Source organism: Amycolatopsis orientalis DSM 43388 (genome assembly GCF_000411975.1).
GTDB lineage: Bacteria > Actinomycetota > Actinomycetes > Mycobacteriales > Pseudonocardiaceae > Amycolatopsis > Amycolatopsis orientalis_D.
The window spans coordinates 1-49,582 of the sequence record NZ_ASXG01000093.1 but is presented as its reverse complement, the minus strand read 5'-3'; the positions used below and the strand labels follow the sequence as shown (position 1 = coordinate 49,582).

The window sequence follows — 49,582 nt, the reverse complement described above, 5'->3', positions numbered from 1 at the left end:
CGGCGGGGGCTGTGTCGGCGGGGGCTGTGTCGGCGGGCAAAGATCAGCCGTTCACCGAGCGGAGCGTTCGCATCGCCTCCGCCAGTCCCTCCGCGTCCGGGCCCAGCGGGGTCAGCACGATGCGCCGCAGGATCTCCGCGCAAGCCGCTCGAGCCTTGAGTGCTACTTCCAGCCCGTGCTCCGTCAGGGCGGCGAACGTCACCCGGCGGTCCTCCGGGCTCGGGATCCGGCAGATCAGATCCGCGGCGACCAAGCGGTCCGCCACCTTGGTGAAGCCTCCGCTCGACAGCGCGGCTTCGGTCGCCAGGCGGGTCATCGGCATCCGGTGTTCGGGCGACCGCACCAGGCGCAACAGGATGTCGAACGACGCGGGGGCGAGGCCGAAGCGTTCGGCGATTTCTCCCATCAGCGCGTTCTGCGTGGCCAGATAGCCTTCGATCACGAGGCCCCACCACGTCACGATCTCGTCGTCGTCCGTTTGCGGATCCGGGGTCATCTGCCGGAGTCTACCCGAAGACGTCTTGCGCGCGAGAAGTTACCTGGGCAATGAGCGGCTGCACTCGCTAGGGTCGAAGCATGACCGACCTCACCCGCGCGCAAGACCTGCTCGCTTCCACGATTCTCGCCGACGGACACAACGACCTCCCCTGGGCGCTGCGGCTCAAGGCCGGCCCGAACCCGGTCGAAGCGGTGGCGGGCGTGGACCTCACGGTCGACCAGCCGACGCTGCACACCGACTTTCCCAAGCTCGCCGCGGGCAAACTGGGTCTGCAGTTCTGGTCGGTGTACGTCCCGTGCCAGTTCGAGGGCCACAGCGCGGTCACCGCGGTCCTGGAGCAAATCGAGGTGGTCTACCAGCTGGCCGAGCGCTACCCGGACCGGCTGCGGCTGGTGACCACGGCCGACGAGGCCGAGGCGGCGTTCGCGGACGGGCGGATCGCGTCGTTGCTCGGGGCCGAGGGCGGGCACAGCATCGCGGAATCCCTTGGGGTACTGCGAATTCTGCGCCGGCTCGGGGTCCGCTATATGACGCTGACGCACAATTTCAACACCACCTGGGCGGACTCCGGGACCGACAAACCCGAGAACGACGGGCTCACCGAATTCGGTCGCGAGGTCGTGCGCGAGATGAACCGGATCGGCATGCTGGTCGACCTGTCGCACGTCGCGCCGAGCACCATGCACGCCGCGCTCGACGTGTCCAGCGCGCCGGTGATCTTCAGCCACTCGTCGTGCCGCGCGGTCAACGACCATCCGCGCAACATCCCGGACGACGTTCTCGCCAAGCTGCCCGGCAACGGCGGCGTCGCGATGATCACCTTCGTTCCGGCCTTCATCTCCGCCGCGGTCACCGAGTGGGACAACCAGCTCGAGGCCGCGATGACCGCCGCCGGCAAGGAGTTTCTCAACCTCGGCGAGCGCGGCCGGTTCGCCGAGACCTGGGACGGCCCGCCCAAGCCGAAGGCGACTGTCGAGGACGTCGTCGCGCACCTGGAGCACGCGCGCGAGATCGCCGGGATCGACCACATCGGGCTCGGCGGCGACTACGACGGTGTCGGCGCCCTGCCGGAAGGCCTCGAGGACGTGTCGAAATACCCGGTGCTCATCGCCGCGCTGATGGAACGCGGCTGGAGCGACGAGGACTGCGCGAAACTCGCCGGTCGCAACACGCTGCGAGTGCTGCGCGAGGTCGACGCGAAGGCTTGAATTAGCGCATCACGGCGAGTGGGCGGACAATCACGATATGTCCCACGCGCGAAACGACGGTCCCGAAGGGGCCGCGAAATCGGAAATTCCCGAGGCGCCGGGCACCGACGTGCCCGGCGCACCCGACCCCGCCGCCCCGGGCACCGCTCCGGGAGCCGAACCCGGACCGCGGCCGCCCGCCGCGAAACCCGCGGGCCGCAAGGGCAAGGTCAAGTCCACCCGGATCAGCGGCACCTGGATCGCCGTGATCGTGGCGATCGTCGTGCTGGCCTTCCTGCTGGTGTTCATCCTGCAGAACCTGGACACGGCGACCGTCCACTTCCTCGGCGCCTCGGGCAGCCTGCCGCTCGCGGTGGCGATGCTGTTCTCCGCGATCGCGGGTGCGGCGCTGGTCGCGCTGATCGGCGGAGCGCGGATTCTGCAGCTGCGGAAGCAAGCCCGCCGACGGCGCTGACCACAGTCCTCAGCCGCGGTCTGGAGCCCGCAGGCTCAGCAGGATCTCGCACACCGCGGGATCCCCGCTGAGCCGCACCCGCGCGTCCGCTTCCGCCGCGGGCAACGTCCCGCTGCACAGCCGCCAGAACGCGTCCGCGTCGGTCGTCATCGCCGCCAGCGGAGACCGCGACGTCGCCGCGCCCCGGTCGATCGTCCAACCCACCGCGGTCGCCTGGAGCGTCCACCGCCCAGCCCCCTCCACCGAACAAGCCACCTGCCGCCCAGGCCGCGCGGTCACCTCGCCCAACAGCTGCGGCGCCGAACGCAGAAACGTGTCCACCACCGGCGTCCGGAACTCCGGCTCGTCCAGCAGCGGAGCCTTCACCGCCTCCCGGATCTGCTGCTGGAGCACCCACTGCTCCGCGTAATCGCGAGCGACCGTCAGCCACAACGGCACCGCGGCCGCTTCGTCCAGGTCGCGGTGTTTCCACAGCTCAGTCAGCTGCGTTGTGCTGTCCACGAGCATCGCGAACAGCACCTCCGGCGACAGCTGCCGGCAGGCGGAGACCCACGACGTGCCCTCCTCGAAATGGCCGTCCCGATCCCGGGACAGCCGCCGGAGCTTCAACCCGAGGATGTGCGCGGTGAGGTCGTGCACCGTCCAATCGCCGAGCACGGGCGAGGTCCATTCCGGTGTCCGGAGGTCGGAGAGAACCCCGATCAGCGCCTGTTCCTCGCGAACGAGCAGCGGCAGCACGTCGATCGGCGGTCCCCACGGCGCGGTCATGCGCGTCATCCAACACCCACTGGCCCGGCATCACAGGGCCATCTGGCCTACTCGCAGGTAGCATCAGCGCGAACAGTGAGGGGAGCAGCCCGTGGACTACCAGCGACCGAACGGCCGGGGCACCGCCGAGGACGTGGCCAATCTGGCCCGCCGGGCAGGCCAGCTCGCCGGATGGGCGGCGCGCACCGGCTTCGACCTGACCCGCAAACTCCCCGGGATCGACACCGCCGAACGCGGCCTCAAGCAGGTCGAACGCGGGTTGCTGAGCGAGCTGCGCCGCCGGCTGGACGAGGTCGACGATCCCTACCACGCGGCGCTGACCGCGGCGTCCGCGATGAACCGGGCCGACGTCGGCAGCCGCGCCGTCGAAACGACCGTGACGCTGGTGCCCGCCCGCGACCACGTCGAACCGCTGCGCGCGGCGATGGCCGAACTGCTCAACCACTCCATCGGCTTCGGCCGCGAGCGCGCCCGCGAGTACCTGTACGCGATCATTCTCCGCCAGCTCACCCCCGACGAGGCGCGCATCCTCTCCGCGCTGTCGGACGGCTCCCCGTTCCCCGCGGTCGACGTGGCCGAGCGCACCGCCATCGGCGGCACCGGCCGGATCGTGCTGCGCAACGCCTCGACGGTCGGCAAGGCGGCCGGGGTGTCGCTGCCGGACCAGGTGCCCGGCTACGTGACCCGGCTGATCGGCCTCGGCCTGGTCGAACTGGACGAGGAGGTGCCCTCGCTCGAGACGCAGTACGAGATCCTGCTGACCGACGAGTCGGTCCGCGAGGTGGAGAAGCAGGTGAAGCGGATCAAGATCATCCGCCGCACCATCCACGTCTCGCGGCTCGGCGCGCAGTTCTGGCAGGCCTGCGACCCGAGCCTCGGCTGACCCCGATGGGCGGCTTCGTCTCGGGCATCCTCGACGACTTCGTCCGGCACTGGCAGCTGTATGTCTCCATCCCGATCGTCGCCGCGCTGATCGGGTACGGCACGAAGCTGGTCGCGATCCGGATGATGTTCCAGCCGGTCGAGTTCATCGGCGTCAAGCCGTTCCTCGGCTGGCAGGGCATCGTGCCCAAACGGGCCGCGCGGATGGCGAGCATCGCCTGCGACACGATGACCGAGCAGCTGATCAAACCGGCCGAGGTCGTCGCCCGGCTCGATGCCGACCGGATCGCCAAGGAGATCGAGAAACCGCTGCTCGCGGCGGTCGAGGACATCGTGCGCGAGGTGGCCGGGCACTACCAGCCGGGGCTGTGGGAATCGCTGCCGGTCGGCGTGCAGCGGCTGGTGATCCAGCGCGTGCAGGCCGAATCGCCGCACATGGTCAAGGCCGTGCTCGAACTCATCCAGTCCGATGTGGACAGTGTGTTCGACCTCAAGGGCATGGTGGTGACCAGCCTGGTCAAGGACAAACGGCTGCTCAACCGGATCTTCCAGGAAGCGGGCGCGGAGGAGTTCAAGTTCATCGCCCGCTCCGGGCTCGTGTTCGGCGGGCTGATCGGCGTGATCCAGATGGTCGCCTGGCTGCTGTTCAAGTTCCCGCCGATCATGCCGTTGTTCGGCCTCTTCACCGGCTGGTTCACCGACTGGCTGGCGCTGCGGATGATTTTCTACCCGCTGCAGCCGAAGAAATATTTCGGCGTCACCTGGCAGGGTCTGTTCCTCAAGCGGCGCGCGGAGGTCGCCGAGGCCTACGGCGAGTTGATCGCGAAGGAAATCATCACGCCGCACAACGTGATCGAGGCGGTGCTGAAGGGCCCGCTGTCCGATCGCGTGCTCGCGCTCATCCAGCGGCAGCTCGACCGCGAGCTGGGCCGGGCGGCGAACGTCGCGAAACCGTTGCTGGTCTTCGCCATCGGCAGCCGCCGCTACCAGGACATGAAGCTCGCCATCTCCGAGCAGATCATGACCCGGCTGCCGGACACCATGCGCTACATCGAGGATTACGCCACCGACGCGATGGACATCCGCAACGTGCTGGTCGGCAAGATGAAGGAATTGTCGCCGGAGGAGTTCGAGCAGCTGCTGCGCCCGGCTTTCCAGCAGGACGAATGGATTCTGATCGCGACCGGCGCGGTGCTCGGGTTCGCGGTCGGCGAGGCGCAGGTGCTCCTGCTGGAGCACCTCGCCGCTTGATGCCCCTTGTGGAGGAGCGGGCCGGGCCGGGAGACTGACCCGCATGGGTGAGACGGCGGTGCCGTGGCCGCAGGAAATCCGGATCGCGATGGCCATGGTGGGGGGATCCAGCCTGGCAGTGTGGATGGGGGGAGTCGCTACCGAGACGTCGGCGTTGCTGCACGCTTCGCGCACGCCGGACGAACGTAACGGCTACCGGAAACTTCTCGACCTTTTGCACGCTTCGGTGCGCCTGGACGTGCTCACCGGCACGAGCGCGGGCGGCATCAACGCCGCGTGCCTCGGCCTGGCGGAGGCGTACCGGTCGACGCCCGCGGTCTTGCGCGACACCTGGTTCTCCGCCGGGTCGCTGGAAAACCTGATCCGCGACCCGGGCGAAACCCAGCCGCGCTCAGTGCTGAACGGCGACAAGGTGCTCCTCGGCGGCCTGGTCCAGGCGATGCACGACATCACCGGGTCCGGCGTCGTGCCCACCGAGCCGCCGGACGTGACCGTGCTGCTCACCGGCACCATGCTCGACGGCGAGACCACGCAGTACGACGACGCGCTCGGAAACCGGGTGCGAGACACCGAACATCGCATGCTGTTCCGCTTCTCCGGTCCATTGTGGAACAACCAGGTGCACGCCCCGCTCGCGCTCGCCGCGCGGTCGAGCGCGTCGTTCCCCGGCGCCTTCGAGCTGTCGCGCATGCCGATCGGTCCCGAGGCGGCGGACCGGACGCATCCGGACATGACCGAGTACACGGAGCTGGTGCGTTCGCATTGGCTCGCCGACGGCGGCGTGCTGGTGAACAAACCGCTGCGGCCGGCGTTGCGGGAGATCTTCGAACGCCCGTCGTCGACGGAGGTGCGGCGGCTGCTGCTGTACGTCGTCCCGACGGTCGACGGCGAGGTCAAGCCGATGGACTGCGACCCGGCTGAGCCGCCGATGCTCGGCACCGCGCTGGCGAAGGTCGCCTCGACGATCATGAGCCAGACCATCAGCGTCGAGCTGGAGGAATTGAGCCGGCACAACGCGGCCGTCACGCGCACCCGGGACACCCGGGTCGCGCTCGCGTCGCTCGGCCTGCGCGGCGGGCAGCTGGTGGACGACCGGGTGCACCGGGCATACCTCGACCGCCGGGTCGCGCTCGACGCGGCCGACCTGGTGCGCGCCGTCACCCGCCGCTACGAACTGTCCGATGAGGACAGTGGATGGGCGGCCGGGAGCTCGGCGCTGCTGCAGGACATCGCCGCGGACGGACTGCGTCGCGGGATCCCGGACACGCTGCCCGGCGAGTCGGTCACGGTCGGCGAGATGGTCCGCTACCGCACCACGACGCTGGACGACGCGGTCGCCACCGGCATCCAGCTGATCAACGCGGGCTTCCGGATGGGCCCGGAGCTCGACCAGGCGACCCAGCTCAACGAGGCCCGCGCGAAGCTGCACGCCGCCCGCCGGAGCGCGGCACGCGACGTGCGGCTGTCCGCGTGGGTCGCGCGGCACGAGCCGCCGCGGCCGGGCACCGCGATGCCGGACTGGATCGGACAGCTCGCCGCCGAATGGGCGGATCTCGGCGCGTCGGACGCGGTGCGCGACGCGTGGCCGGAGCTGGTCGGCGCGCTGCGGTCGGCGGCTCCGGTGCTGCATGCTTTGGCGGGCAAGGAAAACCAATGGTCCGCGGACGCCGCCGACACGGTGACCACGCTGCTGGACTGGTTCGGCCTGGACGACGCGGACGTCGCCGACGGGTTCGTGCTGGCGCGCTTCCTGTTGCTGCACATGGCGACGCGCGGGCTGCTGGCCGAAACGCCGGCGGTCGACCAGCGCGTCGACCTGGTGCAGCTGAGCGCGGACAGCCGCACCCTGCTGGACCTGGCGCGCCCTCGCGGCCGGGACAAGCTCACCGGCACGCAGGCGAACAACTTCGGCGCGTTCTACAAAGCGTCCTGGCGCGCGAACGACTGGATGTGGGGCCGGATCGACGGCGCGGGCTGGCTGACGCAGTGCCTGCTCGACCCGCAACGCCTGCGGGTGCTGCGCGACATCGTGGGCCCCGAGGAATTCCGGGAGCAGGTGCGGACGACGTTCCGCGAGATCGGCTGGGCGCCGCCTTCGCCCGCGGACAACGGCATGCCCGCGGAGCTGCCCGGGTTGCTCGCGCAGCTGGGCGACGAGCTGGCTTTTCTTGGCCTGGACGCGAATCTGGATCCGGTCGAGTTCGGCAAGGAGGTGCCGACCAGCCTTCCGGTGACGTCGATGGTGCTGGCCAAGTCGCGGCAGCTGGACATCGCGCGGGAGGAGCTGCCGGTGCTCGCCCAGCAGGCCGAAGCGGACGCGAAGGAGGGCAACGGAAAGGCGTCGGAGAGTTTCCGGAAGCTGATGCTCGCCCGGCCGCTCGACCAATCCGCCGGGAAACCCGCTGTCCCGCCCGAAAACGCCGGGGAACCGGACGCGGCGCAGCGCGCTTTCCAAGCCTGCCAGGTTTCCGCCGAACGCTTCGAGGGCGAACTCGGCAGCACGCTGCTCACCAAAACGATCGTCAAAGCCGGGGCCGCCGGGCTCAATGCCGCGTCCACTGCCACCCGGGTCCCGAAAACGCTCCAGCCGCTGGCGAAATTCGCCCAGCTCAGCAGCCGCAGTTCGTGGTGGGTCACCCAAGGCGCGACGCGACTGGGCCGTCCCTGGAACCTGCTCGCCGCCGCCATCACCGCGATCGCCGGGTTCGTGCTCAGCGGCGAAGGCGGGTCCGTCCTGCAATGGCTCGGCCTGCCGGTCGCGGGCGGGGCGCTCGTGTTCCTCGTGGTGAGCCTGCTGACCTTGCGGCGGACGTGGCGAATGGTGCTCACTGTGCTGGCGGTGCTGGTGATAGCCGCGTTGCTGTTCGCCGCTTTCCTGCCGCCCATCGCACAGCCGTTGTTCGGCTGGCTCGGTACCGTTGTGGACGGCTGGCGGCGCGGGCAGGCTCCGCTGTGGTGGCTCGCCGTCGTCGCCCTGCTCCTGCTGCCCGCGGTCTGGACGCCGCTGTCCGGGCTCGGCCGGCGGAAGCGCCGGAGGTCCCGTCCGGACAGCCCGCGCTGAACCCCAGGTAGGCCGCGCTTTTCGGCGTTGGAGTTGCGGCCGGGCCCGCGAAGGCCCATGGTCGGAGACACAGGTCGCATACCGCAGGTGTGCGGCCCAGACGCACGTCATGCCCAAAACTCAGCCCGGCTAAACATGTTTGTGGCACTCCTCACCGGGGTATCCCCGTCGTCCCTGGTGAGGGCGGTGGGCGTGGGATGGATCGCTGGCGGCACGAAAATTCTCTGTTACGTTTCCAAAGTATGTCCGGAAAGCACTTGATCGAATCCCCGACCAAGGCCGATGGTGCCGCTCTCTGGCGAATCGCACGCGATTCGCAGAAGCTTGATCTCAACTCGCCGTATGCGTACCTGTTGTGGTGCAAGGATTTCGCGGACACCTCGGTCGTGGCCCGCGTGGACGGCGAGCCGGTCGGATTCGTGATCGCTTACCGCAGGCCGGCCGCGCCGGACGTCGCGCTCGTGTGGCAGGTCGCCGTCGACGCGTCGCAGCGCGGAAAAGGCCTGGCCGGGCAGTTGCTGGACAGCCTGTACACGCGTCTGGTCGGCGAGGGCGTGCGGTACCTGGAAACCACGATCACTCCGGACAACGCGGCGTCCATCCGCCTCTTCGAGTCGTTCGCGAAGCGCTGGAACGCGGATCTGGAACACCGCCGGTTGTTCGAAGTCGCTGATTTTCCGCAGGGGGAGGCGCACGAACCCGAGGATCTTTACCGCATCGGGCCGTTGCGCCGCCAATAACCCGTCAATTTCGCCGAGTAGGAGCGAAAGAAATCGTCATGAGCATCTTCGAAGAGCTCGAATCAGAAGTCCGCAGTTACAGCCGGGGGTGGCCGGTCGTCTTCGACCGCGCGCAGGGCAGCCGGATCTACAGCGAGGACGGGAAACCCTACCTCGACTTCTTCGCCGGCGCCGGCGCGCTGAACTACGGGCACAACAACCCGCACCTGAAGAAGGCGCTGATCGACTACCTGCAGCGCGACGGCGTCACCCACGCGCTGGACATGTTCACCGTCGCGAAGCGGGACTTCCTGCAGACCTTCCAGGAGAAGATCCTGACCCCGCGCGAGCTGGACTACAAGATCGTCTTCCCCGGCCCCGGCGGCGCGAACGCCGTGGAGGCCGCGCTGAAGCTGGCGCGGAAGGTGACCGGCAAGGAATCGGTCATCAACTTCACCAACGCCTTCCACGGCATGACGCTCGGCGCGCTGTCGGTCACCGGCAACTCGATGAAGCGCGGCGGCGCGGGCGTCCCGCTGGTGCACGCCACGCCGATGCCGTACGACAAGTACTTCGACGGCGCGATGCCGGACTTCATGTACTTCGAGAAGCTGCTCGAGGACTCCGGCAGCGGCCTGAACGAGCCCGCCGCGGTGATCGTGGAGGGCGTGCAGGGCGAGGGCGGCATCAACGCCGCGCGCCTGGAATGGCTCAAGGGCCTCGACGACCTGTGCAAGCGGCACAACATCCTGCTGATCCTCGACGACGTGCAGATGGGCTGCGGCCGCACCGGCCCGTTCTTCAGCTTCGAGGACGCGGGCATCTCGCCGGACATCGTGTGCCTGTCGAAGTCGATCGGCGGCTACGGCCTCCCGATGGCGCTCACGCTGATCAAACCGGAGCTGGACGTGTGGGAGCCGGGCGAGCACAACGGCACCTTCCGCGGCATCAGCCCGGCGTTCGTCACCGCGGCCGAGGCGCTGCGCGTCTACTGGAGCGACGACGAGCTGGAAAAGTCGACGAAGGCCAAGGGCGAGCGCATCGCGAGCACCTTCAAGGACATCGTCGAGAGCTACCCGGAGGCGAACCTCGTCGCGAAGGGCCGCGGTCTGGCGCGCGGTCTCGAATTCGGCAGCGGCGACCTGGCCGGCGCGGTCTGCAAGGAAGCCTTCGACCGCGGCCTGCTGATGGAAACGTCCGGCCCGGACGGCGAGGTGATGAAGCTGCTTCCGCCGCTTACCCTCACCGACGAGGAACTGGGCGAGGGGCTTTCGATCATTTCCGAATCCGTCGCCGCCGTTCTCAAGTAACCACCCGCACAACACGAAGGAGCCCGTCACTTGCTGGTCCGCACGCTCGACGAGATCACCGACACCGACGCCGACATCAAGACCCCGAACTGGCGCAGCAAGCGCATCATCCTCGCGAAGGAGGGCGTCGGCTTCTCGGTGCACGAGACGACGCTGTACGCCGGCACGGTGAACGACTTCTGGTACGCCAACCACATCGAGGCCGTCTTCATCACCTCGGGCGAAGGCGAGATCGAAGACCTCGCCACCGGGAAGGTGTATCCGCTCAAGCCGGGCACGCTGTACCTGCTGAACGACCACGACAAGCACCAGGTCCGGCCGAAGACCGAGATCAAGTGCGTGTGTGTGTTCAACCCGCCGGTCACCGGCCGCGAGGTGCACGACGAAAACGGGGTCTACCCGCTCGTCACCGAAGACTCCTGACGCTGCGCCACTCCCACCACATCGCACGAAAGAAGAAACGCCAGAAGAACTGGAGGCGAGCCACTGTGACGATCATGGACACCCGGGTCAACGACGGCTACCCGACCCGGATCACCGGTACGCCGGAGCACCTTCCGCGCGTGCACCCCACGGTGTGGGGTACCGAGGCTGACGGCCCGATCGACGCCGCGACCCTGGCGAACCACGATGCCAAGGGCTTCACGATCGTCGACGGACTGCTCTCGCCCGGTGAGGTCCAGACGTACTGGCAGGAGGTCGTCCGGCTGTCGTCGGACGAGAAGCTGCGCGACGACGAGCGCGTCATCACCGAGGCGCGCACCGGCGAGGTCCGGTCGATCTTCGACGTGCACGAGATCTCCGGCCTGATCGCCGAACTGGTGCGCGATCCGCGGGTGCTCGACTGGGCGCGGCAGATCCTCGGCTCCGAGGTCTACATCCACCAGAGCCGGATCAACTACATGCCCGGCTTCAAGGGCACCGGCTTCTACTGGCACTCCGATTTCGAGACCTGGCACGCGGAGGACGGCATGCCGTCGCCGCGCGCGGTGAGCTGCTCGATCGCGCTCACCGACAACTACCCGTACAACGGCGGGCTGATGGTCATGCCGGGTTCGCAGCGCACGTTCGTGCAGTGCGTCGGCGAGACCCCGGACGACAACTACAAGAGCTCGCTCAAGGACCAGCGGGTGGGCGTACCGTCGCCGGACGACATCACCAAGCTCGCCGCCGACTGCGGCATCGAGCAGTTCACCGGTTCGGCGGGTTCGGCGCTGTGGTTCGACTCGAACATCATGCACGGGTCGGCGAACAACATCACGCCGTACCCGCGCTCGAACATCTTCCTGGTGTTCAACAGCGTGGAGAACGCGTTGCAGGAGCCGTTCGCCGCGAGCGAGCCGCGGCCGTCGTTCATCGCCGGGCGCGATTCCACGCCGATCACGCGGTGACCAGCGACACCTTGGCGAACCGGCGGGTCGCTCGTAACGAAGAATGTGCGCCCTGTTACGTTGTCGCCACCTCGCAGTTGCGCTGTGCGGGGATGGTTGTCCGCAACGGTCCGGGTTCTTGCTCGGGGTGAGCCCCCCGAACCGCCGGCGGACGGCCGCGATGCACGGGTGGACCGCGCCCCCTGGCGGCCCGGCCGACGATCATGGGTCCGGCCCCGCACCATCAGATCGGGACTGATGGTGCGGGGCCGGATTCGTCTGTTTCAGGGGCCGGAATTCACGGGAGAGCGGTTTCTGCCGGCCGCCGCTGCCGGTAAGTTGACCTGTCTGGCTGGGGGTGAGCCTGGGAGGTGCGCGCGAGCATGGCCGATGGCGGCGCGCGGGTCGAACTGCTCGGCCCGGTGCGGCTGCTCGACGGCAGCCGTGCGGTACCCGTCGGCGGCCCCGGGGTGCGGGGGCTGCTGGCGCTGCTCGCGCTGCGCGTGGGCAAGGTGGTGTCGCTCGAGGAGATCATCGACGCGTTGTGGGGCCACGATCCGCCCGCCACCGCTCGCACCATCGTGCACGGCAACGTGTCGCAGCTGCGCCGGCTGCTGCGGGAAATGGCCGATCCGGTCGCCGAGATCAGCACCCGGCCGCCGGGCTACCAGCTTTCCCTCGCGCCGGAACGGATCGACGCGCATCGCGCGCGGGCGCTGCTCGACCAGGCCGCGCTGGAACCGCCGGAGAACGCCTCCAAGCTGCTCGCCGAGGCGCTCGCGTTGTGGCAGGGACCGACGTTGTCCGGCGTGCCGGATTCGGTGCGGGCGCCCGAATTGGACGAACTGCGCAACGCGATCCGCTACGCCCGGGTCAACGCGGATCTCGACCTCGGCCGGTACGACGAGCTGATCGTGGAGCTGAGCCCGATCGTCCGCGCCGATCCGCTCGCCGAACGCACCGCCGGGCAGCTGATGCGTGCGCTCTACCACGCCGGGCGGCGCGGGGAAGCGCTCGAGCTGTACCGCACCGTCTCGCGGGCCACGCTCGGCTCCCTCGGTGTCGAACCCGGCGCCGATCTGCGCTCGCTGCACGAGCGGGTGCTCAACGACGACCTCGCCGCGCACGAGAGCGCTGTTCCGGAGCAGGCCGTCGCGCCGTCTCAGCTGCCGCCCGCGCTGCCGACGCTGGCCGGGCGCGAGGCGGAGGTGGAATGGCTCGACGGGCTCGCCGAACGCGGCGACAGCACGGTGATCGTGTCCGGCACCGCCGGGGTCGGCAAGAGCGCGCTGGTCATCTGGTGGGCGCATCGCGCGGCCCGGCTGTTCCCGGACGGGGTGCTGTACGCGGCGCTGCAAGGCTTCGATCCGCACCAGCCGCCGCTGGAGCCGAGCGAGCTGCTGTCGCAGTTCCTGCTCGGGCTGGGCGTGCCCGCCGACGAGGTGCCGGAGCACGGGCACGAACGCGTCGCGCTGTACCGCTCGCTGATCGCCGGACGGCGGATGCTCGTGCTCCTCGACGACGCCCGTTCGGCCGAACAGGTGCGTCCGTTGCTGCCGCCGGGTGCGCGGTCGATGACGGTGGTGACCAGCCGGTCGCGGCTGGAGGCGCTGGCGGTGTCCCACGCGGCGAAACTGCGCGTGCTCGGCACCCTCGCGCCGGAAGCCGCGGTGAGCGTGATCGAGGAACTGGCCGGACCGGCGGATTTCGACCTCAACCACGCGCTGGCCCGGCTGTGCGGCTACCTGCCGCTCGCGCTGCGGATCGCCGGGGCCAAGCTCGCCGCCAGTCCACAATGGACACTCAAGGATCTGGTCGGCGAGCTGGGAAACGAACGCACCCGGCTGGCCGGGCTGGACGTCACCGGAGCCGACGACGGCGTGCGGGCCGCTTTCGACGTCTCGTTCCGCGGCCTGCCGGACCGACTCGCCCGGACGCTGCTGCGGCTGGGCGCGGTGCCCGCCCGGCACACCGGACCGCACCTCACGGCGGCCATCGCGGAGATCCCGGTGGAGCAGGCCCGCCGCGAACTCCGCACGCTGGCCGCGCACAACCTGATCGCCGAGACTTCGCGCGACGCCTTCGCCCCGCACGACCTCGTCCGGCTGTACCTGCGGGAGCTGGCGGAAACCGAACTGGACCCGGCGGAACGCGCGGCGGTGCTCGACCGGGCGATCCGCTATCACCAAGCCGCCTCCGACACCGCCCGGCGCAAGATGCTGCGGATCGTCGACCCGCTCGACCTCACCGGCCTGGTGCCGCCGGAGGCGCTGCCGCCACTGGAAACTTTCGCCCAGGCCCAGGACTGGTTCGCCGCGGAATGGCCGAACCTGCTGGCCGTACTGGACGCCGCGCACGCCGACGGCCGCTACGCCGACGTCTGGCGGCTCGCCCGCGTCGCACACACCTACCGGGTCGTCTGCCCGCTGTACGAGGAATGGATCCGGCTGGTCGACCTCGGGCTCGCCGCCGCCGAGGCCGCGGACGAACCGCTCGGGCAGTGCTGGATGCTGATCTCCCGCTGCGCCATCGCGCTCACCTTCGAACTGGCCCACGGCAGCATCGCCGACGCCGAACGCGCGGTCGGCCTGGCCACGCGGCTGGACGGCCGCTCGCTGATCGTCGCCAAGATCCACCTCGGCAGCGTGCTCACCCTGCTCGGCCGGTATTCGGAGGCCATCGAACGGCTGCTGGAGGCCGTCGAGGAGACCGAACGCACCGGCGACCTCGAACTGCGCGGCCAGGCGCTCAACAACTGCGCCGAGACGGAAAAGCGCGCCGGCCGTCCGGTCGAGGCGATCACGCATCAGCTGGCCTCGCTGGAAATAGACCGCGAACTCGGCGACGACAGCTACGCCGTGGTGTCGCTGAACAATCTCGCCGAACTGCACCTGGACATCGGCGACCTGGAAGCCGCCGAACGCTACGCGAGGGAGGCGATCTCGCTGGCGGTCGCGCGGCAGTTCGAACTGCAGGAAGGCATCCTGCGGGTGACGTTGGCCAGGATCCAGCGCCGTCAGGAACGGCTCGACCCGGCGCGCGAGCAGTACCGGCGGGCGATCTCGCTGTACGAGCGGATGAATCCCCGGCAGGTGGAGGACCTGCGCAAGGAAGCGGCCGACCTGGAGTGAGCGGGCAGTCGGCAAGCCCTGCTCTTGTACAATGTTCAGCTGTGTTTTCGCAGGTCAGCGTGGTAATAATCGCCTTCGCTTAGCGGATTCTTAGCCATCGGGCGGTCAGCGCGCGTAGGGTCGGCCGCGACGCTGGCGGAGCCCTAGGGGAGGGGCAGGCCGTGAAGCCGGCGACGGGACCGCGGCGCTGTCGCGCGGACCTGGAAAGAGCCGCCAGGAGCGGTTCGGTGGCGGTTGGCCGGCCGAGATGGGGGTAGGCCGGCCGGCCGCCAGGCCCTATTCGACGTTCGAGGTGCAGAGCGCGATCGAGCTGCCGCTGCTCTCGGCGACCTTCTTCCCGTCGACGATGATCTGGCAGCTGATCTCGTTGGTCACGCCCGCGTTGGCGGTGTCCGCGGTGAGCGAGAGGACCGGCCGTCCTCCGTCGTAGGAGGCGTGCCCGTGCCAGTCGTCGGTGCTCGGCGGGGTGGACGCGGTGCGCTGGTCGTTCAGCGTGCCGTAGCGGACCGTCGCGCCGCCGGCCGAGGTGACCACGAAGTCGACCGAATGCTTCTCGCCGGGCAGCGGCGGGATGTGCAGATCGCCTGCCCGCGCGGTGCCGAACATGGACGGGTACAGCAGCATCGCGCCGCACAGCAGGGCGGCCAGTGCGGAAAGCGTGGTCCCGGTGAGTGCGACGCCCAACCCGCGCATTGTTCCCCGGGAAGAAAGCACGATTCCCGCAATGCCGGCGGCGAGGCCGACTCCGGCGAGCGGCCAGGCGAGGAAACCCCAATCCGGGAGGAAGGCGACGCCGGCCGCGGCCAGTCCGAGAACGACCGCGAGACCGCCCGGCCAGTTGGCCCGCCTCGGGGACGGCTCCTGCCGCGGCGGGCGGTGCGGACCAGGGCGAGCAGTGGTCCGGCTGTGTCGAGCGGGTGCGGCCGGATACGGCTGCTCGGTCGTCATGCGTGCCTCTTCCAGCTGGGGTGGCGAAGACGCTAACGCAGATGCCCGCGAAGGTGGAATAATCGTTATCGACTGACAATGTCATCCATTTACCGTGTCCGGGCAGTCGAGGTCATTTCCCGCCGGAGTGCGCGAAACGGCGCCATTTACGGCCCGGAAAAGGGCGCGGGGCGAGTCCGAAGAGCGACCGCGCGCTTACTCGGCGGCCCTGACCTGGCGACGCGGTGTCCCGCGTGCCATTCACTGATCGAAAAGGCTGACTTCCGGAGTGATCTCGAGAAGCTCGTGCACCGGCCTGCCGCGCCGTCCGTCGATGGTCGTCGTGCGCACTACGCGCAATCGCGCGGTCACCGGACGGTCGAGGTTTTCTTTGATCTGGTCGAGCAGATCCGGGGCGACCGCGCCCTGAATGGTTCCGCCCGATTCCCGCTCGAGATAGAAGATCCGCCGCCGGGTGCGCACGCCGTCGAGGCGTCCGGTCACCGTCTCGTAGCCGACCGCCTCGCGGGACTCGCGCAGGCTGCCCTGCAGCACCCGCGCCTGCTCGGTGGTCATGCTCCGGGTCACCTGCTCGCCCGCGGTGGGCGTGAGCGCCATGCCGATGCCCGCGTGCTTGCTGACCGCGTTGACGATGTCGCTGACCGCGTTGCGCACCGTGTCGCGCTGCAGCAGCACCGCGTCGAGCGCGCCGTCGTCGGAACCGTTGGCGGGCAAGAAATCGCAGAGTTCCTTCACCGCGCGCTCGGACAGCGTCTCGATGCCGTCGTGGATCAGCGCGTCGTCGACCGCCGGTTCCGGGAAGCCGAAGAAGATCGCGTTGCCCGCCTGTCCCTTCTGGATCAGCGGGGCCTTGTCGCGGTCCGCCTGCTGGACGAAGGTGACCTCGTTCGACGGGTTGCGGATGATGTGCCCGATCTTCGCCGTCGCGTCCTGCAGCGCGCGGCTGATGTCGGAGAAGGTGTACGCGTCGATGTGCGTTTCGCCGATCACCGACACGTGCAGCAGGGGCGCGCGGCAGGTGCGCTCGAACTTCGCGTTCGCCGCCATCGCCGAGGCGCGCGCGAGGTCGTCCAGCCACGTGCCGCCGGGGATCTCGTCGGCGATCCGCCGGAACTCGTTCCTCACCACACCATCTCCGGGATGCCTCTGCCGCCTTCGGCCCACACCGATTCCCACACGTCCTCGTCGCCGGGACGGCACAGGAAACCGTCGAGCATGCCGCCGACCGGCTGGATCTGGTCGAGGTACATGGCGGGCTGGCCGACGATGATGCCGCGCAGGGTCAGCAGGCCGTAGAGCGCGGTGCGGCCGCTGTCGTCAAGCCGCTTCAACGCACCCCATTCGTCCGGCAGCAGCACGACGTCGAGCCCGCGCGGCGGATGTGCCGTGCGGGTGACGAACGAGCCGCCGAGCCAGGCCCGTCCGGAGGTGATCACCCGCTGGGCGACCCCGAGGTAGCTGTTGAGCGCGCTGAAGAGGATCTCGCGCTCGTTCTGGTGCGGCGCGTCGTAGACGAGTCGCTCGTAGACGTCGGCGAGGTCCGCGTGGTGCCGGCCGGGCGGCAGCAGGTTCTGAGGCGTCCAGTGCGGAAGCGCCATCGGACCTCCTGACCTCGCCCGGGGCCCTCGGCGCCCGCTTACCGTGCGTAGCCGAATCTACCAGGTGGGTGTCAGCCACTGCGTCCAGGTCGGCGGGGCGCGGGTTCGTCGTCGTGCGGCCAGTGCGGACTCCGCTGGTCGTCCTCGGGCCAGCTCAGTTCTCCGGACAGCCGCGGCTCGGGATCGGGCAGCGGATGCCCGGCCGAGTCCCGCGGCGGGTGCTGCCCGTGGTACGGGTCGTCCGGGTCGACTTCCGGATAGTCGTTGTAGACGCGCTCCGGCTGGTCCTCGTAGTGCGGGTACGCCGGTTCCTCGTAGTCCTCGTACGGGTTCGCCGGCGGGATGTGCCGGGTCTCCTCGGCCGGGGCCTCGACGGGAGCGGCCGCCGGCCGGAACGGCTCAGCCTCCGCTTCGGCCTTCGTCCGGGCGGCCCGCGTGAACAGCCACATGACCGCCGCCCCGAGCAGGAACGAGACGAGCAGCCACAGCCAGATCTGCCCGAAGAGCCAGAGCATCCGCCATCACCTCTGTTCCACTGTGATCTCGACCCGCCGGTCGCTGTCGCCGCCCCCGCTGTCCGACCCGCTCGCGCTGGCCACCGCGAGCAAGCGGTCGGGCGGCACGTCCTCGCGGATCAGCAACCGGATCACGGTCAGCGCCCGGTTGCGGGAAAGCTTCAGCGCGGCACTGCGTCCGCCCGGACCGTCGGCGACCCGGCCGACGACGCGGTAGCGGAAGTTGTCCGGGGCGTCGCGCAGCAACGGCGCGAGATCGCGCGCGGCCTGCTCGCCTTGGTCGGTGAGCTGTGCGGTGTCCGGTTCGAAGGTGATCGGCGCGGCCGCGAGCTTGCGGTCCAGTTCGGCCTGGATTCCGTCGCGGTCGGTCGGCGGCGCGGGAGGCGGGGCGGACGAACTCGGCGGCGGGCTGGACGGCGGCGGCGTCGTCGACGGTGCGGGCGCGGGCGCGGATCGCACCGGCCCGGCGCCGCCGGAGGCTTGCGCGGATTCGACTCCTTCGACGCCCTGCACGATGCCCAGTGCGCGACCGGCTTCCTCGGCCGGGAACCCTTCGAGCGTCGCTTGCCGTCCGGAGAACTTCACTTCGCCGCCGCGCAGACCGGCCGCGTCGAGCGCGGAGCGTGATCGCGCGGCGAGGTCGTCCTGGATTCCGCTGCCCTGCAGCCACGTCACCAGGCCCGCGAGCAGGGCCGTGACCACCACTGCGACGGGGATCAAACGAAGCCACCCTCGTGCACCGGACATAACAGGACCCTATGCCGGGCCGGACCGCGTGGCGACCTGGTAAAGGCCGCCGTTCGGGTGGCTTTCCGAACAGTGCCGGTACCGGCGGTCACCGGTACCGGCACTGTCTCGAGGACGAAGCTCAGGAGGCGGTCGCGTTGCCCCGCACATCGCCTCGCACGTCGAGGTCGATGCTGCTCGGGTTGTCCGGCACGAGCGGGACGAGCGGAGCCAGTTCCGGGCGCTTCGGCGACAGCCCGTCGCCCATGGACTCGCCGCGCAGCTGGCGGCGGATCCACGGCAGCAGGTGCACCTTCGTCCACGTCAGGTCGGACCGCCGCGAGGTGATCCAGGTGGCCGGCTCGGTGCTCGGCGGGTACGGCTCGCGCCAGTCCTCGGTGACCGGGACGCCCAGCACCTCGGCGGTGTGCAGCGCGATCCGGCGGTGCGCGTCCGACGTGAAGTGCAGCCGGTCGTCGCTCCACGCGCGACGGTCGTGCAGCGGCTCCATCGCCCACAGGTCGACCATCTTCGCGCCGTGCCGGGCCGCGATCGCCCACAGATGCGTGTTGTAGATCGCGACCTTGCCGCGCAGCACGCTCATCACCGACAGCGTCTTGGTGTCCGGCCCGTTGAAGATCACCACCGGGATCCCGGCCGCGCGCAGCTTCGCCACCCCCGCTTCGAAGCGCTCCGCGATGGCGTCGACGTCCGCGCCGGGCACGATCACGTCGTTGCCGCCCGCGCACAGGGTCACCAGGTCGGGCTTCAGCTCCAGCGCGATCGGGAGCTGCTCGTCCATGATCTCGTCGAGCATCTTGCCGCGCAGCGACAGGTTCGCGTACTGGAACCCGGGCTCGTCGCCGGCCAGCATCTCCGCGAGCCGATCGGCCCAGCCCCGGAACGTCCCGTCGCCCCGGTGGTCGTTGAGGCCCTCGGTGAAGCTGTCCCCGATGGCTACGTAGCTGTTGATCCCGTACACGCTGGGTTCCCCTTTCCCGCTGGTGCGCGCCTGTACCCCTGTGCAGTCCCGGATGTAGTTGTACACCCCAACTAACAGTCGGATATCCCCATATCCTTCCCGCCGGCCATGACTGGTTCAGCCGGACGTCACAGTCTCTTACCTTGTCGGGGGTTCGCGCCTCCCTATTACGGCATTTTCACCGGGACGAACCTCACGATCGGACCCTTACCGGACGCCATGTGGGGTAGGTCTCCCGGCCTGGGGGTCCGCCGCGAGTTGCGGCAGGCTGGAACTGTGACAGACGAGACTGCGAAGGGGCCGGCGCGGGAGTCGCTCACGCAGATCCTCGGCGGGCGGCGCGGCGCGATCGACGCCAGCATCCCGCCCGCCGCGTTCGTCGTCGGCTGGCTCGTGTCCGGCCGGTCGATCGCCTGGGGAGCCGGTGTCGCGATCGCGGTCGCCGTGCTGCTGGGGGCGTTCCGGCTGATCCGCGGGGACAAGGCGCGCGCGGTGGTGGTGAGCCTCGCCGCGGTGGTGATCGCCGCGCTGATCGCGATGCACACCGGCCGGGCCGAGGACTTCTTCCTGCTGCAGCTGTTCTCGAACGCGGCGAGCGCGCTGCTGTTCGCGGCGAGCATCGCGATCCGCTGGCCGTTGCTCGGCGTGATCGTGGGGTTGCTCCTCGGGCAGAAGACCCGCTGGCGGCGCGACCCGGCTCTGCTGCGCGCGTATTCGTGGGCGAGCGGCGTGTGGGTGCTGCAGTACTTGCTGCGCGTGGTCGTTTACGGACTGCTGTGGTGGACCGGGCAGGTAGTCGCGCTCGGAGTGGCGCGCACGGTGCTCTCCTGGCCGCTGGTGGCCGCGACCGTGGCGATCAGCGGCTGGGTGCTCTACCGGAGCCTTCCCGCAGAACACCCGGGCCTTCGCCTGGCGAAAGACCCGGGTGCGGGCGAGTCCGCAACCGGACCCGGAAGTTAAGGCGGCCCCCGGCGAGGGGGGAGGGTCCGGGGGCCGGTTCCTACGGTACCCGGACCGGAGGGGTTGAGTCGACGGTTTCGACTCTTCCGCTCAAGTTTTGGTGGCATTCACCCGTCGGGATGGTCGCGGGGCGTCCTCGCCCCACGCTTGCACCGCCGCGAGCCAGGCCGCGCCGAGCACTCCATCGGAGCTGGTCAGGACGGTGAGCCCGGCGAATTCGGCCCGCACCCGAGCCCCGACCGGGCTGTCTTCGGCCAGCACGCTGCCCACGAGCACGATCGGAGTTTTTTCTCCTGGCTCGCGCGTGGCGTGCGCGACGCGCACGAGATGCCGGGCGCCCCGCGCGACGATTTCCTCCGCGACGGGCTCGCCGGCCGCGGCCGCGGCGCTCACCAGCGGCGCGTACCGGGCCAGCCGGACCGGCGGTTCCGCGTTGGCATGGGTCACCAGCGCCCACATGACCTTGAACCGGTCGGACAGGTCCACTGCGGACGGTCCGAACGCTTCGGCGAGGACCGCCTGGGCCAATCCGCCGAGCGGGCCGTCGCCTTCGAGCGCGGCGAGCGTGGCGCGGACAGCTTCGCGGCCGAGCCAGAACCCGGAGCCCTCGTCGCCGAGCAGCCAGCCGTGTCCGCCCGCGGTGGCGACCATCCGGCGGCCGCGGATGCGCCCGGCGATCGAGCCGGTGCCCGCGACGAGCACGGTGCCGTCCGGCTCGGCGGTCGCCGACGCGTAGGCCACCTCGGCGTCGCCGGTCGTGCGGACCGAGCCGGCGAGCCCGATCCGCTCCCACGCCGCGGCGAACTCCGCGGCGACCGCCGGGTCGGACAGCTTGCTCTCGCCGGCCATGCCGACCACGACGCCGAGCACGTCGGTGCGTCCGTCCACTGCGGACTCGATGGCCCGGGCGATCCGGGCCGCCGCCACCGCGGGCGGATGCGAATTCGGGTTCGCGCCTTCCTCGGCGCCGGTGCCGTGCACGACGCCGGCGGCGTCGACCGCGATCGCTCGCGTCGAAGTGCCGCCGGCGTCCACGCCCACTACGAGGCTCACCGGGTCTTGGTCACCTTCAGCAGCCCGCGCGGGTTGTCCGGGTTGCCGCCGCGGGCGAGCGACAGCCCGAGCGCGATCCGCTGGATCGGCAGGATTTCCAGCACTGGAGCCAATTCCTCGACGGTCGGGGCGACCGGGATGCGCAGCGCGGCGGGCACGTCGTTCGCCGCCGAGCCGACCGCGAGCACGTCCGCGCCGCGCTCGCCGACCGCTTCGAGGACCTCGCGCATGGCTTCGCCGCCGCGGCCGAGGCTGGTGGCGGCGAGCACGGCGGTCTCGCCGTCGACCGCCGCGACCGGACCGTGCAGCAGGTCCGCGCCGCTGTACGCGCGGGCCGCGAGGTAGCTCGTCTCGGCGAGCTTCAGCGACGCTTCGAGCGCGCTGGCGTAGGAATAGCCGCGTCCAGTGGTGAGCACGCGGTCGACAAAGCGATAACGGTCGACGGCGCGCTGCACGCCTTCGACCGCGCCGTCGAGCGTCTGCTGGGCCAGTTCGCCGATCTTCTCGGCGTCCTCTCCCTTGCCGCCGCGGATCGCGTCGACGAAGAGGTACAGCGCCATCAGCGTCGCGGAGTACGTCTTGGTCGCCGCGACCGCCTTCTCGACGCCGGCGCCGATGTCGATGCCCAGCTCGGAAGCCGCGCGCAGCGGCGAATCCGGGGTGTTGGTGACCGACACGGTCAGCGCGCCCTGCCGCCGGGCGGCCTCGGTGACCTCGATCAGGTCGGGCGAACCGCCGCTCTGGCTGACCGTGATGAAGAGCACGTCGCGCAGGTCCGGGCGAGCGCCGTACAGCGTCGCGGTGGACGGCGAGACGAGCCCGGCCGGCAGCCCGAGGAGTACCTCGATCAGGTATTTCGCGTAGAGCGCGCCGTGGTCGCTCGAACCGCGAGCGGCGAGCAAAGCGAACCGCGGCGGGCGCTGTGAAATCTTTTCCGCGACTTCCGCGATGCCGGACCGCCGCTCGACCAGCCCGGCGAGAACGCTCGGCTGCTCCGAGATTTCCGCGGCCATGTGCTCGCCGGGACGTAGTTGGGTCATCACTTTCCTCTCCGCCGGGACGGGGGTCCCGGTGTGCTGAGCGGCGTCCGGTCAGGTCTAGACCAATGCTAGCCGGGCGGAGGGTGTCGGGAGAAGGGTACGTTTCCTCACGGGGCAGTGGCGCGTTTAATGTGGGAAGACTGAGGGAGCCGGGCATGCTGGAGACACCCCCCGCGAGCGAGGCGGGGACTGCTGCGCGAGGGCAGCGCGAACCGAAATACTGGGCGCTGAAGCAGCATTTGCTGGATCTGCTCGACGCGCTGCCGCCGGGATCGCCGATCCCGACCGAGCGGGCGCTGGCGGGAGAGTTCACCGTTTCGCGCACCACGGTGCGCCAGGCGCTGGCGGATCTCACCGCCGAGGGCAGGCTGCACCGCGTCCAGGGCAAGGGCACCTTCGCCGCCGAGCCGAAGCTCGCGCAGCGGCTGCAGCTGTCCTCCTATACCGAGGACATGCGCAAGCAGGGCCTGAAGCCGTCGTCCCAGCTGCTGGAGCTCGAAGAGCTGCCGGTCGAGGGCGAGATGGCGAAGCTGCTGCAGCTGCGCAACGGCGCGAAGATCCTGCGGCTGCGCCGGCTCCGGCTCGCCGACGGCCAGCCGATGGCGCTCGAGACCACGCACCTGCCGCTCGGCCGGTTCCGCGGGCTGCGCAAGCACATCACCGCGGGCGGTTCGCTGTACGCGGTGCTGCGCGAGCATTACGGCGTCGAGCTGGAGCGCGCGGAGGAGACCATCGAGACGTCGCTGGCCGGTCCGCAGGAAGCGGAAATCCTCGGCGCGGACGTCGGCATGCCGGTGATGATGCTGACCCGGCATTCGTTCGCCACCGACGGCAAGCCGGTCGAGTTCGCCCGCGCGGTTTATCGCGGCGACCGGTACAAGTTCGTCACCACGCTGCTTCCCTGACCGCGTGTCCGCCGCGGGGGACACCGGCATCCGCTGGGGCACGCCCGCGGCTCGCGGCGTGCTCTGGACGACCATCCTCGGTTCGGGGATGGCGATGCTCGACGGCACGATCGTGAACGTCGCGCTGCCCCGGATCGGCGAGGAGCTGGGCGCGTCGGTCGCCGGTCTGCAGTGGATCCTCGACGGCTACCTGCTGGCGCTGGCCGCGCTGATCCTGGTCGCCGGGTCGCTCGGCGACCGCTACGGCAGGCGGCGCGTGTACTTGGTCGGTGTCGTGTGGTTCGGCCTCGCGTCCGGGCTGTGTGCGGCGGCGCCTTCGACCGAACTGCTCGTGGTGTTCCGCGTGCTCCAAGGCATCGGCGGGGCGTTGCTGACGCCGGGTTCCTTGGCGATCTTGCAGTCGTCGTTCTCGCACGAGGACCGGGCCCGGGCGATCGGTTCGTGGTCCGGGCTCGGCGGGATCGCCGCCGCGGTCGGGCCGCTGCTCGGCGGGCTGCTGGTGCAGGCGTGGTCGTGGCGGCTGGCGTTTTTGATCAACCTCCCGCTCGCCGTGGTCGTCGTGCTGATGGCGCGGCGATTCGTGCCCGAGTCGCGCGACACCACGGCGACCGGGCATCCGGACTACGCCGCCGCGGCGGTCGGCGCGCTCGGATTGGCCGGGGTGACCGGGGCCTTGGTCGAGGCGCCGGTGCGCGGGATCGGCGATCCGGTCGTGCTGATTGCGTTGGCGGTCGGGGTCGCCGGGTTGGGCCTTTTTCTCTGGCTCCAGCACCGGGCTGCCGAACCGCTCGTACCGCCTTCGCTGTTCCGCGACCGCACGTTCACGCTGTCGAACGCGCTGACGTTCGTCGTTTACGCGGCGCTGGGCGGCGTGATGATGCTGCTCGTTCTGCAGCTTCAGGTGTCGCTGGGCTATTCGCCGACGCTGGCCGGGCTGGCCGGATTGCCGATCACGGTGCTCATGCTGCTGCTCTCCGGCCGGTCGGGCGCGCTCGCGCAGCGGATCGGGCCGCGGCTTCAGCTGGTGGTCGGGCCGATCGTGGTCGGGGTGGGGATGGTGTTGCTGACGCGGGTCGGGCCGGGGTCCTCCTACCTCGGGTCGGTGCTGCCCGCGGTGGCGGTGTTCGGGCTGGGACTGGCCACTGTGGTCGCTCCGGTCACCGCGACGGTGCTGGCCGCCGCGCCGGACCGGTACGCCGGGGTCGCGTCCGGGGTCAACAACGCGATCGCCCGATCGGGTGGACTTCTGGCGGTGGCGGTGCTGCCGGCCGCGGCGGGTCTGACGGGTTCCGCTTACCGCGACCCGACCGCGTTGACGGCCGGATGGCAGACCGCGCTGGTGATCTGCGCGGTGCTCGCGATCGCCGGCGGGCTCATCGCGTTAGGAATTCACAACGGGGTGCTCGGCGCCGCGGAAGCGGATGATTCGCCGCACCCTGGGGATTGCCTGCATTGCGGCGTGGAGGGGCCGCCCACGCACGTCCATCCGGGCGAGCGTCGTTGATGTGTCTCTGGGGGAAGTGTGCTGGGGTTTGTCGGTGCGGGGGAGCTGACCGCTGCCATCGTGACCGGGCTCGACGGGAGCGTGCCGGTGGTGTTGTCGCCGCGCTCGCGGGAAATCAGCGCGGGGCTGGCTGCACGGTATCCGGACGTACGGGTGGGTTCGAGCAATCAGGAAGTGCTTGACCAAGCGGACACAGTGGTGCTGGCAGTGCGTCCGCCGGTGCTGCGGGAAGTGGTGGAGGAGCTGACATTCCGGCCGGAGCACGTCGTGGTCAGTGCGGTGGCTGGAGTGCGCGTGGACCAGCTGCGGGAGTGGGTCGCCCCGGCGTCGCGGGTGGTGCGATCGATTCCGTTGCCGCAGGCGGCGCAGCGGCAGAGCCTGACTGTGATGTACCCGGAAGACGCCGTCGCGCGCGAGCTGTTCGAGCGGGTTGGCGGAGTGGTGGTGCCTCGTGACGAGCCGAGTCTGGAGGCATTCAGCGCGGCGACCTCGACTTTCGCCGCGCACCTGGATTACCTGGCGACCATTGCCGGGTGGATGGCCGCGCAGGGGGTCGAGCCCGAGGTGGCTTCGGCGTACGTGACGCACGTGTTCGCGCAGGTCGGGAAGTCGCTGGCCGACGGCGGGTCGCTGGCGGAGCTGACGTCCCGGCACATGACCCCGGGCGGGATCAACGAGCAGCTGCTGACCGAGCTGCGCCGTAACGGGATGCCGGATCTGGTGCGCCACGGCCTGGACGGGGTGCTGGCTCGCCTACGCGGTGCCGCGGGATCGGGCGACTAGCCGGGTCTCGATGTTCTGCAGGGTCGTGATCAAGGTGCTGACTTCTCGGGCGTCGGTGAAGGTCCCGTCGAGCAGGCGGGACCAGGCGTCGCGCAGCCGCTGCAGGTTCTCCGCAGCCTTCGGGGTGGGGTAGAGGCGGACGCGCCGAGCGTCGTCGGGGTCGGCCTCCCGGCGCAGCAAGCCTTTGCTCTCCAAGCCCCGGACGGCTCGGCTGACGTTGCTGGAGATCATCTGCGTGGCCTCGGCCGCGGCGTTGACCGTGGTTCCCGGATGGCGGTCGACGAACCGCATCACCGCTCCTTCGAGCGGCGTCCCCGACTCGGCGTGGGCTTCCTTGGCGGCATTGATGTGCCGGGCCACCGCGAGGATCAGGTCGGCCACCTCGAAGAGCTGCTCGTCTTTCACGCCGGTCAGCCTAGTCGCGATATCTGTCATTTGACAGGTATCCTTAGCTATCAGTTGATAGCTAAGGGGCAGTCATGACCAAGAGCGCATTGATCGTCGGGGCGTCACGGGGGCTGGGCTACGCGCTGGCCGCGGAATTTCTCGGCCGCGGCTGGCGGGTCACCGCGACCGAGCGCACGCGGTCGGCGCTGCACGAACTGGCCGGGTTGACCGTGGAGACCGTCGACATCGCGGTGCCCGAGCAGGTCGCGGCGCTGCGCGAGCGGCTGGCCGGAGCGTCGTTCGACCTGCTGTTCGTCAACGCCGGAACCAACTACACGACCGATCCCTCGGCGACCGTCGCCGACGTGTCCACCGAGGACTTCACCCGGGTCATGGTGACCAACGCGCTGAGCCCGATGCGCGTGGTCGAGACTCTGCAGGACCTGGTTCCAGCAACCGGCACGATCGGCGTGATGTCGTCCGGACAGGGCAGCGTCGCCGACAACACGAACGGCGGTTTCGAGGTCTACCGGGCGAGCAAGTCCGCGCTGAACCAGCTGATGCGCAGTTACGCCGCGCGGCACGCCGACGACCCGCGCACCCTGCTGCTCCTGGCACCGGGCTGGGTGAAGACTGACCTGGGCGGTCCCGGTGCGCGGCTGACCGTCGACGAGAGCATCCCCGGCGTCGCCGACACGATCGAGGCGTGGGCGGGCAAGGGCGGGCTGCACTATCTGGACCGCCAGGGCCAGACCGTCAACTGGTGATCGGCCTCCAGTGCGCCCGAGCTCGGCGCACAGTGCGAAGCCGCCGCGCCGCGTAGGTCAGGCGAGCAGTTCGGCCAGCATCGCCGGATCGATGTTGCCGCCGGACACGATCGCGACGGTGCGTCCGCCAGGGAGTTCGTCGGCGTGGTGCAGGTAGGCGGCCGGTGCGGTAGCCCCGCTGGGTTCCGTCACTAGGCGGCCCTGCCGGGCCAGCGCGCGGACGGTGTCGCGGATTTCGTCCTCGGTCACGGTGAGCACGCCGTCGAGAACGCGCTGCAGGTGCGCGAACGTCAGCTCGGAGGGCTGCGCGCGCAGGCCGTCCGCGATGGTGCGGGCGCGGTCGGTGATGGGCCAGTCCACACGTTCGCCGGCGGCGAGGCTGGCCGCGGTGTCGGCGGCGAGTTCCGGTTCGACGCCGTAGACCTTCGCGTTCGGGCATTTCGCCTTGATCGCGGTGCCGACGCCGGAAGCGAACCCGCCGCCGCTGATCGGGACCAGCACGGTCTCGACGTCCGGCAGATCCTCGGCGATCTCCAGCCCGACGGTGCCCTGCCCGGCGATGATGTCCGGGTGGTCGAACGGCGGGATCAGCGTGAGACCGCGTTCCTCGGCGAGCGCGAGCGCCGCCGATTCCCGTTCCGCGATCGGCACCTCGCGGACTTCCGCACCCCAGCGAAGGGTCGCTTCGACTTTCAGCCGCGGGGTCACGTCCGGAACCACGATCACCGCGGGGATTCCGAATTCGCGGGCGGCGTAGGCGACCGCTTGCGCGTGGTTGCCGCTCGAATACGCGACTACTCCCCGTGCCCGTTCCGCGTCGGTGAGCGCGGCGATCGCGTTGTACGCGCCGCGGATCTTGAACGCGCCGATCGGTTGCAGGCTCTCGGGTTTCACCCAGAATTCGCCGGGAACCCAGAGCTGGCGCAGCAGCGGGGTGTGCACCGCGGTGCCCTTGACCCGCCCAGCCGCGGTTTCGATGTCGGAGATCGTCACGAGGCGCATGAGGCGAGTATGTCAGGAATGTGTGAGCTTTAGTTCATCCATTGTGGACAGTCAACGTGGCGTCCCTCACGCCTGGGCAACGAAGGGAGCACCTCGCACGACTTAACCGTTGAAGAAACCAGGGAACAACGGCTGGAAAACGATCAGAACGGAATCATGAGCGAGGAGCAGAAGGAAGCCAAGGAGGACAAGAAGAACCTCCGGATGACCTCGGTGCTCGCCGCGGCACTCGCGGCGGTCACCGCCGCGTTGCTGGGTTCGACGCTGGGGGTCGCGGGCACCGTCATCGGCGCCGGGGTGGCCAGTGTGGTCAGCACCGTCGGCGGCGAACTGTATCTGCGTTCTCTGCAACGCACTCGTGATGCTGCTCGGAAGGCCATCGAGACGGCTGCGCGGCGCAGCCGCAGCGGACTGTCGCCGGTGCGGATTCCGGTCGACGCCGTGCGCGAGTCGGCTTCTGGTGAGGCGCCGACGGTGCATGTGCCCGCTGATCTGGCGAATATGCCCACGGTTCGGTTGCGGCCGACCGAACCGGAGAAGACCGAGGGACTGGGCGAGAAGCTCCGGAAGATGCGGTGGCCGTTGATCATCGGGTCCAGTGCGGTCGCCTTCGTGGTGGCGTTGGTCGTTTTGCTCGGCCTGGATTGGACGACTCGGGGCAACGTGTCGACTGGGTTGATTCCGCGGCAGCCGGATACCAGCCAGCAGCGGGAAGATCACCCGGACAGCACGCCCAGCAGCGAGCGGCAGGCTCCGCCCAGCGGGGAGTCTCGGTCGAACAATCCGACTTCTTCGCCGACTACTACGCCTAGTGCGCCGCCGTCTTCGGGGGCTGCGCAGCAGACCCAGCCGCCGTCTTCGTCGGCTGCGAAGCCTAGTACTTCGTCGCAGGTGCCTAGTGCCAGTCAGACGCCTACTGTTCCTGCGGTTCCGTCTAACGCTGGGGAGTGAGTGAGGGCGGCGGCTCGTCGCCTGGCGGCGACATTGCGCCCTCCGGTGTGCGTGGGGCACCCCGAAGCTTGATTGTGCTGACGGTTCGGGGGTGCTTGTCAAGGCGGGAAAGNNCTTGACAAGCACCCCCGAACCGCAGGGAGGCTTCGTATCGGGGTGCGGGGGAGGGGCTGGGTGTCTCGATGGGTGGGTGCAGCGGTTGCGGGTCGTGGGGGGAGCGGGTGCGGGGGCGGGGCTGGGTGCCTCGACCGATCGTTGGGTGGTTGGTGCGGTTTACGGGAGTTGGGCTTTTAAGGTCTGTGCGGCTGTTTTTGGGTCTTCGGCTTCGGTGATGGCGCGGACTACGACGATGCGGGTTGCGCCTGCGGCCAGGACTTCGGGCAGGCGGCGTTCGTCGATGCCGCCGATGGCGAACCAGGGGCGGTTCGGGGCGCTTGCCGCGGTGGAGCGGACTAGGGCCAGGCCGGGGGCGGAGCGGCCCGGTTTGGTCGGGGTGGGCCAGCACGGGCCGGTGCAGAAGTAGTCCACGCCGTCTTCCGCGGCGGCTGCGGCGGCTTGCTGCTCCGAATGGGTGGATCGGCCGATCGCTACGCCGTCGCCGAGGACTCGGCGGGCCAGGGAGACCGGGATGTCGTCTTGGCCCAGGTGCAGCACGTCCGCGCCGACGGCCAGCGCGACATCCGCTCGGTCGTTCACGGAGAGCAACGCTCCGTGTCGCGCGCAGGCCTCGGCCAGGATCTCCAGCGCCGCGATTTCCTGCTTGGCCTCCAGCGGCGCGCCTCCGGTCTTGTCCCGCAGCTGGACGATGTCGACGCCGCCGGCCAGTGCGGCGTCGGCGAACTCGGCCAGGTCGCCGCGGGAGGATCGGGCGTCGGTGCACAGGTACAGCCGGGCGTCGGCTAGCCGGGTGCGAATTTGGTCTCCGGTCAAGGCAGGCATGGCGGTGACGTTACCCGCGCGCTACGGTGTGGGAGTCCGCACGGGAGCCCGAGGCGACGGGCTGAGAGGGAGCTGCCGCTCCGACCGTGGAACCTGATCCGGGTCATGCCGGCGCAGGGAGCGTGATTCCACTGTGAACACCAGCACCACAACCGTCACTGTCGTGGGCGGCGGCGTCATCGGGCTGTCCGTCGCCTGGCGCGCGGCCGCTCGGGGATGGCGCGTCACGGTCGTCGACCCGGAGCCCGTGCGCGGCGGCGCGTCCTGGCTCGCCGGCGGGATGCTCGCGCCGGTCACCGAGGCGTGGCCGGGCGAGGAAGCCGTGCTCAGCCTGGGGGAAGCGTCGCTGCGGCGCTGGCCCGGCTTCGCGCGGGACCTCGCCGCCGAAGGCACCGATCCTGGGCTGGCCGAGCACGGCACGATCGTCGTCGGGTTCGACCGCGCCGACGCCGGGCACCTCGACATCCTCGCCGGGTACCTGCGTTCGCTCGGCCGCGACGTCGAGACGCTCACCGGCCGCGAGGCGAAGCGGCTCGCGCCCGGGCTCGGCGCGGTGCGCAGCGGCCTGCACGTGCCCGGCGATTTGGCCGTGGACAACCGGAAACTGCTTACCGCGCTGAGCGAAGCGGCTACGAAGCGTGGGGTCGAGTTCCGGCGTGAACGGCTGCAGAGTCTCTCCGAAGTGCCCGGTCCGGTGATCCTCGCCGCCGGGGCGTGGACCGGACAGCTGCATCCGTTGCTGGAGCACGCCGTACGGCCGCTGAAGGGCGAGATCCTCCGGCTGCGTCCGCGACGCGGCTGTCTGCCGCCTCCGCCGTACACGGTGCGCGCGATGGTCGAAGGACGGCCGATCTATCTGGTACCGCGAAAAGACGGCGAACTGGTCCTTGGCGCGACGCAATATGAAGCCGGTTTCGACCAAGCCGTCACCGCGCGCGGCGTGCGAGAGCTGCTGGAAGGCGCGGAACGTATTCTGCCCGGCATCACGGAGTACGAGCTGGTGGAAGTCGCCGCTGGACTGCGTGCCGCGAGCCGCGACGCTTTGCCGTACATCGGCGAAGTGAGCGAAGGCGTGTACGCGGCGACAGGACATCACCGCAACGGTTTGCTGATGGCGCCCGCGACTGCGGACGCCGTGGTCGCGTGGCTGGCCGGCGAAGCCCCGTCGCCGGAGATCGCCGCGGCGACGCCCGCCCGTCTCGAGAAGGAGCGAGTCTGATGGAGATCAAGGTCAACGGCGAATGGCGGGAGTTTCCCGACGACAGCACCGTTTCCGCGGTCCTCGACGCGCTGGGAGCCGAACGCCGGGGCGTGGCCGTCGCGGTCAACGGCGAGGTCGTGCGGCGGGGCGAATGGGAAGAAGCGGTCGTGCCGAAGGGCGCTCAGCTCGAAGTGCTGACCGCGGTTCAAGGAGGTTGAGCATGGACGACCTGATCATCGGCGAGCACAAGCTGTCGTCGCGATTGATCATCGGCACCGGTGGCGCGGCGAATCTCGAGGTGCTGGAACGAGCGCTGGTCGCGTCGGGCACCCAGCTCACCACCGTGGCGATGCGCCGCGCCGACGCCGAGGGCGGCTCGGGCGTGCTGGAGCTGTTGCGGCGCTTGGACATCGAACTGCTGCCCAACACCGCGGGCTGCCGCACGGCGGCCGAAGCCGTGCTCACCGCCCAGCTGGCCCGCGAGGCGCTGGAAACGAACCTGATCAAACTCGAGGTGCACGCCGACGACCGCACCCTGCTGCCCGATCCGCTGGAAACCCTCGAAGCGGCCGAACGCCTGGTGGCAGACGGGTTCTCGGTGTTCGCCTACACCAATGACGATCCGGTGCTCGCCCTTCGCCTGGAGGAGGCGGGCTGCGCCGCGGTGATGCCGCTGGGCGCCCCGATCGGCACCGGACTGGGCATCCGGAACCCGCACAACATCGAACTGATCGTCTCGCGCGCGTCGGTGCCGATCGTGCTGGACGCGGGGATCGGCACCGCGTCGGACGCGACGCTGGCCATGGAACTCGGCTGCTCGGCGGTCCTGCTGTCGACCGCGGTGACGCGAGCGGCGGATCCGGAACGCATGGCGCTGGCGATGCGGAGCGCGGTCGAGGCCGGGTACTTGGCGCGGGGGGCCGGCCGGGTGCCGCAGCGGTTTTGGGCGCAGGCGTCCAGCCCGCCTCGGTAAGGTGCTCGTGAGTGCCTATGCCGGTTAGAACCGGCGTAGGCGCTCACGACACCTCCACCACCACCTTCCCGCGCACCCCGCCTTCCTCCAGTGCCCGATGTGCGTCGGCGATCGCCCCCAGCGGAAACACCGTGTCCACCAACGGCCGCACCAACCCGGCGTCGACCCACCGGCTCAGGTCAGCGAGCAGATCCGCCTTCGGGTTCCCGCTGAACCCCCGTACCCAGCGGGTCGCGCGGAGCGAGTGCGCCGCCACATAGCCGAGCGTGCGGACGGGGTGGTCGAGGTCGAACGCGATCGCGACCATCCGCCCGCGCGGGGTCAGCATCCGCCGGAACTCGCGGAGGTCCTTGCCGACCGTGTCGAGGATGACGTCGAACTTGCCGAGGTGGCCCGGTTCGCGGTAGTCGAGCGCGACGTCCGCGCCGAGTTCCCTTGCCAGCTCCAGGTTCTTCGCGCTGGCCAGCCCCGTCACGTGCGCGCCCATCGCCTTCCCGAGCTGCGTGGCCACGAACCCGACTCCGCCGGTCGCGCCCCGGATCAGCAGGCGTTCCCCCGGTTTGAGACGGGCTTTGTCGCGCAGCGCGGTGATCGCGGTGATGCCCGCCAGCAACGACGCGGCCTGCGCGGGATCGAGCCCGGAATGCACGCGGTCCAGCCGGTCGGCGGCTATCGCGTAGTACTCGGCCGCGGTGCCCATCCGGCGGCCGCCGCCCCAGACGAGGTCGCCGACGGTGAACCGGCTCGTCCCGGGTTCGACGACCTCGCCGACCAGGTCCACGCCGATCCGCTTAGGGAAACGCTTGCCGCTGAACGGAAACAGCTTCCCGGACCGCATCGCGAGTTCGCCGCCGTTGACCGACAGCGCGCGTACCCGGACGAGGACTTCGCCGGGGCCGGGCACCGGGGCCGGAACAGCGGTCTCGCGCAGGACTTCCGGCGGTCCGTAACGATCGTAGGTGATGGCGCGCATCGAAGTGGAAGGCATGTTCCACTTCTAGCACGGAAAGTGGAAAGGGTCTTCCGATTCGCCTAAAGTGAGAGAGTGCCGGAAAAATCGACTCGGTTGCGCACTGACGCCGCCCACAATCGCGCGCGCATCCTCGAGGTCGCCGAGCGCACCTTCGAGACCGAGGGTCTGGATGTGTCGATGAGCGAACTGGCGCGCCGCGCCGGTCTCGGCGTCGCCACGGTGTACCGCCATTTCCCCACCAAGGCCGATCTGGTCGCGGCGGCCTTCGCCGAGCCGATGGCCGAGTGCGCGGGCATGCTCGACGAGGCGCTCGTGGACCCCGATCCGTGGCGCGGGTTCTGCCGGGTGATCGAGGAAGTGTGCGCGATGCAGGCGCGCAACCACGGTTTCTCCGCCGCGATCGTGACCGCGCTGCCGGATCAGGCCGCGTTCGGACAGCTGCGGGACCGTGCGTTGCGGGCGTTCGCCGAACTGGTCCGCCGGGCGAAGGAGGCCGGTGCGCTGCGGGCCGACTTCGAGGTCTCCGACCTGTCGTTGATCTTGCTGGCGAACGGCGGGCTGCGGTCGGGCGCCGGAGCCGCGGCACCGGCGGCGTCGCGGCGGCTCGCCGGCTACCTGCTGCAGTCGTTCCGGGCGGACGCCGCCGCGCCGCTGCCGCCGCCCGCGGAGCTTCCGCTCGACGGTTCAGTGCTCTGAATGGGCGGCCAAGCTGCACAAAGTGCCGGGTAATGGTGATTTCGCCCGCGCTTGACGCGGATTGAGCACGGGCACGCCGTATGGTTGACGGCACCCTTTCCGGCGCACCCAGCGGCGGGCACCAGCGTCAGGAGGAGCCGATCGTGACTCTTTCCTCGGTCCAGGACGTATCGGGCCGGTTGTACCTAGCGGTGGGACGGCTCTCGCGGTCGCTGCGCCAGGCGGGCGTGCCTGGGCCGGGCCACGGGTCGATCTCCGCGCTGGCCACCCTCGTGCACTTCGGCGAGCTGCGGCTGGGCGACCTGGCCGCGAAGGAAGGCGTCGCGGCGGCGACCATGTCGCGGATCGTGGCCACGCTGGTGGAGGCCGGTTACGTCACCCGCGAGTCCGACCCGGTCGACCGGCGCGCCTGGCTGGCGCGTGCCACCGAGGAAGGCGAGCGCCTCGTCTCCGGCGTCCGGTCCACCCGTGTGCAGGAACTCAACCGCCGCCTCGACCGGCTCACGCCCGAGGCCCGCGAGTCCATCATCGCCGCGCTCCCCGCGCTGGAAGCCCTGATCTCCGACGAGAGCTAGCGCTCTTCCGGGGCCAGCCGCCAGAACGCCGACACCGGGCCGACCTTCGCGCCCATCGGGTAGGAGTGTTCGACGGCCTGCGAGACGAACCACTTGCCGTAGCGGGCCGCCTCGACCACCGGCATGCCCTTGGCCAGCCCAGCGGTCAACGCGGACGCCATGGTGTCGCCGGCGCCGTGGGTGTGCGGCGTCTGCCAGCGCGGGCCGGGCAGCTCCACGAACGTCGAACCGTCGAAGAGCAGGTCGACGCACTCCGGGTCGGACTGCAGATGGCCGCTCTTCACGAGCACGTACTTCGGGCCGAGCTGGTGCAGCACGACAGCCGCGGTGTGCATGCCCTCGCGGTCGGTCACCGTCATGCCGGTGAGCAGCCGCACCTCGTCCAGGTTCGGGGTGAGCACGGTGGCGCGCGGCAGGAGTTCGTCGCGCAGCGCGGCGAGGCCCTGGTCGTCGAACAGCGACTGGCCGGTCATCGCCGCGGCCACCGGGTCGACCACGAACGGGATCGCGCCGTCGCGTCCGATCCCGGCCTGGTCGCAGGCCTCCGCGACCGCGTGGATGATCTCCGCGGACGCGAGCATGCCGGTCTTCGCCGCGCCGACGCCCATGTCCGCCGCGACGGCCTCGATCTGCCCGGCCACGATGTGCGGCGGCAGGTCGGCGCGGTCGTGCACGCCGAGCGTGTTCTGGACGGTGACCGCGGTGACCGCGACCAGGCCGTGCACCCCGCAGGTGAGGAAGGTCCGCAGGTCCGCCTGCAGTCCGGCGGCCCCGCCGGAATCCGATCCGGCGATGGTGAGCGCGGAGGGCGGGCTCGGGTTCTCAGTCATGTGCGCGTTCCGACTTCTGGTCTGGTCCATGGAGGCAACGGTGCTTCTCGCACAGTCCACCACGATCGCACAGGATGCGTTCGCGCTGGTCCAGTGACGAAGGAGACATCCGCACCCCCGAGCCGCACGGCTGCGGGGCTAGAACCGCGGCGGCGGTTTCAGCACCGACATCCGGTGCTGGTACACCGCTTGCGCTTCGGCGATCCCCGGCCGCGGCGTGAGACCCGAGTTGCGGATCGTTTTGACCGCCGAGGCGGCGCGGTGCTCGGTGACCAGGCCGTCGACCTCGTGCTGGACCTCAAGCGGCAGCCGCGCCCACAACGCTTCCGGTGTCTCGCTCATCCGGCCAGTGTCGCATCACTGCGGGTTCGCGAGCCGCCAGAACGGCGAAACCGGGCCGACCCCGGCACCGAGCGGATACGCCTCCAGGACGCAGCGTTCGATGAACCGTTTCGCCTCGGCGACCGCGGTGGGCACGTCCGCGCCCTTCGCGAGCGACGAGGTGATCGCGGACGCCATGGTGTCGCCGCCGCCGTGGGTGTTTTCCGTGTCGATGCGCGGACCGCTCAGCTCGATCACCGCCGAGCCGTCGGTGAGCAGATCGACACAGTCGGCGGCGTCGTAAAGGTGTCCGCCCTTCACCAGAACCCACTGGGAACCGAATTCCAGCAACGCTTCCGCGGCCGCGCGCTGGCTCGGGGCATCGGTGACCGTGACGCCGGTGAGCAGCCGGACCTCGTCGAGATTCGGCGTGATGAGCGTGGCGCGCGGGAACAGTTCCGTGCGGATCGCTTCCAGCGCTTCTTCGCGCAGCAGGGCGTGGCCGGTCATCGACGCGGCCACCGGGTCGACCACGAACGGCGTGTCCGTGGTGCGGCCAATGTGGACTTCGTCCAGCGTTTTCGCCACTGCCTGAATGATTTCCGCGGTGGCGAGCATGCCGGTCTTCGCCGCGTTGACGCCCATGTCCTCGGCGACCGCTTTGATCTGCGCGGTGACCACGTCGGCCGGGATCTCGGAGAACCCTTGCACACCAAGCGAATTCTGCACGGTGACCGCGGTGAGCGCGACCAGCCCGTGCACGCCGTTGGCGAAGAACGTGCGCAGGTCCGCTTGCACGCCCGCACCACCGCCGGAATCGGATCCGGCGATGGTGAGGGCGGTGCGAGGCGTGTCTGTCACTGGTTGACCACAGGGAGGTAGACCTTGTTGCCGTGCTCCGAGAATTCCGCGGACTTCTCGGCCATGCCCGCCTCGATCGCTTCCACGGAGGACAGACCGTGCTCCTCGGCGTACTTGCGCACGTCCTGGGTGATCCGCATCGAGCAGAACTTCGGCCCGCACATCGAGCAGAAATGCGCGGTCTTCGCCGGTTCCGCGGGCAGCGTCTCGTCGTGGAAGGACCGCGCGGTGTCCGGGTCGAGCGACAGGTTGAACTGGTCGTTCCACCGGAATTCGAAGCGGGCCTTGGACAGTTCGTCGTCCCAGTCCTGCGCGTACTGGTGGCCCTTGGCGAGGTCGGCGGCGTGCGCGGCGATCTTGTAGGTGATCACGCCGGTCTTCACGTCGTCGCGGTTGGGCAGCCCGAGGTGCTCCTTCGGCGTGACGTAGCACAGCATCGCCGTGCCGTACCAGCCGATCTGGGCCGCGCCGATCGCCGAGGTGATGTGGTCGTAGGCCGGGGCGATATCCGTGGCGAGCGGCCCGAGTGTGTAGAACGGGGCCTCGCCGGTGAGCTTTTCCTCCAGCTCCACGTTTTCCTTGATCTTGTGCATCGGCACGTGACCGGGGCCCTCGATCATCACCTGCACGTCGTGCTCGCGCGCGATGTGCGTGAGCTCGCCCAGGGTTTCCAGCTCGGCGAACTGGGCGCGGTCGTTGGCGTCCGCGATCGAGCCGGGACGCAGGCCGTCGCCGAGGGAGAACGTGACGTCGTACTCCCGCAGGATTTCGCACAGTTCGGAGAAATGCGTGTACAGGAAGGATTCCTGGTGGTGCGCGAGGCACCAGGCGGCCATGATCGACCCGCCGCGGCTGACGATGCCGGTGACCCGGCGCGCGGTCAGCGGAATGTAGCGCAGCAGCACTCCGGCGTGCACGGTCATGTAGTCGACGCCCTGCTCGCACTGCTCGAGCACGGTGTCGCGGTAGATCTCCCAGGTGAGCTTTTCCGGCTCCCCGTTGACCTTTTCCAGCGCCTGGTAGATCGGCACGGTGCCGACCGGGACCGGCGAATTGCGCACGATCCACTCGCGCGTCTCGTGAATCCGCTTGCCGGTGGAGAGGTCCATGATCGTGTCGGCTCCCCATCGGGTCGCCCACACCATCTTGTCGACCTCTTCCTCTACAGAGGACCAGACGGCCGAATTTCCCATGTTGGCGTTGATCTTCACCAGGAAGTTCTTGCCGATGATCATCGGCTCGGACTCCGGGTGCTTGCGGTTGGCCGGAATCACCGCGCGCCCGCGGGCGACCTCGTCCCGCACGAACTCCGGCGTGCAGCGTTCGCGCGCGGCGATGAACTCCATTTCCCGGGTGATCACCCCGGCTTTCGCCCAGCCCAGCTGGGTGTTGTGCGCCCGCCCGTCGGCCCAGCCGGCCCGCAGCGGGTGCAGTCCATTGTGGACATCGATGTTCGCGTCCGGATCGGTGTAGGGGCCGGACGTGTCGTACACGTCGAAATGCTCCCCGTTCGACAGGTCGATCCGCCGAGCCGGAACCCGCAGTCCGGATTCGGTGCGGTGGTAGACCTTCCGCGAGCCGGTGATCGGCCCGGTGGTGACGGACGGGGCGATGGCACCCTGATTTTCCAGCGTCGTCAACGACGTTCACTCCCTACGCCGGCATTACCCGGTCAGGTTCATGCGGTCGGTGACGCCGGGTGTCCGCGAGATGGACACCAGCCACCCTCTCAGCCCGCCAAGGCGCGAGCTCCCGCGTTGCATTCGGTTGAGGTTGCTGTCCCGACGATGCCATGCGGTGTCGGTCCAGCACAACCCCGCCGCCCGTCTGGCCGAAACAAAACGAGGGCCTCCCCGACGAAATTCGGGGAGGCCCTCGGGAAAACCAGGAGACGCGGTACGCGGGTCAGGCGTCTGCCGGTTCCTTCGGCGGCAGCCAGGTCAGGCCGGGCACGCCCCACTTGTTCTTCTTGAGCATCTTCTTCGCCGCGCGCGCGTGGCGGCCGACGAGCCGGTCCAGATAGATGAACCCGTCGAGGTGATCGGTCTCATGCTGAAGGCAGCGCGCGAAGTAGCCGGTGCCCTCGACCTCGATCGGATTCCCCTCGACGTCGAAGCCGGTCACCTTCGCCCATTTGGCGCGCCCGGTCGGGTACGACTCGCCGGGGGCGGAGAGACAGCCCTCCCAGTCGTCGTCCGGGTCCGGCATGGTCTCCGGGATCTCGGAGGTCTCCAGCTTCGGGTTGACCACCACGCCCTTGTGCTGCGTGCCCTCGTAGTCCGGGCAGTCGTATACGAATACCCGCAGGTCGAGCCCGATCTGGTTCGCCGCGAGGCCCACGCCCTCGGCCGCGTACATGGTCTCGAACATGTCCTCGACGAGGGTGGCGAGCTTGTCGTCGAACTCGGTGATCTCGCGCGTGGGCTGGTGCAGCACGGGTTCGCCGGCGATGCAGATGGGGTGGACGGTCACGGACGCCGAGTTTAGTCGGACCCTTCTGATAGACCTGGATCGGACCGTGACGCGCCGGGTCGGATGCCCATGTCGAGCATGGGTTCCGTGGTTCAATGACGCCCGCGGAAGGACTGCCGACACCGATTGCGAGGACCGCATGGACGCCGCGGAGTCGATGGCTGGGAACCAGCCGTCGCCGCCGGAAAATGTCGGTGGCCTGACCGAACGCGAACTGGACATCCTCGCGTTCGAGCGGCAGTGGTGGCGCCACGCCGGGGCGAAGGAGAACGCCATCCGGGAGCGCTTCGGGCTGTCCTCCACCCGTTACTACCAGTTGCTGAACACGCTGCTGGCCAAGCCGGAGGCGGTCGCGGCCGATCCGATGCTGGTCAAGCGGCTGCGCAAAACGCGCGCCGCCCGTCAGCGCAAACGCGGGGCCCGGCGGTTGGGGATCGAGCTGTCATGAGCGTCTTCTCGGGACTGTCCCGGCCGTTGAAGGCCGCGGGAGTCGCGCTGATCGGGGTGGCGGTCGTCGCCGCCGTCATCGGCGGGGTCACCGTGCTCAACACCGGCGGGGAGCAGAACGCCGGACCGAGCACGTCCGGCGAGCCCACCGCGCCCGGCGGATCGTCGTCGTCCGCGCCGCAGCAGCCGTCCTCGGCGCCCAGCTCCGCGCCGTCGTCGCCCGCCTCCTCGTCGGCTCCGGCCTCGTCGTCCGCCGCTTCCTCGGCCCCGGCCTCGGGTCAGCCCGGGCAGCCGGGCGGCCAGCCGGGCCAGCAGCCCGGGCAGCCCGGGCAGGCCGGTCCGGACCAGCAGGCCTCGAACAAGTGGGTCACCCTGCGGGTCTACAACAACTCGCTGATCAAGCACCTCGCCGAGCAGGCCGCCGCCGATTTCCGCGGTTCGGGCTGGAACGTCGCCGAGGTCGGCAACTATTCGCAGGGCAACATCCCGACGACCACGGCCTACTTCCGGCCGGGCACCGACGAGGAAGCCGCCGCGAAACAGCTGGCCAGCGAGTTCGGCTTCCAGGCCCAGCCCCGGTTCGAGGGCATCCAGAACTCGAGCCCCGGGGTGATCGTGATCATCACGAAGGACTACCAGCCCGGCGGACACAAGGGCAGCTGATCCCGGTCTGTGACGGCCCGCGCTCCGGCGCGGGCTTTGTCCTGTTCGGGGTGGCCCGTTTGGTGGTGCGCCGTTGTCCGGCTGGGCGCGTGACGCTCGGCTGCTCTGCGTTCGATGCCGCGGTGGTGCGTGGGCAGGGGATTCGGGGCGCACTGGGGCGTGCCGTGTGGCTGGTTCGGTGCGGCGGGACGGCTGGCAGGAGACGTGAGTGCTGGCGCCGGTTCTAACCGGCGCCAGCACTCACGAGCTCACCGTTCCTGCTGCGCCTGCGCGTAAGCCTCCAGCGTCGCCAGCTGCGCCGCGTCTAGGGAGGGCCGTACCGCCTCGCGGGCCTTCGCCAGGTGCGCCGCGGTCACTTCGCGCGCCTCCAGCGACTCGCGCATCGCCGTCAGCGCCGCCTCCCGGATCAGCGCGGCGCAGTCGGCGGCCGAGTAGCCCTCCAGCGCCTCCGCGGTCGCCGCGAGGTCCACATCGGATGCCAGCGGCGTGTGCTTGGCCGTCGCGGCGAGGATCGCGGCGCGGGATTCGGCGTCCGGCGGCGGGACGTAGATCCGCCGCTCCAGCCGTCCGGGACGCAGCAGCGCCGGGTCGACCAGTTCGGGCCGGTTTGTCGCGCCCAGCACGACGACCTCGCGCATCGGTTCGACGCCGTCCAGTTCGGTGAGCAGCGCGGCGACCACGCGGTCGGCCACGCCGGAGTCCGACGACTGGCCGCGGCGCGGGGCGAGCGCGTCGATCTCGTCGAGGAAGATCAGCGAGGGGGCGGCGTCGGCGGCGCGGCGGAAGAGGTCGCGGACCGCGCGTTCCGATTCGCCGACCCATTTGTCCAGCAGTTCCGCGCCCTTGATCGCGAACACGTTCAGCGCGCCGGTGCCGGCGAGCGCCCGGACGAGGAACGTCTTGCCGCCGCCGGGCGGACCGTACAGCAGCACGCCGCGCGGCGGTTCGATGCCGAGCCGGGCGAACGAGTCCGGGTAGCGCAGCGGCCACAGCACGGTTTCGGTGAGCGCTTCCTTGACCGACGTCATGTTGCCGACGTCGTCCAGCGTCAGGCCGCCGGTGGCCAGGTTGTCCGAAGTGGACAGCGAGATCGGCCGGACGGTGGCCAGCGCGTCGAGCAGGTCCTGCTGGGAGATCTTGGGTTCGTCGGCGTCCCGCTGCCGCAAAGCGGCCCGCAAGGCCGCGTCGCGGCGCAGGGCGAGCAGGTCGGCGGCGACGAAGCCGGGGGTCCGTTCGGCGAGCACACCCAGGTCGGCACCGGATTCGACCGGTACGTCGCGGAGCAGGATCCGCAGCAGTTCGACGCGCGTTTTCGCTTCCGGCAGCGGCAGTCCCAGCTCGCGGTCGAGCAGGTCGGCCCCGCGCAGCCGCGGGTCCACCGACTCGGCCCGCGCGGTCGTGGCGACCACGGCCAGGCCGTCCCGGCGCAGCGCGGCGCGCAGTTCCTCCAGCACCACTGTGGCCACCGGCGGCGGCTGGGTGGCTGGGAGCAGCGCGTCGATGTCGTTGATCAGCAGCACGCCGGGACCGTCGCCGTCCGCGGCCCGCTCGATGGCCTCGCGCAGCGAACGGTGTGCCGCGTTCGGTTCCAGCACCGCGATATTCGGCGCGGTCACCGACACCACCCGCACCTTCTCCGCCGCGGCGACCGACCGCACGAGCGTCGCCTTGCCGACGCCCTCCGGTCCGGACAACAGCACGCCCAGGTGCGCCGAAGTGCCCAGCTTCGCCAGCAGCTCCGGCCGGTGGAACGCCAGATCGAACCACTCGGCCAGCTTGCGCGCCGCGTTTTCCGCCCCGACCAGATCAGCGACCGGCACCGGCTCGTCCAGCTCTTCCTCGCGAGCCTCGGTGACGACCTCTTCGACGATCTCCGCGTCGAGGTAGTCCTCAGCCGCGGTGACGGCGGTGGTGCGGACGAGCGCGGTCGCGCTGCGCGTCGGAGCTTCGCTGGCCGGGGTACCGGTGCGCGCGCCGTCGCGCCAGCTGACCACAGTGGACGGTCCGACGACGACCACGCCTGCCGGTTCCGTCGCGGTGACGGTGAGCAGTTCGTTGGTCCACGTCGCCCCGATCACGCGGGACAGCTGGCCCCGCACGGCGGCGACGTCCGACCCCGGCGCGGGCGCGAGGTCTTGCGGCAACAGGGAAACCGCGTCGCCGCGGGTCAGCACCTTGCCGGTGAGCGCGAGCCGCAAGGTCTGCGGCGACACCGAAACCGACGCCAGCCGAGACCCGGACACGGTGACCGTTCGGGCCGCGGTGACCTCCGCCGGCGAGACCACGATCTCGCCGCCTTCCGCGACGCCGAGGTTCGACATGGTGACGTCATCGGTCAGCACGACCCCCGGCGTCGCCTCCTCCGCGGCGGGCGCGGCCAACGCGGCACTGCGCCGCGCGCCGGTCAGATGCACGGCGTCCCAGGCACGCAGGCCGAGCGCGTCGAGCACTTCCGGGTGCAGCCGGACCACGCCCCGCCGCGCGTCGAGCGCGGACGGCGTGTGCCGGACGGTCAGGGTGATCTGCGGATCGCTCACCCTGCTCACCCTAATGAACCGAAGGGCGGTTGTGCGCGAACGAAAGAATCGCGCCTACCGCGGCGCCGACCAACCGCGGATTGCGGTGACGAACTCCTCAGGCGCGTCGGACTGCACGTAAAGGCCTACGCCATCGAGGGCCACGGTCTGGTGATCGGGGAAGGACGCTTCCAGCCGTTCGCGTTCCCGGGGGCGGAAGCCGATTTGCGCGTTGCCCCACACGATCAGGGTCGGCAGCTCCGGGAGGCCTGCCTCCACCTGCGCGAAGAAGGCCCGGCTGACGAGAAGCCGCCCGGGCAGGACAGCGGAGGCCTGGCGTCGTTCGGGCGTGTCCATCGCGCGGAGGTAGTGGTCCATCTCCGCCGCGGTCACCTTCCGCCTTCGGTGGCCCATCGGGAGGAACGCCTTGACGACAAGGTTGAACCGCCGGGCCAGGAACCGCATCGGAGGTCCGCCGGCGATGCGGCCGAACGCCTCGAAGTACGGGTCGCCGTTGACCGGCCAGGCCCAGGCGTTGACGAGGACCAGCCGCTCGAACACACCCGGCCGGCGCTGTGCGGCAGCCAGGCCGATCGGCCCGCCCCAGTCCTGTCCGACCAGGGTGGCCCCGCTGAGGCCGAGCGCGTCGACGAACCCGGTGACCACGTCGGCGTGTTCCTCGGGCAGACCGCGGTAACCGGGCCGTGCCGTCGACAGCCCGAAGCCCGGGTAGTCGAGGGCGACGCAGCGGAAGTCGTCGCGCAGTGCGCGGATCACGTCGCGCCAGAGGAACGACCAGGTCGGATTGCCGTGCAGGAACAGCAGAGTCGGACCGGAGCCCTCGTCGACGTAATGCACGGTGTGCCCGTCGATGTCGACGAACCTGCTGGTGAACGGGAACAGTTCGGAGTCGACCCAGGCGGGCCGTGCGCTCTCCGCCATGTCGCCCCCTATGCTTGAGCACCACAAGCGTACTTGAAATTGTCAAGTGGATGGACATCATGCGCGGCTACGGCCAGTACTGCGGGCTCGCCCGGTCCCTCGAAATCGTCGGCGACCGGTGGAACCTGCTGATCGTCCGCCAGCTCCTGCTCGGCCCCGCGCGCTACCGGGACCTGATCGAGGGGCTTCCGGGCATCGCGACCAACCTCCTCGCCGACCGGCTCCGCGACCTCGAGGCCGCGGGGGTGGTGGAGCGGCGGCTGGCGGGCAAGGGCAACGCGGTCGAGTACGCCCTCACCCAGTGGGGTTCCGGGCTGCGCGAGCCGATCGAGAGCCTGATCCGCTGGTCGACGCCGTTGATGGGCCGCGGCCCGGAAGGCGATTCCTTCCGCCCCGAATGGCTCGCGCTCGCCCTTCCCGCCCTGCTCGGCGCCCGGGTCAAGATCCGAACCGCGGCGACGGTCGGGCTGGAATTCGGCGGCCCGTCCTATCAGGTACGCGCGACACGGTCCGGCTTCGAGGTCGGTCCGCGGGACGGCCGGGAGGTCGACGCCACCGTCCGGGGCGGGCCGGCCTGCGTCCTCGGACTCGCTGCGGGCGCGCTCGCGCTCGCCGACGCCGAAGCCGCCGGGATGATCGAAATCGACGGCGACGCGTCGGTGGTCCGGGCCGTGTTCGCCGCCTGAGTCAGTGCCTCGCCCAGCCGTCGAAGGAGAGGATTTCGGCCACGTCCGGGCGGGCGGCGGGGGAGAACTCGCGCTGGGTCGAATAGGCCACCGCGAGCAGCCCGATCTGCGCGACGTCGTCCGGGATGCCGAGGATCCGCGCGACGTCCGCCTCCCGTCCGCCGAGGTGGTAACTGCACAGCGAACTGGCCAGCCCGTGCGTGCGCAGCGCGAGCTGGAAGCTCCAGATCGCCGGGTAGATCGAGCCGTAGTACGCGGAAAGCTCGGCGGTGCCCGTCGGTACCGGTCCGGGCATGCACGGCAGCACCAGCGCGGGCACCTGGTCGAGATGCTCCACGAGGTACCGCGCCGAGGTCGCCATCCGGGGGCTGACGAGGTGCGCGTACTTCCGCCACGATTCCTCCGCGCCCTCGCGCGTGATCGCGGCGATCTCCTGGCGTACCGCTGGATCGAGCACGACGACCCAGCGCTGAGCGGTGAGCAGGGACCCGGCGGCCGGGGCTTGCTGCGCTATCCGCAGGCAGTCCTCGAGTACGGCTTTCGAGACCGGCCGGTCGAGGTCGAGCTTCCGCCGGACGGAGCGGGTCGTGGTGAGCAGGGTGACGGCATCCACTGTGGACCTCCCAGGCTGGTACTTACAGCGTAAGCGTACGGCGTAAGTACGCGGCTGTCGAGGACTTACGCCGTAAGCTGGCGCGATGGTCCGGGAAACCCTGACGCGCGAAAAGGTGCTCGACGCGGCGCTCGCTCTCGTCGACCAGCACGGCATGGCTGCCCTGTCGATGCGCAAGCTCGCCGCGGAACTGGGCGTGGAGGCGATGTCGCTCTACAACCACGTGCGGAACAAAGGCGATCTGCTGGACGGTCTCGTGGCCCGGATGTTCGAGGCCGTCCAGGTGCCCGACCCGGCCGCGCCGTGGGACGTCCGGGTCCGCCGCCTGGCCGAGGGGCTTTACGCGCAGTTCCGGCGGCATCCCGCGGTGCTGCGGACCCTGGCCGCCCAGGAGGCCAACCCGCGTTCGCCGGGGGCGTTGAAGGTGATCGACAGCCTGCTCGGCGCCCTGCTGGACGCCGGATTGGACGACACCGAGACCGTCCGCGCCTACCGCTCCCTGACCGGCCTCACGTTTGGTGCCGCACTCGCCGAAGAGACCGGCTTGGCCGGGGCGCCGCTGGATCGTGCCGAGCCGGTCGACGACTGGTTCCGGCGCATGGCGACACCCGCGGAGACGCCGCATCTGCACCGCTTGCTGCCAGTGCTGACCGACGCGGACTGCCGCCAGGATTTCGAGACCCAGCTGGATCTGGTGCTGGCCGCGCTGCGAGCGCGGAAGGCCGGAAACTAGCGGCGCCGGATGCCGATCCGGCGCCAGCTCCGCCGCCGCTGCGTCGGCCCGGACGTGGCCGCGCTGTGGTCCCGCTCCCGCAGGTTCCGGCTCCGCACCAGGTCCGAATTCGTCCGCCGTACCGCGCGCATCGCGGCGCCGGCGACGCGGCCCGAGGCGGGGCGCAACCGCAGCCGCCGGTGACTGCGGGCGCGGCGGATCGCGCGGCGTTCCCGCGGCGGCACCTCCCAGGCCTCCGGGTGCGCGGCGAGCCAGCGGTGCCGGTAGACCGAATACGGGATGTGCAGCAGGTACAGCACCAGCGCGATCGCCAGCGCCACCAACGGGAACACGATGATCGCGGCGGCCAGCAGGCCGACGCCCACCAGCAGCGGGGCGATCGCCTTCGCCGGGGCCTTCACGGTTTTCAGCGAGAGCGTCGGGATGCGGCTGATCAGCAGCGCGGCGACCGCGATGGTCCAGACCAGCACCACGTACTGCTCGGACCACCAGCCTTCGCCCCACTGCAGCGTGGCGATCAGCGGCAGCATCGCGACCAGCCCGCCGGCCGGCGCGGGCACGCCGACGAAGAACTCGGCGGCGTACGGCGGCTGGTCGGTGTCGTCGAGCAGCGTGTTGAAGCGGGCGAGCCGCAGGATCATGCAGACCGCGAAGATCAGCGACGCGACCCAGCCGATGCGGTCGCCGTGCGACTGCCAGATGTAGAGCACCAGCGCGGGCGCGACGCCGAACGAGATGCCGTCGGACAGCGAGTCGAGTTCGGCGCCCATCTTGGACGTCGCGTCGAGCAGGCGGGCGATCCGGCCGTCGAGGCTGTCCAGGACAGCGGCGATGCCGATCGAGCCGATCGCCATCGCGTAGTTGCCGGTGAGAGCGAACTGCACCGAGGACAGCCCGGCGCAGAGCGCGAGCACGGTGATCGCGTTCGGCAGCAGCCGGACGCCCGGGGTGGTCACGCGGACCATGGTCAGCTTTCTCCCTGCGCAGGAAGTTCGGCGAGCACGGTTTCGCCGCCGACCGTGCGCTGGCCCTTGGCCACCACGACGCGGCTGCCCGGCGGCAGATAGGTGTCGACGCGCGAGCCGAAACGGATGATGCCGTAGGTCTCGCCGGCGGCCACCTTGTCGCCCTCGCGGACGTCGCAGCGGATGCGGCGCGCGACCAGCCCGGCGATCTGCACGACGACGAGCTCGTGGCCGTCGACGGTGTGCAGCACCAGCGAATTGCGCTCGTTGACCTCGCTCGCCTTGTCGAGGTCCGCGGAAAGGAATTTGCCCGGCTTGTACGCCACCTTCGAGATGACGCCCGCCGCCGGCGTGCGCTGGACGTGCACGTCGTAAACCGACAGGAACACGCTCACCCGCATCCGCGGTTCGGCGGGAAGGCCGAGCTCGGCGGGCGGGACCGCTTCCTCGATGAGCGAGACGGTGCCGTCCGCGGCCGAGATCGCGACGTTGTCGCGGACCGGCGGCACGCGCTTCGGCTCGCGGAAGAACGCCGACATGCCCGCGGTGGCGAGCGCGCCGGCCACGCCGAGGCGCTTGGAGAACCGGCGCAGCAGGAAGGTCGCGGCGAGGCCGCCGAAGAGGAACGGCCGTCCTGCCGGGTGCATCGGCGGAAACGTCTCGCGGGCCAGCTGGACGGCGTGCGCGAGGGGGTTACCGGTGGGCTGGCCGCTCATGGGTCGAGTTCCCCGCTGTTCGTCTCGGTCGGTGTAAGGGTCCGATTTGGGCTTCCCCACGCTACCGCCCGCCTGCGGCGGACCCGGCGGCCCCTGGTCGTAAGGGTTGTCCCGGCGCGGGTGGGCGCGACCACAAAGCGGTAACGACGCGTCGAACAATCCGATAACACCGGGTAGTCGACGCCGCTCGGGACCGGTGCCCGGGCCGACCTGGCGAGGGAGACGATGGCGGTACCCGATCTGCTCGCGCGGCTGTTGCGCGCCTGGCGCCGGGATGTCCTTTCGGCGCCGATTCCGCAGCTTGTCGACCCGGCGCAGGCCGTTCGGCTCGTGCGCGACGCGGCCCGGGTGCATGCGTCCCCCGACGAAGCACGCACCCGGGCGCGGAACTGATCAGTTTAGCCCGCTGACCGGGTGTTCTGACAGATCGTCGGAAAACCGTTACCAACGGTCACGATCGCGCCGGCCGGAGGTCGCGGCTCCGACCAGCCGCAAGACGAGCAGCAACACGATCGCGCCGAGGATGGCGACGCCGAAGCTCGGGAAGTCGAACTCGAAGCGCCGCTGCTCGCCGGTCGCGAGCCGGTAAATGAAGCCGCCGAGGGCCGCCCCGACCACGCCGACCAGCACGCTGACGAGGCAGCCCTGCCGCTGCCGCTCCCGGCCGCCGACCACGAGGTTCGCGATCCAGCCGACCAGCGCGCCGAAGACGATCCACAGGATGATGCCCATGCCCGCGAGGATACCCGCGGGCTATTGGACAAGAGCTCTTGTACAACTACTCTTGTGCTTTATGGAGGTTCGCGATTCCCAGGTGCTGGCCGCGATGTCGCATCCGCTGCGGCGTCGCCTGCTGGATGTGCTGAAGCTGGACGGCCCGGCCACCGCGTCGGTGCTCGCGGAGAAAACCGGGCAGGCGGTGGGCAACGTGAGCCACCATCTGAAGGTGCTTTCCGAGGCCGGTTTGGCGGTCGAAGCGCCGGAGCTGGCGCGCGACCGGCGGGAGCGGTGGTGGCGGCGTCCTTCTGCCGCGCTGTCGTGGGCCACTTCGGACTTCGCCGGGGATCCGGTGGCCGACGTCGCGGAGGCGGTCAGCCTGGATCGGCAGATGACGTTGTCCCGGGCTTGGCTATCGGAAATGGAGACGGCTCCCGAGGAATGGCGAGCCGCGTGGTTCTCCTCCGATTCGTGGATGCGGTTGACGCCCGCGGAATTGGCGGAGTTGAATGAGCGGCTTGTTGCGTTGTTCGAGGAATTCGGCGCCAAGGCGGCAGCGGATCCTTCGCCGGAACGGGAACCGGTTTTCGTGTTTGGGCGTGGGTTCCGAGCCCAGCCGTGAGGGGTGCCGCGTTCCGTCTCTTGTGGACTGGACAGACGGTCAGCACGATCGGCAGCGCGGTGGCTGGCGCGTCGGTTCCGTTGGTGGCATTGCTGGTGCTGCACGCCTCGACGTTCGAGGTCGCTTCGCTGACCGCGGCGGCGTGGACCCCGTGGCTCGTCGCGGGTTTGCCTGCCGGTGCCTGGGTCGACCGGTGGCCCAAACGGCGGGTGATGCTGGTCTGTGACGTTCTCCGGCTGGCTGCTTTTGGTGCGGTGCCTGTTTCGTGGGCACTCGGATGGCTTTCTTTCGGGGTGCTCCTGGCCGCCGCGGTGGTCGGCGGATTCGCTACGGTTTTCTTTTCTCTCGCTTATCGGGCTTTCCTGCCGTCCGTTGTGGACGATGCGGATCTGCTGGGAGCCAATGTCCGGCTTCAGGGCGCGGAATCCGCCGCCCAGGTCGGCGGACCTGGTTTGGCCGGACTGCTGGCTTCGGCGTTCGGGCCGGTGAGCGGGGTGCTCGTGGATGCGGTGAGCTTCGGGTTTTCCGCGCTGTGCTTGGGTTTCCTGCGGGCGGACGAACCGCCGCCAAGGCCGCGGACGCGCTTGCGTGCCGAAATCGGCGAAGGCATGCGGATCGTGGCCCGAGATGCGTACTTGCGAGTGCTGGTGCTGTCCGGCGGGGTCGCGAACCTTGCCCTGAACGGGTTTTACGCGGTGTCGGTGGTCTTCCTGGTCGACGGGCTAGGTCAGGGTCCTGGTGTGGTCGGACTCGTGCTCGCGCTCGGCGAGGCAGGCGGAGTGCTCGGCGCGACGCTGGTGAGCCGGGTCGCCCGGAGAACCGGCACGGCTTGGGGCTTCCTGTGGTGCGAGGCGCTGGTAGTGCCGGCGATGCTGCTCGGCCCGCTAGCGCAGCCGGGATGGGGATTGACGCTGTTCGTCCTCGCCGGAGCGGGCATCGCGGCGGGGGTGGTCGGGTCGAACGTGCTGGGCGCCACGTTCCGGCAGCGGTATTGCCCGCGCCACCTCTACGGACGGATCAGCGCGACCGCCTCGATGGTCAACTACGGCACGATCCCGCTGGGCGCCCTGCTAGGCGGAGCACTCGGACAGGCGGCCGGAGTGCGGGCGGCGATGTTCGTGATGGTGGGCATTCAGCTGGCTTCTCTGGGGGTGCTCCTGCTGGGGCCATTGCGGCGGACGCGGGACTTTCCCCAAGGCGGGCTTGCTGTGGACAACCCGGCTCAGGGTGCTGGGGTTGTCGGTGGGGGCGGATAGGCTGGACAAGGGCAGCCCCCCAGAGGAGGGCGGGGGCTGTGCCGGCGGGGGCTGTGCCGGCGGGGGCTGTGCCGGCGGGGGCTGTGCCGGC

Annotated in this window: 53 protein-coding genes and 1 riboswitch; of the genes, 28 read left to right on the top strand and 25 right to left on the bottom strand. The window is 70.0% G+C overall.

Going from position 1 to position 49,582, the window contains the following annotated elements; all coding sequences use genetic code 11:
* Positions 1-43: 43 nt before the first annotated feature.
* Positions 44-496 carry a MarR family winged helix-turn-helix transcriptional regulator gene (locus tag L942_RS18435; RefSeq protein WP_037361957.1) on the bottom strand — a complete coding sequence of 151 codons (453 nt, stop codon included), beginning with the start codon at positions 494-496 and terminating at the stop codon, positions 44-46.
* Between the two features lie 80 nt (positions 497-576).
* Here L942_RS18435 and L942_RS18430 point away from each other — a divergent pair, with 80 nt between their 5' ends.
* Together L942_RS18430 and L942_RS18425 are read left to right on the top strand one after the other, a co-directional pair.
* Positions 577-1,707: a dipeptidase gene (locus tag L942_RS18430; RefSeq protein WP_037361955.1), complete on the top strand. Its 1,131-nt coding sequence runs from the start codon at positions 577-579 to the stop codon at positions 1,705-1,707.
* A gap of 37 nt (positions 1,708-1,744) precedes the next feature.
* Positions 1,745-2,161 carry a LapA family protein gene (locus L942_RS18425; RefSeq protein WP_037361953.1) on the top strand — a complete coding sequence of 139 codons (417 nt, stop codon included), beginning with the start codon at positions 1,745-1,747 and terminating at the stop codon, positions 2,159-2,161.
* 9 nt (positions 2,162-2,170) lie between these two features.
* Here the strand turns inward: L942_RS18425 and L942_RS18420 are convergent, their stop codons facing one another.
* The gene (locus L942_RS18420; RefSeq protein ID WP_037361951.1) at positions 2,171-2,929 is read right to left on the bottom strand and encodes a hypothetical protein; all 759 of its coding nucleotides are present in this window, start codon (positions 2,927-2,929) and stop codon (positions 2,171-2,173) included.
* A 91-nt stretch (positions 2,930-3,020) separates the two neighbouring features.
* On the opposite strand from L942_RS18420, the gene L942_RS18415 reads away from it, so the two are divergent.
* The 8 genes from L942_RS18415 (at position 3,021) to L942_RS18380 (ending at position 14,653) form a co-directional block, all read left to right on the top strand.
* Positions 3,021-3,812 carry an Abi-alpha family protein gene (locus tag L942_RS18415; protein ID WP_037361949.1) on the top strand — a complete coding sequence of 264 codons (792 nt, stop codon included), beginning with the start codon at positions 3,021-3,023 and terminating at the stop codon, positions 3,810-3,812.
* A gap of 5 nt (positions 3,813-3,817) precedes the next feature.
* Positions 3,818-5,062, top strand: coding sequence for a DUF445 domain-containing protein (locus tag L942_RS18410; protein WP_037361947.1), 1,245 nt, complete (start codon positions 3,818-3,820; stop codon positions 5,060-5,062).
* Positions 5,063-5,105: 43 nt separating this feature from the next.
* Positions 5,106-8,123 (top strand): patatin-like protein, encoded by a 3,018-nt coding sequence (locus L942_RS18405; protein WP_037361946.1) that lies wholly within the window; start codon positions 5,106-5,108, stop codon positions 8,121-8,123.
* 242 nt (positions 8,124-8,365) lie between these two features.
* Positions 8,366-8,863, top strand: a complete 498-nt coding sequence (ectA, locus tag L942_RS18400) for a diaminobutyrate acetyltransferase (protein ID WP_037361944.1) — start codon at positions 8,366-8,368, stop codon at positions 8,861-8,863.
* 38 nt (positions 8,864-8,901) lie between these two features.
* Entirely contained in the window at positions 8,902-10,152 is a 1,251-nt protein-coding gene (gene ectB, locus L942_RS18395) for a diaminobutyrate--2-oxoglutarate transaminase (protein WP_037361942.1), read from the top strand.
* Positions 10,153-10,182: 30 nt separating this feature from the next.
* Complete coding sequence (locus L942_RS18390) at positions 10,183-10,575, top strand: ectoine synthase (RefSeq protein WP_037361940.1); 393 nt, start codon at positions 10,183-10,185, stop codon at positions 10,573-10,575.
* 65 nt (positions 10,576-10,640) lie between these two features.
* Positions 10,641-11,543, top strand: a complete 903-nt coding sequence (gene thpD / locus L942_RS18385; protein WP_037361938.1) for an ectoine hydroxylase — start codon at positions 10,641-10,643, stop codon at positions 11,541-11,543.
* A gap of 362 nt (positions 11,544-11,905) precedes the next feature.
* Positions 11,906-14,653: an AfsR/SARP family transcriptional regulator gene (locus L942_RS18380; protein ID WP_037361936.1), complete on the top strand. Its 2,748-nt coding sequence runs from the start codon at positions 11,906-11,908 to the stop codon at positions 14,651-14,653.
* Positions 14,654-14,929: 276 nt separating this feature from the next.
* Here the strand turns inward: L942_RS18380 and L942_RS18375 are convergent, their stop codons facing one another.
* The 6 genes from L942_RS18375 to L942_RS18350 form a co-directional block, all read right to left on the bottom strand.
* Complete coding sequence (locus L942_RS18375; RefSeq protein ID WP_037361934.1) at positions 14,930-15,601, bottom strand: hypothetical protein; 672 nt, start codon at positions 15,599-15,601, stop codon at positions 14,930-14,932.
* A gap of 240 nt (positions 15,602-15,841) precedes the next feature.
* Positions 15,842-16,726 carry a hypothetical protein gene (locus L942_RS18370; protein ID WP_037361967.1) on the bottom strand — a complete coding sequence of 295 codons (885 nt, stop codon included), beginning with the start codon at positions 16,724-16,726 and terminating at the stop codon, positions 15,842-15,844.
* Positions 16,723-17,199, bottom strand: coding sequence for a DUF6932 family protein (locus L942_RS18365; RefSeq protein ID WP_037361932.1), 477 nt, complete (start codon positions 17,197-17,199; stop codon positions 16,723-16,725). The genes L942_RS18370 and L942_RS18365 overlap by 4 nt, the downstream gene beginning before the upstream one ends.
* Positions 17,200-17,270: 71 nt before the next feature.
* Positions 17,271-17,714: a LapA family protein gene (locus L942_RS18360; RefSeq protein ID WP_037361931.1), complete on the bottom strand. Its 444-nt coding sequence runs from the start codon at positions 17,712-17,714 to the stop codon at positions 17,271-17,273.
* Positions 17,715-17,720: 6 nt separating this feature from the next.
* Positions 17,721-18,434 (bottom strand): OmpA family protein, encoded by a 714-nt coding sequence (locus L942_RS18355; protein ID WP_037361929.1) that lies wholly within the window; start codon positions 18,432-18,434, stop codon positions 17,721-17,723.
* Positions 18,435-18,582: 148 nt separating this feature from the next.
* Positions 18,583-19,422: an SGNH/GDSL hydrolase family protein gene (locus tag L942_RS18350; protein WP_037361927.1), complete on the bottom strand. Its 840-nt coding sequence runs from the start codon at positions 19,420-19,422 to the stop codon at positions 18,583-18,585.
* Between the two features lie 276 nt (positions 19,423-19,698).
* On the opposite strand from L942_RS18350, the gene L942_RS18345 reads away from it, so the two are divergent.
* Positions 19,699-20,382 (top strand): DUF3159 domain-containing protein, encoded by a 684-nt coding sequence (locus L942_RS18345; protein ID WP_037361925.1) that lies wholly within the window; start codon positions 19,699-19,701, stop codon positions 20,380-20,382.
* A gap of 90 nt (positions 20,383-20,472) precedes the next feature.
* Here the strand turns inward: L942_RS18345 and L942_RS18340 are convergent, their stop codons facing one another.
* Together L942_RS18340 and L942_RS18335 are read right to left on the bottom strand one after the other, a co-directional pair.
* Positions 20,473-21,435: an N-acetylglucosamine kinase gene (locus L942_RS18340; RefSeq protein WP_037361923.1), complete on the bottom strand. Its 963-nt coding sequence runs from the start codon at positions 21,433-21,435 to the stop codon at positions 20,473-20,475.
* A complete protein-coding gene (locus tag L942_RS18335) occupies positions 21,432-22,475 on the bottom strand; it encodes an SIS domain-containing protein (protein ID WP_037361920.1) in 1,044 nt (347 codons plus the stop codon). The genes L942_RS18340 and L942_RS18335 overlap by 4 nt, the downstream gene beginning before the upstream one ends.
* 155 nt (positions 22,476-22,630) lie before the next feature.
* Here L942_RS18335 and L942_RS18330 point away from each other — a divergent pair, with 155 nt between their 5' ends.
* The 3 genes from L942_RS18330 to L942_RS18320 are packed head-to-tail and all read left to right on the top strand — an operon-like array spanning position 22,631 to position 25,667.
* Positions 22,631-23,380, top strand: a complete 750-nt coding sequence (locus tag L942_RS18330) for a GntR family transcriptional regulator (protein WP_037361919.1) — start codon at positions 22,631-22,633, stop codon at positions 23,378-23,380.
* Positions 23,381-23,384: 4 nt separating this feature from the next.
* Positions 23,385-24,884, top strand: coding sequence for an MFS transporter (locus L942_RS18325; RefSeq protein ID WP_037361917.1), 1,500 nt, complete (start codon positions 23,385-23,387; stop codon positions 24,882-24,884).
* A gap of 18 nt (positions 24,885-24,902) precedes the next feature.
* A complete protein-coding gene (locus L942_RS18320; RefSeq protein ID WP_037361914.1) occupies positions 24,903-25,667 on the top strand; it encodes an NAD(P)-binding domain-containing protein in 765 nt (254 codons plus the stop codon).
* Here L942_RS18320 and L942_RS18315 read toward each other — a convergent pair.
* Positions 25,638-26,102 carry a MarR family winged helix-turn-helix transcriptional regulator gene (locus L942_RS18315; protein ID WP_051166074.1) on the bottom strand — a complete coding sequence of 155 codons (465 nt, stop codon included), beginning with the start codon at positions 26,100-26,102 and terminating at the stop codon, positions 25,638-25,640. The genes L942_RS18320 and L942_RS18315 overlap by 30 nt on opposite strands.
* Positions 26,103-26,146: 44 nt before the next feature.
* Here L942_RS18315 and L942_RS18310 point away from each other — a divergent pair, with 44 nt between their 5' ends.
* Complete coding sequence (locus L942_RS18310) at positions 26,147-26,821, top strand: SDR family NAD(P)-dependent oxidoreductase (protein WP_037361912.1); 675 nt, start codon at positions 26,147-26,149, stop codon at positions 26,819-26,821.
* A gap of 57 nt (positions 26,822-26,878) precedes the next feature.
* Here the strand turns inward: L942_RS18310 and L942_RS18305 are convergent, their stop codons facing one another.
* Positions 26,879-27,823: a threonine ammonia-lyase gene (locus L942_RS18305; protein ID WP_037361910.1), complete on the bottom strand. Its 945-nt coding sequence runs from the start codon at positions 27,821-27,823 to the stop codon at positions 26,879-26,881.
* A 156-nt stretch (positions 27,824-27,979) separates the two neighbouring features.
* On the opposite strand from L942_RS18305, the gene L942_RS18300 reads away from it, so the two are divergent.
* Complete coding sequence (locus L942_RS18300) at positions 27,980-28,774, top strand: hypothetical protein (RefSeq protein WP_037361909.1); 795 nt, start codon at positions 27,980-27,982, stop codon at positions 28,772-28,774.
* A gap of 273 nt (positions 28,775-29,047) precedes the next feature.
* Here the strand turns inward: L942_RS18300 and thiE are convergent, their stop codons facing one another.
* The gene (gene thiE, locus L942_RS18295) at positions 29,048-29,713 is read right to left on the bottom strand and encodes a thiamine phosphate synthase (protein ID WP_037361907.1); all 666 of its coding nucleotides are present in this window, start codon (positions 29,711-29,713) and stop codon (positions 29,048-29,050) included.
* Positions 29,714-29,743: 30 nt separating this feature from the next.
* Positions 29,744-29,850: riboswitch (TPP riboswitch) on the top strand.
* Between thiE and thiO the strand changes: the two genes are divergently transcribed.
* The 3 genes from thiO to L942_RS18280 all read left to right on the top strand — a co-directional run bounded on the left by thiO (position 29,847) and on the right by L942_RS18280 (position 31,887).
* Positions 29,847-30,932 carry a glycine oxidase ThiO gene (thiO, locus tag L942_RS18290; RefSeq protein ID WP_037361905.1) on the top strand — a complete coding sequence of 362 codons (1,086 nt, stop codon included), beginning with the start codon at positions 29,847-29,849 and terminating at the stop codon, positions 30,930-30,932. It overlaps the preceding riboswitch by 4 nt.
* The gene (gene thiS, locus L942_RS18285) at positions 30,932-31,132 is read left to right on the top strand and encodes a sulfur carrier protein ThiS (protein WP_037361904.1); all 201 of its coding nucleotides are present in this window, start codon (positions 30,932-30,934) and stop codon (positions 31,130-31,132) included. The genes thiO and thiS overlap by 1 nt, the downstream gene beginning before the upstream one ends.
* 2 nt (positions 31,133-31,134) lie before the next feature.
* On the top strand, positions 31,135-31,887 hold the full coding sequence (locus tag L942_RS18280) for a thiazole synthase (protein WP_037361902.1): 753 nt from the start codon (positions 31,135-31,137) through the stop codon (positions 31,885-31,887).
* Between the two features lie 43 nt (positions 31,888-31,930).
* Here L942_RS18280 and L942_RS18275 read toward each other — a convergent pair whose 3' ends face one another.
* A complete protein-coding gene (locus L942_RS18275) occupies positions 31,931-32,875 on the bottom strand; it encodes an NAD(P)-dependent alcohol dehydrogenase (RefSeq protein ID WP_037361900.1) in 945 nt (314 codons plus the stop codon).
* Positions 32,876-32,932: 57 nt separating this feature from the next.
* Here L942_RS18275 and L942_RS18270 point away from each other — a divergent pair, with 57 nt between their 5' ends.
* The gene (locus tag L942_RS18270; RefSeq protein ID WP_037361898.1) at positions 32,933-33,556 is read left to right on the top strand and encodes a TetR/AcrR family transcriptional regulator; all 624 of its coding nucleotides are present in this window, start codon (positions 32,933-32,935) and stop codon (positions 33,554-33,556) included.
* Between the two features lie 143 nt (positions 33,557-33,699).
* Positions 33,700-34,131, top strand: a complete 432-nt coding sequence (locus tag L942_RS18265) for a MarR family winged helix-turn-helix transcriptional regulator (protein ID WP_037361963.1) — start codon at positions 33,700-33,702, stop codon at positions 34,129-34,131.
* Here L942_RS18265 and thiD (L942_RS18260) read toward each other — a convergent pair.
* The 5 genes from thiD (L942_RS18260) to L942_RS18240 all read right to left on the bottom strand — a co-directional run bounded on the left by thiD (L942_RS18260) (position 34,128) and on the right by L942_RS18240 (position 38,615).
* The gene (gene thiD, locus L942_RS18260) at positions 34,128-34,961 is read right to left on the bottom strand and encodes a bifunctional hydroxymethylpyrimidine kinase/phosphomethylpyrimidine kinase (protein ID WP_037361896.1); all 834 of its coding nucleotides are present in this window, start codon (positions 34,959-34,961) and stop codon (positions 34,128-34,130) included. The genes L942_RS18265 and thiD (L942_RS18260) overlap by 4 nt on opposite strands.
* A gap of 138 nt (positions 34,962-35,099) precedes the next feature.
* Positions 35,100-35,303 carry a hypothetical protein gene (locus L942_RS18255; protein WP_037361895.1) on the bottom strand — a complete coding sequence of 68 codons (204 nt, stop codon included), beginning with the start codon at positions 35,301-35,303 and terminating at the stop codon, positions 35,100-35,102.
* Between the two features lie 15 nt (positions 35,304-35,318).
* Positions 35,319-36,143: a bifunctional hydroxymethylpyrimidine kinase/phosphomethylpyrimidine kinase gene (gene thiD, locus L942_RS18250; RefSeq protein WP_037361893.1), complete on the bottom strand. Its 825-nt coding sequence runs from the start codon at positions 36,141-36,143 to the stop codon at positions 35,319-35,321.
* Positions 36,140-37,783, bottom strand: a complete 1,644-nt coding sequence (gene thiC, locus L942_RS18245; RefSeq protein WP_037361891.1) for a phosphomethylpyrimidine synthase ThiC — start codon at positions 37,781-37,783, stop codon at positions 36,140-36,142. The genes thiD (L942_RS18250) and thiC overlap by 4 nt, the downstream gene beginning before the upstream one ends.
* A gap of 265 nt (positions 37,784-38,048) precedes the next feature.
* Complete coding sequence (locus tag L942_RS18240) at positions 38,049-38,615, bottom strand: peptide deformylase (protein ID WP_037361889.1); 567 nt, start codon at positions 38,613-38,615, stop codon at positions 38,049-38,051.
* Between the two features lie 139 nt (positions 38,616-38,754).
* Between L942_RS18240 and L942_RS18235 the strand changes: the two genes are divergently transcribed.
* Together L942_RS18235 and L942_RS18230 are read left to right on the top strand one after the other, a co-directional pair.
* Positions 38,755-39,063: a DUF3263 domain-containing protein gene (locus L942_RS18235; protein ID WP_009084016.1), complete on the top strand. Its 309-nt coding sequence runs from the start codon at positions 38,755-38,757 to the stop codon at positions 39,061-39,063.
* A complete protein-coding gene (locus tag L942_RS18230) occupies positions 39,060-39,725 on the top strand; it encodes a LytR C-terminal domain-containing protein (RefSeq protein ID WP_106964934.1) in 666 nt (221 codons plus the stop codon). Before L942_RS18235 ends, L942_RS18230 begins: the two co-directional genes overlap by 4 nt.
* Positions 39,726-39,973: 248 nt before the next feature.
* Here L942_RS18230 and L942_RS18225 read toward each other — a convergent pair whose 3' ends face one another.
* Both L942_RS18225 and L942_RS18220 read right to left on the bottom strand, forming a co-directional pair.
* Positions 39,974-42,262: an AAA family ATPase gene (locus tag L942_RS18225; protein ID WP_037361886.1), complete on the bottom strand. Its 2,289-nt coding sequence runs from the start codon at positions 42,260-42,262 to the stop codon at positions 39,974-39,976.
* 54 nt (positions 42,263-42,316) lie between these two features.
* On the bottom strand, positions 42,317-43,183 hold the full coding sequence (locus L942_RS18220) for an alpha/beta fold hydrolase (protein WP_037361884.1): 867 nt from the start codon (positions 43,181-43,183) through the stop codon (positions 42,317-42,319).
* 50 nt (positions 43,184-43,233) lie between these two features.
* On the opposite strand from L942_RS18220, the gene L942_RS18215 reads away from it, so the two are divergent.
* Positions 43,234-43,869: a winged helix-turn-helix transcriptional regulator gene (locus L942_RS18215; RefSeq protein ID WP_235079234.1), complete on the top strand. Its 636-nt coding sequence runs from the start codon at positions 43,234-43,236 to the stop codon at positions 43,867-43,869.
* A gap of 1 nt (position 43,870) precedes the next feature.
* Here L942_RS18215 and L942_RS18210 read toward each other — a convergent pair whose 3' ends face one another.
* Entirely contained in the window at positions 43,871-44,482 is a 612-nt protein-coding gene (locus L942_RS18210; RefSeq protein WP_037361882.1) for a nitroreductase family protein, read from the bottom strand.
* Between the two features lie 85 nt (positions 44,483-44,567).
* Here L942_RS18210 and L942_RS18205 point away from each other — a divergent pair, with 85 nt between their 5' ends.
* Complete coding sequence (locus L942_RS18205) at positions 44,568-45,215, top strand: TetR/AcrR family transcriptional regulator (protein ID WP_037361880.1); 648 nt, start codon at positions 44,568-44,570, stop codon at positions 45,213-45,215.
* Here the strand turns inward: L942_RS18205 and pssA are convergent.
* Both pssA and L942_RS18195 read right to left on the bottom strand, forming a co-directional pair.
* Positions 45,212-46,180 carry a CDP-diacylglycerol--serine O-phosphatidyltransferase gene (gene pssA / locus L942_RS18200; RefSeq protein WP_037361879.1) on the bottom strand — a complete coding sequence of 323 codons (969 nt, stop codon included), beginning with the start codon at positions 46,178-46,180 and terminating at the stop codon, positions 45,212-45,214. The two genes, L942_RS18205 and pssA, sit on opposite strands and share 4 nt — an antisense overlap.
* A gap of 2 nt (positions 46,181-46,182) precedes the next feature.
* Entirely contained in the window at positions 46,183-46,896 is a 714-nt protein-coding gene (locus tag L942_RS18195) for a phosphatidylserine decarboxylase (RefSeq protein ID WP_037361877.1), read from the bottom strand.
* Positions 46,897-47,121: 225 nt separating this feature from the next.
* Between L942_RS18195 and L942_RS44930 the strand changes: the two genes are divergently transcribed.
* Complete coding sequence (locus L942_RS44930; RefSeq protein WP_200862858.1) at positions 47,122-47,289, top strand: hypothetical protein; 168 nt, start codon at positions 47,122-47,124, stop codon at positions 47,287-47,289.
* A 48-nt stretch (positions 47,290-47,337) separates the two neighbouring features.
* On the opposite strand, the gene L942_RS18185 is transcribed toward L942_RS44930, so the two are convergent.
* On the bottom strand, positions 47,338-47,628 hold the full coding sequence (locus L942_RS18185) for a GlsB/YeaQ/YmgE family stress response membrane protein (RefSeq protein WP_037361873.1): 291 nt from the start codon (positions 47,626-47,628) through the stop codon (positions 47,338-47,340).
* A gap of 61 nt (positions 47,629-47,689) precedes the next feature.
* Between L942_RS18185 and L942_RS18180 the strand changes: the two genes are divergently transcribed.
* Positions 47,690-48,235: an ArsR/SmtB family transcription factor gene (locus L942_RS18180; RefSeq protein WP_037361871.1), complete on the top strand. Its 546-nt coding sequence runs from the start codon at positions 47,690-47,692 to the stop codon at positions 48,233-48,235.
* 20 nt (positions 48,236-48,255) lie between these two features.
* Positions 48,256-49,491 (top strand): MFS transporter, encoded by a 1,236-nt coding sequence (locus tag L942_RS18175; protein ID WP_235079231.1) that lies wholly within the window; start codon positions 48,256-48,258, stop codon positions 49,489-49,491.
* Positions 49,492-49,582 lie beyond the last annotated feature (91 nt).

Excerpts from the sequence above, each read along its gene's own strand:
- L942_RS18435 (WP_037361957.1), bottom strand. The coding sequence starts at position 496 with ATGACCCCGGATCCGCAAACGGACGACGACGAGATCGTGACGTGGTGG.
- L942_RS18430 (WP_037361955.1), top strand. The coding sequence starts at position 577 with ATGACCGACCTCACCCGCGCGCAAGACCTGCTCGCTTCCACGATTCTC.
- L942_RS18425 (WP_037361953.1), top strand. The coding sequence starts at position 1,745 with ATGTCCCACGCGCGAAACGACGGTCCCGAAGGGGCCGCGAAATCGGAA.
- L942_RS18420 (WP_037361951.1), bottom strand. The coding sequence starts at position 2,929 with ATGACCGCGCCGTGGGGACCGCCGATCGACGTGCTGCCGCTGCTCGTT.
- L942_RS18410 (WP_037361947.1), top strand. The coding sequence starts at position 3,818 with ATGGGCGGCTTCGTCTCGGGCATCCTCGACGACTTCGTCCGGCACTGG.
- L942_RS18405 (WP_037361946.1), top strand. The coding sequence starts at position 5,106 with ATGGGTGAGACGGCGGTGCCGTGGCCGCAGGAAATCCGGATCGCGATG.
- ectA (WP_037361944.1), top strand. The coding sequence starts at position 8,366 with ATGTCCGGAAAGCACTTGATCGAATCCCCGACCAAGGCCGATGGTGCC.
- ectB (WP_037361942.1), top strand. The coding sequence starts at position 8,902 with ATGAGCATCTTCGAAGAGCTCGAATCAGAAGTCCGCAGTTACAGCCGG.
- L942_RS18380 (WP_037361936.1), top strand. The coding sequence starts at position 11,906 with ATGGCCGATGGCGGCGCGCGGGTCGAACTGCTCGGCCCGGTGCGGCTG.
- L942_RS18375 (WP_037361934.1), bottom strand. The coding sequence starts at position 15,601 with ATGACGACCGAGCAGCCGTATCCGGCCGCACCCGCTCGACACAGCCGG.
- L942_RS18365 (WP_037361932.1), bottom strand. The coding sequence starts at position 17,199 with ATGGCGCTTCCGCACTGGACGCCTCAGAACCTGCTGCCGCCCGGCCGG.
- L942_RS18360 (WP_037361931.1), bottom strand. The coding sequence starts at position 17,714 with ATGCTCTGGCTCTTCGGGCAGATCTGGCTGTGGCTGCTCGTCTCGTTC.
- L942_RS18335 (WP_037361920.1), bottom strand. The coding sequence starts at position 22,475 with ATGACCCAACTACGTCCCGGCGAGCACATGGCCGCGGAAATCTCGGAG.
- L942_RS18330 (WP_037361919.1), top strand. The coding sequence starts at position 22,631 with ATGCTGGAGACACCCCCCGCGAGCGAGGCGGGGACTGCTGCGCGAGGG.
- L942_RS18315 (WP_051166074.1), bottom strand. The coding sequence starts at position 26,102 with ATGACAGATATCGCGACTAGGCTGACCGGCGTGAAAGACGAGCAGCTC.
- L942_RS18310 (WP_037361912.1), top strand. The coding sequence starts at position 26,147 with ATGACCAAGAGCGCATTGATCGTCGGGGCGTCACGGGGGCTGGGCTAC.
- L942_RS18305 (WP_037361910.1), bottom strand. The coding sequence starts at position 27,823 with ATGCGCCTCGTGACGATCTCCGACATCGAAACCGCGGCTGGGCGGGTC.
- L942_RS18300 (WP_037361909.1), top strand. The coding sequence starts at position 27,980 with ATGAGCGAGGAGCAGAAGGAAGCCAAGGAGGACAAGAAGAACCTCCGG.
- thiE (WP_037361907.1), bottom strand. The coding sequence starts at position 29,713 with ATGCCTGCCTTGACCGGAGACCAAATTCGCACCCGGCTAGCCGACGCC.
- thiS (WP_037361904.1), top strand. The coding sequence starts at position 30,932 with ATGGAGATCAAGGTCAACGGCGAATGGCGGGAGTTTCCCGACGACAGC.
- L942_RS18280 (WP_037361902.1), top strand. The coding sequence starts at position 31,135 with ATGGACGACCTGATCATCGGCGAGCACAAGCTGTCGTCGCGATTGATC.
- L942_RS18275 (WP_037361900.1), bottom strand. The coding sequence starts at position 32,875 with ATGCCTTCCACTTCGATGCGCGCCATCACCTACGATCGTTACGGACCG.
- thiD (WP_037361896.1), bottom strand. The coding sequence starts at position 34,961 with ATGACTGAGAACCCGAGCCCGCCCTCCGCGCTCACCATCGCCGGATCG.
- L942_RS18255 (WP_037361895.1), bottom strand. The coding sequence starts at position 35,303 with ATGAGCGAGACACCGGAAGCGTTGTGGGCGCGGCTGCCGCTTGAGGTC.
- L942_RS18235 (WP_009084016.1), top strand. The coding sequence starts at position 38,755 with ATGGACGCCGCGGAGTCGATGGCTGGGAACCAGCCGTCGCCGCCGGAA.
- L942_RS18230 (WP_106964934.1), top strand. The coding sequence starts at position 39,060 with ATGAGCGTCTTCTCGGGACTGTCCCGGCCGTTGAAGGCCGCGGGAGTC.
- L942_RS18220 (WP_037361884.1), bottom strand. The coding sequence starts at position 43,183 with ATGGCGGAGAGCGCACGGCCCGCCTGGGTCGACTCCGAACTGTTCCCG.
- L942_RS18215 (WP_235079234.1), top strand. The coding sequence starts at position 43,234 with ATGGACATCATGCGCGGCTACGGCCAGTACTGCGGGCTCGCCCGGTCC.
- L942_RS18205 (WP_037361880.1), top strand. The coding sequence starts at position 44,568 with ATGGTCCGGGAAACCCTGACGCGCGAAAAGGTGCTCGACGCGGCGCTC.
- pssA (WP_037361879.1), bottom strand. The coding sequence starts at position 46,180 with ATGGTCCGCGTGACCACCCCGGGCGTCCGGCTGCTGCCGAACGCGATC.
- L942_RS18195 (WP_037361877.1), bottom strand. The coding sequence starts at position 46,896 with ATGAGCGGCCAGCCCACCGGTAACCCCCTCGCGCACGCCGTCCAGCTG.
- L942_RS44930 (WP_200862858.1), top strand. The coding sequence starts at position 47,122 with ATGGCGGTACCCGATCTGCTCGCGCGGCTGTTGCGCGCCTGGCGCCGG.
- L942_RS18185 (WP_037361873.1), bottom strand. The coding sequence starts at position 47,628 with ATGGGCATCATCCTGTGGATCGTCTTCGGCGCGCTGGTCGGCTGGATC.
- L942_RS18180 (WP_037361871.1), top strand. The coding sequence starts at position 47,690 with ATGGAGGTTCGCGATTCCCAGGTGCTGGCCGCGATGTCGCATCCGCTG.